A 51,192-nucleotide genomic window follows, 5' to 3' on the forward strand; every position below is an offset into this window, starting at 1 on the left:
TAGGAGCGAATAGAATTGTCCCCGCCGTAGCAATACCTTATCCTCTGGGAGACCCATCAAAATCTCCGTCAGAGGAAAAAGATCTTCGCAGAACAATACTTGAAAAAGCTCTAAAAGCACTACAGACACCTGTTACCGAGCAAACAGTGTTTACAGATTAAAATATTAAAATAACAAGGCAGTTGTGAACGTGAGTTTCAACTGCCTTGTTACTACCTCTGCAGAATACTTAAAATACTTTAATACTGCAACTTAGATTGAGAAATTAATAGCCATAGTAAGAATCTCTAAACTCTTACTGTATCTGTGGTTATATAATCCTAATAATTTAACTTAAACAGGGAGGAACTGAAATGCCCAAAGCCGCAATTAAAGCAGCCTCATATTCGTTAAACCATGTGCCTGAACTGGCTATTTTTTATGGCAATACGCCCTATGTAGAAAGATCGAAACATCCTAACTCAGAATTTCTTACCGAACTTCCAAAACATGTTCAACAATACAATGAAGCAGCTGGATATCCACCAAATAAAACTTACATAGGTTCTTTAACGATTGATGAATTAGAGGCTAAAGTTCAACCTTGGCACGAAAATCTCGACAAATCGACAGAACGGTATGGCAAATACGGAGAGATTATGCCTGAAGACGAGACAATTGGATTCTTGGATATTTGTGACGTTTTCGATCTTATATGGTTAGAAAAAGAATTCGCCGAATCAATTAGGAAGAAGCTGGCGAAACATCCACTAATGAGAGAAGAGATTTTGTCGCGCCTTGAAAAAGGACATGAGCTTTCAGAAATAAATGATGAAATCTCAAAATCAACAGCTCTGCCACTTTATTTCGAAAATAAAGTAGTAGGCTGTTGTAGAAGGGCGCATGAATCAGATCCAAATCTCACTTCCTATGAGCTTCTTGTAAATATAACATCCAAGGCCACGGCGGTTCTATCTCTTCTTCATCTTATAAAAAGTAGCAATCTGAAAGCAGAAGAAATTGATTTTGTTATAGAGTGTTCTGAAGAGGCAGCGGGAGATATGAATCAGCGCGGTGGCGGCAACTTCGCTAAGGCAATAGCTGAAATAGCAGGTTGTACAAATGCTTCTGGCTGCGATGTCCGTGGTTTTTGTGCAGGACCGGTACATGCAATACTCAGCGGAGCTTCAATGGTAGCAGCTGGAACCAGAAAGAACGTTGCAGTTGTAGCAGGAGGAGCCATTCCCAAACTTTATATGAACTCACGTGACCACGTGAAAAAACAGCTTCCCGCACTTGAAAACTGTCTTGGCTCATTTGGAGTTTTGATAGTTCCTGAAGACGGCATTTCACCGGTAATACGTCTAGATGCGATAGGGAAGCATACTGTTGGTGCCGGTGCTTCTCCCCAAGCGGTAACATCTGTTCTTACATACGAACCTCTGCAAAAAATAGGCTTAACTCTCAACGATGTAGATAAATATGCTCCTGAACTTCAAAATCCAGAAATCACACTGCCAGCAGGAGCGGGCAATGTGCCGGAAGCAAACTTTAAAATGATTGCGGCTCTTGGTGTAATGAAAGGGCAAATAGAAAAAAGCGATATGCTAACCTTTATAAAAAAACATGGAATGACAGGTTTCGCACACACACAAGGGCACATCCCTTCGGGAGTTCCATACATTGGTCATGCTATAGATGCTATGGCCTCCGGCACAATAAACAGAGCAATGATTATAGGTAAGGGAAGTTTATTTTTGGGACGTCTAACAAACCTGGCAGATGGAGCCTCTTTTTTATTAGAAAGGGCAACAGGCCGGGTAGAGTCTGAAAGTGCAACTACAAAAGAGGAAATTCGAACACTAATATTGGAATCTCTCATAGAAATAGCTGAAGGCCTGAATAAATAAGGTGAAAAATATGGACAATATAAATTCAAAAGCCGAAACAAAAAAAATAATAGGCGAAGTCCTAACAGAGATAGTCGAAAGTGTCAAATACGGAAACTTTAAAAAGACAAAAATCGGCTTAATGGTTTATGGAAGCGAGTTGGGAGAAGAAGAGCTGCTCAAGGGCGCTTTCCGCGCCATGCAAAATGATCCTTCCATTGAAGTTGTCCCTATTGGGCCGAAACTCGAAGGTTACGAAAATTACGAATGGATAGAAACTCAAGCTTGTGAAAGTGAAGTTTCCGAGGCAATGGAGAAAGCACTTAGAAATGGCGAGATTGAAGGTGCGGTGGCCCTACACTATCCATTCCCTCTCGGAATAATTACCATTGGCAGAATAATAACCCCAGCAAAAGGTAATTCTTGTTTTATAGCTTCATCAACAGGTTCATCTTCAGCAAACAGAGTTGAAGCTATGATACGAAATGCCATTTTAGCCATAGCCACAGCAAAGGCAAATGGCATTGCTAACCCGACAATAGGGATATTAAATCTTGATGGAGCACGTACAGCACTTCGTGCACTTCAAAAACTAAATGAAAACGGATATAAAATAAATTTTGCATCAAGCGCCAGAAAAGACGGAGGAGCCATACTCAGGGGGAATGATCTTCTTATCGGAGTTGCGGATATCTGCGTAACAGACACATTAACAGGCAATGTACTCATGAAACTGTTTTCAGCATGGAATACAGGAGGCAACTTCGAATCAGTCGGTTGGGGTTACGGTCCTTCTGTTGGTGATGGCTGGGATAAAGTAGTATCCATAATCTCTAGAGTATCAGGAGCCCCTGTTGTGGCAAATGCACTCTCATACAATGCTAAATCAGTGAGAAATGAATTGTCCACAAAAGTTCGGGAAGAGCTTGTCCTGGCCCAAAAAGCAGGTTTAGACGAAATAATAAATTCAATTAGCTCAAGAGAAACTGTAGAAAACCCGTGTGAGGTTAAAGCTCCGGAAAAAGAGACAACAGATGAGGAGCTCCAAGGTATAGATGTATTGGAAATAGAAAATGCAGTTATAACACTTTGGAAAGCCGGAGTATATGCAGAGTCTTCAATGGGCTGTACCGGCCCCGTTGTAAAGTTTTCGTCATCTAAAAAAGAAATGGTCAGAAAAATACTCAAAGAAAACGGCTATATATAGAAAATAGCAAATTAAAGAAAAATAAAAGTGATATAAAAAAAGAGACCTGGTTAAAGGTCTCTTTTAATTGGCTAGAAGTTTTAACGAGAAACAATTACCTATTTTTTCGTGATTTTATCCTCTCAATGAGAGCTTCAAGCACTTCCATTGCATCACCTTGGATACTTAAGTCTGCTACTCTAAAGATAGGGGCTTCCGGGTCGCTATTTATGGCGATGATTGTTTCCGAACCGGAAGTTCCAGCGATATGCTGTACTGCTCCTGATATACCGAAAGCAAGATACATTCTAGGAGTAACTGCCTTTCCACTAAGTCCTATCTGAGCTGAATAGGGAGCCCATCCCAAGTCTACTGCGGCTCTCGATGCGCCCACAGAGCCTTCTAAAAGTTCAGCAAGCTCATTTAATCTTGCGAAATTTTTCCCCGTCTTCATTCCCTTTCCACCTGCGACGATCAGCTCTGCTTCTTGTAAAGGTAGTCCTACGCTTCCCTCAGCTTCAAAACCGATATAAGTAAGCAGGGAGTCTAGTGCGTCTTGGGGTACCGATTCCTCTATCACAACGCCTTCATGTTTTTCGTTTTTTGCTAGTGGTCTTTTTGACTTAGGTCTCACTGTACACATCTGTGGATGTCTACCTATTGTTTTTATATCTGCCATGACATTTCCGCCTATTGCAGGTCTTGTCTGTATAAGCTCTTTTGTATTAGGGTCAATTGACATTTCAGTACAGTCTGCAGTAAGGCCGCATCCCAGCCTTGCGCTCAGCAGAGGCATAATAGTTCTGCCCCGTGTGGTTGCTGATGCTATAAGAATAGAAGGCATATATTTGTCTATAAGTTTTTCAAGACTGTTTACAACAATATCAGAATGAAAGTTTTCAAACTTTGAATTATCTATTACGTAAACCTTGTCGGCACCGTAGGAAATTAAATCTCCGGCACAACTTTTTATATCGCTTCCTAGCACAATGCTTGCAAGGGGCGCATCTAATTTATCAGCTAACTCTCTTCCCCAAGCCAACAGTTCAAGAGAAACTGTATGAATTTTGCCTCCTCTGACCTCTGCTAAAGTCCAGACTTCCTTACCTACACGACTCATCTTGCCGCCTCCAAAAAGTTTCTATCCTCAAGTTTTTCTAAAATGGCTGTGAGCGCATCTTCAAAACAATCAGAAGTTTTAATTTTCTTCCCCTGTCTTGTAACTTTAGGGTAAGTTATCTTTACAACACGAGTCGGAGAACCTTTTAATCCCATCTCATCCTCTGATAAGTCGAGGACATCAGCCGTAACTGTTGGGATTTCACTCTGCTTGGCTTTTATTTTCCCATCCAAAGTACAAAGCCTTGGAATATTAATCTCTTTAATGGGAATGACAAAAGAGGGAAGAGGAGCTTCAAGAGTTTCATGTCCACCCTCAACGGCACGAACCACGCGGATACTATCTGTAGTTAATTTTTCAATTGCACTGACATAAGTAAACACGGGTAACTTGAGCAACTCAGCCACAGCAGGGCCGACTTGTCCTGTTTCGCCATCTGTCGCTCTTTCTCCGGCAAAAAACAGATCAAAAGGCCCTTCCTTTTCAAGGAACTTGGCCAGAGTTCTTGCTGTAGCCAAAGTATCAGCTCCGCCGAAACGTCTGTCAGTAAGCAGCACACCTCTGTCGCATCCCATTGCGATTGCATAAGTTGCGGTTTTTTTTGCCTGAGGAGGCCCCATTGTAATAGCTACTATCTCAGTTGGATGTTTGCCTCTGCTCTCTTTTATTCTTACTGCAGCTTCAATAGCGTGCAAGTCAAGCGGATTAAGTTCAGATTCGACGCCATCTCGAATCATGGTTCCTGTATTTTCGTCAATTTTAACCGTCTCTACTGACGGTACTTGTTTCACAAGTACAGCAATGCGCAAAGTACTTCCTCCATTCAATTTCTATATATTCATATGAGTGTAATTAAAATCAAAAGCTAATTATATATCATATTAACTTTATGGCTAACAAATTATCAGAGCAGGGGCTTCTCTTTTATTTAAAACAGAGAAGCCCCTACTCTGATAGCTGTAAATATGATTTTTATTATTTATTTCTCAGTCCGAGAAGTGCCTTTAGCTTATTAATCTTCTCCTTGCTTTCAACATCATTTGAAGAAACGCGCCAAAAATATCTTAAGAAAACAAATGCAAATCCGAGGAAGAGTCCCAAGAATGCAGAAAGCAGAGCAGTCTTTGCTCTCCCTCTGGGAAGAGGCTGGTCTGGCAGTTTGGGTGCGGAAACAAGCTGGATTACCAATGGAGCTTCTTCTCTGTATAAAGTACCCTCTTTATATAAAGAAAAAAGAGATAGAGTTCTAAGCAGTTCTTCAATTTCTTTGTTTGTATCCACTGTGCTATTCTGTTCTCTGTAAGCATTAATTTTTTCAATGTTTTTTTCTATTTCAGAAAGAATATAAGAGTTTTTTTGGTTAGAAATAGTTTTTCCCATTTCACTCATAATGTCTAAAGTATATTCGTAAAGTGACTTAGCTATATCAAGAGTTTTTTGAGGGTTTTTATTTTTTACTTCTACAGTAATTATGCCACTTTTATCTTCCATTTTTGTGTCAATACTATTTTTTAACATTTTTCTGGCAGTTGTATTGCTATATAAGGAACCGTCCTCTTTAATCAAGAGATTATTTTTTTTGATAACAGAATCCAAGACGGAATCGCTGAGCATAATTCCTGAGATAAGATTGCCGTCCGCGTAAATATTGAAATCGCCAGTTTTTGGGCTGTTTTGTGAAATTGGTGCTATTTGAAGTCTACTGACATATTCTGGTTTTTGAATAAAAATTCCGTACGACAATCCAAGGAGCAAGAAGAGAAATAGGAATGAAAGAATTATCTTTTTCCCCTCAGCAATAATGAGCAAAATATCTAATATAGAAATTTCGTCTCCTTCATCTTCGTAAGTTATTATTTGATTATTTAATTCCTGCAAAATCATACCCCCAAAAAAATTATAAAATATACAAATTTAAAGTAGGAACCGCTTGTTTTATAGCTATTTTCTAAGCCATAATTTTATCATATATATCAGATAAGACAAAAGTAAATAAAGAAACAGCGTGAAATAGAAGTCTACAAAAAGATACTGTTATAGAGTAGAATTAATACATATGACAGCTGTATTTTTTTGTTTGATTATTGAAAGGGGTTTTATGCAAAATGAAAGTAGTCGATGAAATCAAAGGGTTTAAGGCGAATGCTATCAGCGCTGAAGGCATAGAAGAACTAAAAAACGCCGCAAGAAAAGCACGTCTTTGGTCTGTACTGGCAACTTCGGTTGCTAACAGTGGGCATCCGGCCGGAGCGCTTTCATCTATTGACATATATATGACTCTGCTTGGAGTTGCGAATATGAGTCTTGAAAACTGCAACGACCAAGAGAGAGATCGAATTGTTATATGCCACGGACATACATCTGCTGGCTACTATTCGGCTTTAGCCTCATACGGATTTTTTGAGCCTAAAGAAATGTATAGCAACTTTAGACGAGCCGGCAGCCCCTTTCAGGGACACGTTGAAAGAGATGTTCCCGGAGTTGATTGGGGGACAGGCAATTTGGGGCAGGGCCTTTCCGCCGGTGTCGGATTTGCCCTAGCCGCCAGAGCCAGAGGATCAAACGCTAAAACTTGGGTAGTTATGGGAGATGGCGGTCAAGTCAAAGGACAAGTGGCTGAGGCTCGTAGAATAGCGATTAAAGAGAAGCTAAATAATCTCACGGCAATTGTAGATTGGAATGACATACAGATTAGTGGACGTCTAAATGAAGTAATGCCCTTTAATCTTTCGGAACTTTGGAAGGCGGATGGGTGGCACGTAATAGAATGTGACGGACACTCTTATAGCAAAATATATGAAGCCTTGAAAGCGGCAGACGCATACAATGGGTGTGCAGTGATTCTTTGTAGAACAGTCATGGGCAAGGGTGTTTCATTTATGCAAAACATCCCCGATTATCATGGAAAGGCCGCTACAGGAGAAAAACTCAAGCAAGCTTTAGAGGAGCTTGGCGGTTCTATGGAATTATATGAAGAAGCCCTTGAATTGAGAAAGGGAGCGTTGCCAAAAGGTCGCACAATATTACTCCCTGAGATAAAACTAGAGACTGGTACTCCCAAAACTTATACTAAAGAAGATAGTTTGGATAATAGAGGCGCCTTTGGCAAGGCTCTTGCGGAAGCAGGAAAACTTAATTACAAAGAGCCGGGCAGGACGCCCATGTTGGTCTTTGACTGTGATCTCTCCGGGTCGGTAAAGACTGACGGATTTTCTGCACTTTGCTGTGACAATTTTATACAGACAGGGATACAGGAGCATTCTACCGCTACCGCAGTAGGTGCTGCATCAACAGCAGGAGTGGTTTCTCTCTGGGCAGCTTTCGGAGTATTTGGCGTCGATGAAGTCTATAACCAGCAGAGACTGAACGATATAAATAGAACAAACTCTAAAGTTGTACTTACACATGTGGGGCTTGATGTTGGTGAAGATGGGATGACACACCAATGTATTGACTATTTGGGACTGCTTCGCAACACCTTTGGCTGGAAAGTTATTGTTCCTGCAGACCCAAATCAGACGGATAGAGCCACAAGATGGATGCTATCTCAGCCAGGTAACATCTGTATGGCTATGGGAAGAAGCAAGCTCAAGATTATTCAAAAAGAAGATGGCTCGCCTTTTTACGGCGATGATTACACTTTTAAATATGGTGCAATCGACACGATAAGAGAAGGTGAAGATGCAGTAATACTATCAATGGGGCATTTTGCTGGCCGTGCAGTTGCAGCACATGAAATCCTTGCGGAACAGGGAATCAAAGTAAAAGTGTTGCATTGTGCGACTCCGTTGGGAATGGACTCGGAAGAGCTCTTTAATCTGATAGGCAATCTGCCTACTGTCACATGCGAAGATCATCATATAAATACGGGAATAGGATCTATAGTATCACTGTTAGCAGCTCGCTCTGGAAAGGCTTTTAAACTTAAAAATATGGGTGTTTCAAGCTATGCTCTCTCAGGTGCGAGTGAAGAAGTAATCAGCAAGATGGAACTTAGCGTAGCGGATATTGCATCAGCAGTAAAAGAACTGCTTAAGAAATAGAACATAGAAAAACAGAAAATAACGGAGTCAGGTAGTTTGGAAGAGAAAAGATTATTATTACATATATGTTGTGCTCCCGATGCCACTGTTCCGTGGCCCGAACTCAAAGAAGAGGGCTACGAAACAACCGGTTTTTTTTATGGAGACAATATTCATCCAAAAGAAGAATTTGACAGAAGAGTAGAATCTCTTGCCTCTCTTTCACTATTTCTTGACGAGTCAACAGTATATAGACCATATGCCCCGGAAGAATGGTTGGAGGAAACAGCAGAACTAAAAGATGAACCGGAGCGTGGCAAACGCTGTATAAAATGTTTTGAACTTCAACTTAATGCAGCTGCAGATTATGCGAAGCAAAATAATTACAAATATCTTTCAACAACTCTAACAATAAGTCCGCATAAAGATGTGGCGTTAATAAATGAGCTAGGCAAAAGAATATCTCAAGAAAATGGATTGATTTGGGTTGAGAAAATCTGGAGGAAAAACAACGGATTTAAAAAATCAGTGGAAAGAAGCCTCCAGTTAAACTTATACAGACAAGATTACTGTGGATGTTTGTATTCAATACAAAGTAGGAATCAAATATGAACGAAGAAAAATTGCCTGAGGGCAAACTCTCCCCCCTATCTCTCAAAAAAAACATACTAACTTATACCGGTGCGCTTAAGCCGGAACTCCTAGTAGGCCCGGCAGTCGGTGAGGATGCTGCGGTGATAAAATGGCCGGAAGGGAAATACCTTGTTTTTTCATCAGATCCAATCGTAGGTGCAAGTATTGGAGCCGGTAAACTTTTGGTTCGGATAAACTCAAACGATATCGCTTCAAAGGGAGCAGATCCTGAATATCTCGTAGTTACGCTGATACTTCCTCCCTCAATGGGTGAGGAGGGAGCAGCTCAAATAATGAGAGAGATACATAATGAGTGTCTTTTACAAAATATTGCCATTGCTGGTGGACACACGGAATTTAACAGCGAGTATGATCGTCCTGTTATTTCTGCTGCAATGATAGGGACGGCAGATAGGGTCCTAAGAGCCTCTGATATCCAAACAGGTGATCTAGTTATAATAACAAAACATATTGCCATTGAAGGGATGTCAATAATAGCCACTGACAGACCAGACCTTCTTTCATCTTTTATGTCGGAAGAAGAGATAGAAAAAATGCGCAGTTGGTCAGATGAAATCTCAGTTCTAAACGAATCGAAAGCCGTTCGGAAAGTAGCTAAGTTTATGCACGACCCCACAGAAGGCGGTTTTATGGGAGGCGTAAAAGAAATATCTCTTTTATGCGGTCTGGAAGTTTTAATAGACCAAAATTCTCTGCCAATAGACCCTCTCACAAGACGAGCTTCAGAGAAACTCAAATTTAATCCTCTTAACTTGATTGCTTCCGGTAGTCTCATCGTAGTAGTAGCTAAAAAAGACTTGCCTGAGGCTCAAAAGTCACTAAGAGACTCAGGGATAGAGTTTACAGTTGTTGGTACGATTGGAGAGAAAATAAAAAGTGAGATGCCAGAATTTGAAGAAGAGCTGTGGCGTCTCCTAAAAATGGAGAAAATAGATGAACAGTAAAATATTGGAAAGAGTAGAAAATATACAGGCCAAACTTTTAAATAACAGACATAGCGTATTTGTTATAATAAATGATGAAGACTCAAATTGGGAAAACTTATATTACATGAGCGGTTTTCGTGGTACTTCAGGAGCATTGCTAATTTACTCTGACCATGTGGAACTGATATTGGATTCTCGCTACACAGAACAGGGGAAAATGCAATCTCCTCACGATGTATTAGAACAAAAATCAGGTCTTGTTGATGCAGTCATTGAAAGACTAGTAAATCACAACATAAAAGAAATATACTGTGAGGCCAAGAGAACCTCAGCCTCAATTTGGCTTAAACTTCTTTCTTCTAAAAGAGAAATACAGGATGCTTCAGAGCAGATTGAGGCGTTGAGAAGGAAAAAAGACGAATATGAAATAAGATGTATTATAAAAGCTGGACAAATAGCGTCCACTGCCTTTCTTGAAACACTGAATCACGTAAAGGAAGGAATGTCTGAAAAAGAGTTGCAATCACTTCTCAACTATAAAATTGCCACGCTTGGCGGAGAAATTGGTTTCGATATGATAGTAGCTTCCGGAATACGTAGTGCTCTTCCACATGGGAGAGCAAGCGAGAAAACAATTCAAAAGAATGAATGGGTTACAGTAGACTTTGGCGCTAGGTGGAATGGATATTTTTGTGATATTACAAGAAATTTTTCAATAGGTGTGCCGGATGAGCGAGCTACTTTCTATCACTCAATACTTTTGGAAGCACACAGAGCTTCGGCAGCCCTTCTTCAAAACAATGCAAGCGGAAGTGAAGTTCACAACAAGGCTGTGGAAGTCTTGGCCGCTCATAATTTAGATGCTTATTTCACACATGGTCTAGGCCATGGACTTGGTCTTGAAATACATGAAAGTCCATATCTAAGAAAAAGCATCAACGATATTTTAAGAACCGGAGACGTAGTCACAATTGAGCCGGGAATCTATATCGAAGGATGGGGTGGTTTGCGGCTAGAAGATGATTACCTCATAACAGAGAAGGGATCTCAGAGGTTAACCGATCAGCTAAATCAGCAATTCTACTTACTCTAAAAACATTAAGTCGTAAAAAATTGAAATTGTTATATAATTAAAAGCGGTTTAGATTACTAATCAAAGGAGGATACAAATTAAATGGACAAATATATTTGCACAGTTTGCGGTTATGAATATGATCCGGCAGTCGGAGATGCAGACGCAGGAATCGCTCCCGGAACATCATTTGATTCACTCCCTGATGATTGGCTCTGTCCGGTATGCGGAGTCGGCAAGGACATGTTTGAAAAAGTCTAAAAAGATTAAAATTTAAAACAAAAACTTACCCACTCGACAGAATAGTCTGAGTGGGTAAGTTTTTATGTTCGCTATATTTTATTTTGAAAGTTATTTGAGTAATATTCTCTCCATAAGTTTTTCAATTAAATAGTCAATATCATAATCCTTTAAATCTTCGATAATTTTGTCGAAAATATTTTCTTTTTGGAGAATATCTACTGAAACAGAAAAATTAAGGTCTACACCCCAAGTAAGCTGTATTAGGCGGTAATCTTGTAAAGAACGCGCGTTGTTGTAGGAGCCCAATCCCTCTCTCTCAATTTCTTCCACCAAATCTGTACTTAGTCCGACTACTTTTTCATGTTTAGGAAATATGTTAAGAATGGTTCCGTTTTCTATCCTTTTTTGAATCATACGAAAAATATCAATTTTATCCGCATCTCTGGCAAGAGAACACCATTTAATCGTCTCAGCAGATAGCCCGGAGGGAAGAATTCTTTTATTGTGATATTTCACTGCTGCTAACACAAAGCTTTTATCTTCTTTGGAAATACCATCCCAATTGAATTCTTTATCTAAAATCTCTTCTCCTCTATCTCCATGATCGAAGCTCAAGCTATCAAGGAACGTATTATATTCCTTATACTGTAAAAATCGAGCTATATCATGTAAAAGACCAACAGCGTGTGTCAACCAAACTTCTCTGTCACTTTCCCAACCCATCGCTTCTCCCAACATGGCGGCATTTTTACAAACTCTTTTGCTATGTTCTATTTTGATGTCATACATCTCGGAATAATGTTCGGTGTTTTTATAAGTTGAGACATAAGATTCAAACCAACTCATCGTGTTTTTAATAAAATACATTAAACAGCCCCCTTATATCCAAGAAATTATAACAGTAAATATGAGAGGCTACTTTTAGGAATCCTTAGAAAAAATATTTTTTAGAAAAAGAGATATTTATTTCCGTAAAATTTTATCGGAATGAGGATTTATATATAATTTATGCGAAATATTACAGCATATATTACACAGAGTATTTAAAATTGTTATTTTCCTAGAAACATTAGGTCTATAGCAGATTTTCTCATAATTATTACAGAAATATATGTTATACTTTTCTTGTATTTTTAAAGTTCTTTGCAACCAATTACACCCTTTGTGTGAGAATGTTTATATATTGCCCTATAGAAAACAGGGAGGAATTTTTATGGAAAATCAAGTGGCACTTATTGCCGGTGAAGGAGTTCTTCCGATAGCGATAGCTGATAGGTTAACCGATATGGGGACACCTCCAATTGTCTATTCTCTAAGAGAGAGTATCGGAGATCTCTCGAAATACTCTCTTGACATAGTACATCTCCAGAGGCCTGAATTTGGATTTGTAATAAAAGACATGAGAAAACGCAATATAAAAAGCATCATCATGGCAGGTACTGTATCAAAAACATTAGCTTTTAAACCTTCGCTTTTTGATTTGACCACACAAAAATTCCTAGCAAGCCTGATTTTTAGGGATGACCATTCCCTACTGGGTGCAATCGTAGATTTCTTTGAGAAATCTGGATTTGAAGTGCTCAGTTACAAGAAGCTGATCCCCGACCTGATAGCAACCGTCGGCCATATTGCAGGGCGCAACCCCACTAAAGAAGAAGTCAATGATATAAACTATGGCTTCTCTATTTGTAGGGTTACAGTTCCTCTTTCTTTTGGACAAACGGTAATAGTACATAAAAAATCGGTAATAGCAGTAGAGGCTATGGAAGGGACTGACGCTGCTCTATTTAGAGCAGGAGCTCTCTGCAAGGGAGGCACCGTAGTTAAAATGATGCGTCTTGATCAGGACGAGCGCTATGATATTCCAACAGTCGGACCTAAAACCATAGAAAATATGTCTAAAGTAAAACTAAACTGTTTGGCTCTTCATGCTGGTTCCACATTAATAATGGAACCGGAAAGATTTAAAGAAGAAGCCGAAAAAGCGAATATTGCAGTGGTTGGAGTAGATCCTTGTCAATTTTCATAAGTGCCGGAGAGGCATCAGGAGATCACTACATCGCACTTCTGGCAAAAACTTTAAGAGAAGTTGGTTGTTCTGCGGACATTTGGGGAATGGGCGGAGCTGAAGCACAAGAACAAGGTGTAAGAACAGAATGGAATGGTGAGGAATTGCAACTCATGGGCTTCACAGAAATACTCCATGCAATCCCCAAAATTTTTAAATTAAAAGAAGAAATAATAGCTAGAATTATGGATCTCAATCCTAAAGCTGTAATAGTTGCGGATAGCCCAGATTTTCACATGAGACTTATTTCTAATTTACGTAAAAAAGGATATAAAGGAAAGATATTCTATATATCACCTCCAACTGTTTGGGCCTGGCGAAGCGGGAGAATAAAGGCTTTGCGTAGAGATGTAGACCTCTGTTTGCCGCTTTATGAATTTGAACATGATTATTTGGTTTCCAATAACTGTGCCAGCTATTGGAGTGGTGCGCCCCTATTGGAAGAATTTGATGAAAAAAACTTTAACAGAGAAGATATCCCGAGAAAGCTGGCTGATAATACTAAATTGGTAGCCATTCTACCGGGCAGCAGAATGGGAGAAATAAAAAAACACATGCCTCTGTTAGAGCAGGTGGCTGATGAGCTAACTAAGAGAGGCTGGACTCCTGTTTTTTCCGTTGCTCCCGGATTGAATAAACACAGTAAAGAGGAATTGCTTCACCGCTTAAAACTAAACAATAGAGACTATTATGAAGGGCCGGGGAGGCACCTAATGTCTGTTGCAAAATGCATTATAGGTGCAAGTGGAACCACGACGGTGGAATCTCTTATTCTTAATTGTTACATGATTGTCACCTATAAGGTTAATTCTTTTTCTGCTTTTGTGGTGAGAGCAATGGTAAGAACAAAGTTTTTTGCTATGGCGAATCTACTTGCCGGCTATGAATTATTTCCTGAACTATTGCAAGAAAAAGCTACGGTAGAAAACATACTAAAATATACTTTAGATTGGTTAGACGGGGAAGAAAAAGTGAAAAAAACAACATATAAAAAAATGGCCGAAACAAGATTAAAGTTAGGTAAGTCTGCTGTTTATGAATCTTGGGCGCATAAAATTTTGGAGAACATATAATGCTAAAACTATTTGATAAACATGCATGGGGTTCATATATTAGGCTTCTGGAATATTGCATTCCGTATAAAAAGCGCTTAATATTGGCGCTTTTATGCATGGTCATGTCTGCTATTTTTGCCATTGCACCTCCCTGGCTAATTAAAAATGTTGTGGATGACGTGTTGATACAAAAGCAAATGGGAGTACTAAATCTTATCGCGCTAGGTATAGTTTTACTTTACCTGCTTAAAGTTCTTTTTGGTTACGGACACGTGTACCTAATGACCTGGGTTGGGCAGAAAGTTATTATAGATATAAGACTTGAGCTGTACGACCACACACAAAGACTATCTCTTGCCACTTTATATAGCCGGCGTTCAGGCGAGTTTTTATCGCGAATTACCAACGATGTGTCCACCCTACAAAATATATTGGCTTCTGTCATCGTCGACTTTGTAGTCCAAGGTATAACCTTCATAGGCATTATTTGCTTGCTTGTTTTTATAAATTGGAAATTAACTATTGTCGCATTTACGATAATACCTTTGGCTGTATTTGTAATAGACAATGCATCAACAAGGTTGCGTAAGGTTGGTACGGTAATTCAAGAGCGTCTTGCTATGGTAGCAGCAATAGCCCAAGAGGCTGTTTCTTCAATCCGCATAGTTAGATCTTTTGCCACTGAAGAAGATGAATTCGATCGTTTTGAAGAGGAAAGTAAAAAACACTTTAGAGCTCTTATGAAAGGGACTCAGGTTAGGGGAGTACTTGAAGGAGTTGTAGAGTTAATATTAATCCTCGCTCTTTCCATAATACTGTGGATGGGCGGAAGGGATGTCATCAAAGGACAGCTTACAGCGGGAGAACTGCTCGCATTTCTTACCTATCTTGGGTTACTCGTCCAACCTATAAGAATACTTAGCAGAGTAGTAAGCAATATTCAACAGGGTGTTGCTTCTGCAGACAGAATTTTTGAGATATTGGACGAAGACAGTGAAGTGAAGATGATAGAAAACCCTGTAGTGCTCTCTACAATGGAAGGTAGTGTCGCATTCAAAGACGTATGGTTTAAGTATGAAGAAGACTGGGTTTTAAAGGGATTAAACTTCACAATTTGCCCCGGAGAAAAGGTCGCGATTGTTGGCGCGACGGGAGCGGGCAAGTCAACTTTGGCTGACCTGATAATGCGTTTTTATGACTCACAAAAAGGGCACATCTATATTGATAAAATTGATATAAAAGATTTAGATCTTAAAACATATAGAAGGAAAATAGGAGTGGTTCCACAAGACCCTGTCTTAATGAAGGGAACCTTGGCTTACAACATAGGATATGGTTATCCAGGAGTTAAAGACTCCGATCTTGTAAGAGCAACTAAGATTGCTGGAATATATGACTTTGTTGAGACATTGCATAATAAGTTTGACACAGAAGTGGGAGAACGAGGAATAACATTAAGCGGCGGGCAACGTCAAAGAGTAGCAATCGCACGTGCAATAGTACGCGATCCAAGAATTCTAATAATGGACGAAGCTACATCTTCATTGGATGCAATTGTAGAGCAGCAAGTTCAAGATGCTATGGAGAATGCAATGGCAGGAAGAACTTCGATTATAATTGCACACCGCCTTTCGACAATAAGAAATGCTGACAGAATAATAGTTTTGAGCGGTGGCAAGGTTGTGGAAGAAGGAAGCCACGAAGAATTAATGTCCTTAGAAAACCATTACTTTAAACTATTTAATGCTTGCAGTCCGGAGAATCAAGAAGAAAATGATGTCTAATATTGTAAGAAGCTATCTAAAATATGCCAGAGGAGAAAGTAAGTTCTCTCCATGGGGGCTTCTTTACCCGTTACAGTATCTGACTATGGCATGGATGAGTCTGAGGATAGGACTGTATAAAAGAGGATTATTTTCTGTAACAGACCCAGTTCTCCCAGTAATAAGCATAGGCAACATAAGCCTAGGTGGAACGAATAAAACACCCATGACCGAGCTTGTAGTTCGTCTTTTCATGAAAGCCGGCATCAATGCCGGTCTTGTAAGTAGAGGTTACAAGACGAAGAGCATAGATCCGCTTTGGGTGGGGCAGGATGAAAAAAGCCTCAAAAGAGAAATAGCGGGAGACGAGCCGCTTATGTTGGCCAAGAGGCTGCCAAATGTGAGAATAGTTGTATCAAAAAATAGGATTAAGGGTGTTGAATTATTGGCTTCTCTTGGAGTTGAAGTTGCTGTTACGGACGACACCTTTCAGCACAAAAAAATGGCCAGAGATGTTGATATCGTCCTGGTAGACTCAACGTGTCCTTTCGGTAATGGCAATGTGTTGCCCGCAGGAATGATGAGAGAGCCTATGTCTTCCTTAAAGCGGGCGGACATGGTTGTGTTAACTAAAGCTAATCAGTCAACGAAAGAAGAACTGGATAAAATTAAGCAACAGCTTGAACCTTTAGTTGAAAAAGAAAAGATATACATAGCCAAGATAAAGCTAGAATCTTGGATGTTATTTTGTCCAGGCGAAGATGTTGAAATACTATCTTGTGACGAGGTTCCAAAAGGGAAATATATAGCTTTTTCCGCGATAGGAAATGCTCCTGGATTTTATAGCTTTTTAATAGATAAGGGAGTAAACGTTGTGGCACGTAGATCTTTCAGGGATCACCATATTTTTACAAATGAAAATATGATTGATTTAGAAAGAGACGCAAAGGAACTTGGGGTTGACGGTTTTGTTTGTACTGAAAAAGATGTGGTTAATTTGCCTGAAAAAATAACTATGTCTTTGCCGCTTTACATCCCAAGAATAGAAGTTGTTTTAGATAACGAAGCAAGTTTTTGTAAAAGACTGCATGAAAAGCTAAAGCCGCAACTTATTGTTGCTTCAAATGGCTATGGAGAAGATGCAATAGGAGTGGAGCTCGCTAAAAAAATAAGAAACCGGTTTTCATCAGCCAATGTGAGGGCTTTCTCTTTTGTAGGAACAGGCAAACAGTATGAAGAGGCTGGCATTCCGGTCGTATCTCCCTCTATAGATATGCCAAGTGGATGAGTAATTAAATATAGTTTTATAGATTTACTTGATGACTTAAGACATGGGTTGGGCAATGCGATCAGGTCTCAACTTGAACGACTCCATGAAATGACAGATGTTTACAGAACTCCCGTCTGTGTTGGCGACATTTATTTGATGCTTAATATGCTTTGGGGACAGGGAATGCGTCCTGTATTGGTTGCTACAGCAAAATCTGTTCATCTTCACGGTCATTTAAGCATAGAGGAATGGCTACTTAGGAAAAGAAGCAGAATTGTATGGACCAGAGATACAGAGACAGCTGAGTCTCTTAAAGAAGTAGGGGTTAACGCAGTCTTTGAAGGAAATCCTGTGATGGATCTTATTGGGGAAGCAACGTCAACTGTTTCAGTTTGGCCTGATAAAGGTTTTAAAGTAATGCTCTTGCCCGGCAGCAGGCAAAGAGCATATGACGATGTAAAGCTAATATTAGATGCAGCTTTGGAGCTTTCAAAGCGTTTGGAATGTTCATTCGCCATGGTGCTTGCACCCACAATATCAGCCGAAAAAATAAAAAACGCTTTGCCTGAATGGAATTTGTCAGATGACGGCAATTATTTAATTTGTGGAAATACAGAAGTATTTATGTACAGCGGACCTGTAGCCACTGTTGCAAAGGGAGCAGATATTCTGATTGGACTTGGAGGGACTGCAAATCAATTATGTGCAGGATTGGGCATCCCCGTTATTTCTATAATAGAGACAGGTAAGTTGAGACAGAAAAAACTTTTGAAAGAAGCAGAAATATTGGTGCCGCCTGATTACAAATCTTTGGCAGATGCGACTGAAAAAGTGCTTGTCACACCCGAATTATACAAAGAGATGAGCGAAGCAGGCATACGCCATCTTGGCTCCCTAGGAGCTCTGGATAAAATTGTAGATTATTGTGCTGATGTTCTGGGATGGAGCAATCGCTGTTATGTATTTGAAAAGTATGGAGAATATTTAGAAAAAGTATCGAATCACGGTGATAACGATATTTTAAAAACAGGAGATGTTGCTGATGAAAAAGCAGACGATAAATAGCGTTAAGGTAAGAGATATCGAAATAGGCGGAGAAAAACTTGTTGTAGTAGCAGGACCATGTGCTCTTGAAAGCTTTGACGGAGCTTTAAAAATCGGCAGAGAGATGAAAAAGCTTTGTTCGGAATTTAATTTTGATTATATTTTTAAAGCTTCATATGACAAGGCAAACAGAACTTCAATAAAAAGTTATAGAGGACCTGGGATAGAAGAAGGAATCGCATGGCTTTCTGAAATAGGAAAGCTTTTAGATGTCCCCGTCTTAACGGACATACATGAGCCATGGCAAGCAGAAAAATTAGCAGAATGTGTTGATGTACTTCAAATTCCCGCTTTTTTATCCCGTCAAACAGACCTGCTTGTCGCCGCAAGTAGGACGGGCAGAGCGTTAAATATAAAAAAAGCTCAATTTATGGCTCCGGGTGACATGACTTCTGTTGTTACAAAATGTCACGAAGCCGGCAATAAAAATATAAATCTCTGTGAAAGAGGAACTATGTTTGGCTACCACAATTTATCTGTGGATTTTCGTTCTCTGCCCGTAATGAGATCTATCGGCTGTCCCATTATGTTTGATGCTACACACAGTGTTCAGATGCCAGGAGGCAAAGGGGACAAGAGCGATGGGGATAGATCCTTTATACTTCCTCTCATTAGAGCAGCTATTGCTATAGGCGTAGATTCCCTTTTTATGGAAGTGCACGATGATCCAGATAATGCGAAGTGCGACGGTCCAAATATGATTCCCCTCTTCAAGATGAGAGAGGTGCTTCGTCAAGTAGCAGAAATAGATAGAATCGTGAAGGAGAAAATAGGGTTTAGCTCTCTTTCCTGGGTAGAGGAGTAGATTTTATGGGTGAAAAAATCAAATTGCCACATGAACGAGACCTTAGAGATTATTCTTCTGAAGAGCTTCTAAAGATAGGTAAAACCGTACTTATAGATGAAGCCAAAGCTTTAATGTCGTGTGCAGATACATTAGGAGACGAAATAGTAGATATTGCTCGTATTGTGGCTTCTTGTAAGGGTAGGGTTGTTGTTTCAGGTGTCGGTAAATCTGGACTTGTAGGTAGAAAAATCTCTGCTACGCTTGCTTCTCTAGGAGTACCGTCAATTTTTCTGCATGCTGCAGAAGCGGCTCACGGGGATTTAGGTGTGGTTTGTCGTGATGATGTTGTTCTTTTTATTAGCAAAAGCGGTGAAACGGCTGAATTAATAAATATATTGCCCACTTTTAAACATATGGGTGTGCCTATCATTGCTGTAGCAGAGAATAAGAATTCTACTTTGGCTAAAAATTCAGATATATTTTTAAATTGTTACGTAGAGAAAGAAGCAGAACCGTTGGGGCTGGCACCTACAAGCAGCACTACGGTTCAAATGTCTCTTGGAGACGCGATAGCAACCATATCGACATTTCTTCTTGATGTAAAAAAAGAGGATTTTGCACTTTTCCATCCCGGAGGATTATTGGGTAAGCGACTATTATTAAAAGTTAGTGATTTAATGGGATCGGGTGATAAGCTGCCTATTACAAATCATCGCGTTCTTGTTCGCGACGCCCTTTTTGACATAACCAGCAAGGGGTATGGAGCAACAGCTATAGTTGATGACGATGGATATCTTGTGGGAGTATTTACAGACGGAGATTTGCGAAGACTTATAGAAAAAAATGGCATAGCATCTCTTGATTCTCCTGTCATAAATGCCATGACGAAAAATCCAAGGGTTATATCTCCCGACAAGCTTGCAGTAGAAGCGGTAAGGATTGTGGAAGAATGGGAAGTCTCTGCAATTATCATTGTGGAAAATGGGAAACCTGTAGGCATGGTACACATACATGAGATATTAAAAGCCGGAGTTGCCTAATATTGCTGAGAACCTTTTACTCTTTCTTAATAAACAGTATATTCATTCTTTCCTTTCCTAAGTTAAAGAATAAATATAGCGAAGGTTTAAATGAAAGAAAGGGTTTGCCGTCAGTAGAAAAGCTAGACAAATTAAAGGGCAAAAAACCCCTATGGATACATGGAGTTTCCGTCGGAGAAGTTCAGGCCGCCATCTCCATCATAAAAGCTGCACGAGATGGCGGATACGAAGGCCCAATACTGCTTTCAACTACTACAGAGACAGGGAAAGCCATGGCTTATCTAATCGGAAATGGCCTTTTTGATTTACACCTTTACTACCCCTGGGACAGATCAAAATTTGTGTCTTTTGCCTTGGATAGCATAAACCCTTGGGCTTTTGTCACGATGGAAACAGAGATTTGGCCCAACATTCTTTGGGCATTAAAGGATAGACAAATACCCGCATTTTTGGCAAATGGCCGCATTTCACAAAGAACTTGGAAACGTCTTTCAACCTTTTTAGGCAAAAAGATAGGCAAAGAATTTTACAATTTATTTACAGAGTTATGTTTGAGAGAAGATATGGACAAAGAGCTTTTGGAGGAATTAGGGCTGTCTTCCACAAAACTTCACGTCCTGGGGGACACAAAAATTGATTCCTTGCTGTCCCGTAAAAAAGCTGTAGAATGCACCGATTTTAAAAGGATTACTCCCGTTTTAAACGCTCCTATTTTTATAGCGGGCAGTACACACCCAGGTGAATATGATTATCTGTTGGAAGCATTCGCAATCTTGAAAGATAAAATGTCCAGTGCCAAGCTTCTTATAGTTCCAAGACATCCTGATAAAGCCCCTTTGGTTTTTGATATCTTTAGCAATCATTATAAAACAACGAAATATTCAAGTAATAATGACGACTGGGATGTAATGGTGGTCGACGAGATAGGAGTACTCTATCATCTGTACAGTCTATCTATATCAGCTTTTGTCGGAGGTAGTTTTATAGACAAAGGTGGTCAAAATATATTAGAACCCGTTTCTTGGGGTGTGCCTGTTCAGTATGGTCCTCATATGGAAGATTTTGCAGAGGCATCGGAAGAGCTGATAGAGATGGGAATAGCAACACAAGTATCAAGTGGCAAGGAATTAGGCAGAATTTGGAAAGAAATAGCGGCCAACCCTCAAAAAGAGAAATATAAAAATATTAGCGAGCAGTATTTTGAAAAAAAATCTGCTGCAGCTAGAAGAACGTGGGAGATAATATCCAAATATAAAGACTAAATTATTTGCATACTGAAAGGCAATTTTAAACGGGGTGATATTAATGCAACCAAACAGAGAACTAATTAATAGTTTTTATGAAGAGCTATGTGACCGCTCGAAAGAGGCGCTTGATGAAGCAATAAAACGAGTTATTAATGTAAAAAAACAGAATGGTAAAGTGTCAGTCGTTGTCGGTAGCGGCCCTAATCTACATGAGGGTGTTACAACCTTAATAGCGGAACTCATGGACAAAGGGATTATTGATGGAGTAACAACAAGTTCTGCTGTAGTCAGCCATGAGATGGGTGGCTGTCTTGACAGAGTGAAAATGTGCGATGCTTCTCAGTTTGGCTTTGATGAAAAAAATATGCCCAGAGGAAATGTCTTTGAGTTTACACAACTAAAGGAAGAAGAGCTGGAAACTCTCCGTGAAGAGATGATTTTGGATGATGAGCTGCTAAATAAAGGCGAAGCTGCAGCTGGGCATATGGTTATAAAAGCAGCAGGAAACATGGCATACCCTATGGGGCTGAGAGGGGAAATGATTGCAAGAGAGATTCTCTCGATTTCCCTTCAGACTGGTCTTCCTTTTGAGACTGTTGCAGGTTGGGGATGTGATAAAAAAACGTTGTTAGGCAAAGGTGCAGAGAAAGGGATCCCCGTTTTGGTTACAATTCCACAATTAGTGGGTGGCGGATACACAGGCATTTCAGTAGCAGACAGTATTTCCATAGCCGAACGTTCCAGGAAAATAGCTAAAATGATGGAGTCTTCCGATATTATCCTAGAATCAGCCGTTGCTTTAACTCAAGAAATTCATGATGGTCCCTTCGAGACCTATACGGGGCATGGAATTTGGTCTTGGTGGCAAGGGCAACCTACCTTTAGCCTTGAAAATAAGTCGTTAATACGTTTCGACCTTGATGAAAATCTACGTAAAGCTCAAGATTTACAAAGAAACGGCGCTGCAATACAAGAAGCAATTGCCAAAGGTCTTCCTAAAACAAAAATATCCAAAATTCCCTTCCGCATAGAAATGTCAGCCTTCGCGCGCCATGAAGGCAGTATCCCGGTTATAGGTGACATTGGTATAATTTGGCCTGTATTTGCCTTAAAAGTAGCGGACGCCCTGGGCATAAATTTAAGTTTTATGAGTTACAAACAAGAAACAGAAGAGGGCAAAAACATGAGAGAGTGGATAGTGAAAAATGTAAAACCGCTTGACCGAAAAGAAATGTTGAGGAAATTTAGAGAGTGGACAAAAAAACTTTAACCAACCCAAATAAAATAATAGCTGTCATTCCGTCGAGGTTTGCATCCTCACGGCTCCCAGGGAAGCCACTTATTGATATATGCGGGAGGACCATGGTGGAGCAAGTTTATAGGAGATCAGTGGAATCTGGAGTTTTTCAGAAAGTTGTCGTCGCCACTGATGATGAAAGAATATACGATACTGTGAAAAAATTTGGTGGAGATGTTATGTTAACTCGTACCGATCATCCGGATGGGACAAGCCGCGTTGCCGAAGTGGTCGCAAATGAGGATGCAGATTATGTAGTTAATATACAGGGTGATGAGCCTATGCTTGACCCTAGGATGTTAAAAGAGCTGGCAGAGGGGATAGCCTCTTATGAAAACATAGACTCTGCCACAGTTTGCGTGCCTATAAAAAATAAAGAAGACTATAATAACCCCAATATAGTAAAAGTAGTGAGAGCTTTGGATGGTAAGGCTTTATATTTTAGTCGTTCACTCATACCTTATGAAATAAACAGTAATAACTGCCCAGTATGGGAGCACCTGGGAATATATGCTTTTAAAAAAGATTTTTTATTAAAAATGGTTACTCTTGCACCAACTCCTCTAATGATAGCTGAGTCTTTAGAGCAACTTCGTATTCTTGAACATGGCTATTCAATGGCAGTAATTCCTACAAAATATCCCCCTCTAGGACCCAACGTGAATACTATCGAAGATCTAGAAAAAGTGAGGAAAATATTAGAACAGGACGTAGATTTTTTAAATAAATGAATAATACTCCAAAGATCAAAACAATCATACTTTTGAGTGACGGCATTGCAGAACATGACGACCAGAGTCGTGGTGTTGCCATGTGGATTGCAAAGTTAACAGGTGCCGAAATTCTTGAAACAAGAATTCCCGAACTCTCTGGTGTAGTGAAATTAAAAGTATATCGTGCTTCACACACACTCGTAAACGGCAATAGAAAAGATGCCAGGAATTGGTTGGCTATTGCCTCTGCAGATGTCATGGTTAGAAAAGTGGGACAATGGTTTGCCGAGAGAAATTTTTATGAAGGGACAAGAGAAGTTCTTATAATCTCTGCAGGCAGTGATTGTTCTCCATATAATTTGTCTTTAGGCTACATGTGGCGGTGTGTCTGTGCAACTATATCAACCTCCAAGATGTTAGGAACTGACCCTTTTGATTTTGCAATCATACCCGAGTACGAATTCCCTCTTAAGAAAACAAATATACTAGCAACACTCGGCGTTCCGAACACACTAACCAAAAAAAAGTTAAAAGATGAGGCTGTCAACTTGTTGGAAGAGTATCCTCTGGATCCGGGAGAGAAGTGGACTATTATCATAGGCGGGAATGATAAAAATCATATAGTTAAACCTGATTGGATAAAGAAAAATATAGGATACTTAATGAGAGTTGCAGAAATAGAGGGAATAAATCTGTATATATCGGTAACAGGAAACATAACAAGAGAGGCGGATGAAACACTGAGGCTGCTTATGTCTAGAGCTGATTCAATAAAAGGCTATTTTAGAGAGAGTGATGAAAAGAAGGCTCCCTTACCTTTGTTTATATCTCATTCAGATGAGATCTTTTGTACGGAAAATAAGCTCAATCTTATTTTAGGAGCACTAACCGCAGGCAAGAGAGTCGTTATATTGAGAATGGATTGGAAAAAAAATATAAAAAATTTCATAAAAAAAACTATTGCTTTTATGGTTAACTTAGGAGCAGTCAATCAAAAATTCCTTTTAGGTTACACTCGATATGAAGTTTTATTTAGACATTTAATTCGTCAGAACTATGTTGTGGAATTCAACGATTGGAGGCGAAGAAGGCATGGAAAATCCTCTTCTAATGAAGAAGATAGTGCTATATTAGAAGAGTTTAACGAGGCAAAACGTGCAGCAAATTGGATAGCTTCCACTTGGAATACACTATTTTAATTAGCAATTTACGGCAATTTCACAGATAGCTATTTTATTTAAATCTGCTACTATAATGCAAAATTTATAATACAACCGCCATACAGGCCAACTGAAAGGAATGATTTTATGAGAAAAAAGGTAGGGGTCGCTCTTTTATTATTTGTGTTTGTTATCTTTGCGACAGTATCTTTCGCAGCACAAGAAACACCTGTATCTACGCAAACAAAAGATGCAACAGATGTGGCTAAACCACTTGAAAATGAAAACACGGCAGCTGAACCTATGAATGAAGTTGTTCAGGGAACAGGGGGAGCTATCAAGCCGACGCCGATGGCAGAGGGACACCCTGAAACGGCCGAATCGTTGCTTGTTTCATCAGAATGGTTGGCTCAAAACCGCACTAAGGTTGTAATCGTAGACGCAAGGCCGGAAAGCCTTTATGCAGGAGGACACATCCCTGGTGCAGTAAATGCAACGTGGACATATTTTGCAAATGTCAACGTGCCAACAGGAACTCTTAAATATGGAACTATTTATGCTCCTGCAACAATGGCAAAAAGAATAGGAGCTTTAGGAATAGATGGTAAAAAACCTGTAGTGGTTTATTGTGATGCCGGAGGCTGGGGGCAGAGCGGTTGGGCATTGTGGATTTTTAGAATGGCCGGTATCAAAAATGCAAAAATTTTGGATGGCGGTTTTACATCATGGAAACAGGCGGGCAAAGAAATATCCAGAACTAAACACGCAAATAAACCTCTTCCTTTTACTATTTCAGCTTATGAAAAGAACTATTTGGTCGACACAGAGTGGATAAAAAATAATATAGGGAAACCGGGACTTGCAATAGTAGACGTTCGCACGATTGGCGAATACGAGGGGAGGATTCGTCCCTTCGGAGAAAAAAGAGCGGGGCGTATACCGGGTGCCATCCACATAGAAATGTCTAAATTTGTAAATTCCGATCACACTTTTAAAAGCCCTGAAGAAATAGCAGAAATTATGAGCAGTGCTGGGATAACTCCTGATATGGAAATAGTTCTTTATGATACGGCCGGAGTTCGTGCTTCTTTCGTCAATATGGTTCTTCGATATGTTCCGGGATATACCAAGTCGCAGACATATGATGAAGGATATCAAGCTTGGGCCGGAGATGATTCCTTACCTATAGAAAAAACAGAATAAACGTGATTCATAAAAAGCTCTAAATCTTTGGATTTAGAGCTTTTTTTATAAAATAAAAACTAATATTATTGTAGGTTACTCAACACATTTATTTATTAGATTTAATTCTGTATAATGAAAGCTAATTTCTGTTATTCTTTGCTGCAAAAGTAAATTTTTTACTTTAAAGAATACAACCAAGTGCTACAGGAGGGGAAGAGATGAAACTAAAGACAACCTTAAATGGTCGAAGCTTTGTTTTTAGCGATATAAAGGATGTCCTTGCAAAAGCTAACGAACCTAAAGCAGGAGACCGGTTACAAGGAATAGCTGCAGAGACTGTAACAGAGAGAGTAGCAGCAAAGATTGTTCTCTCTGAGATGACGGTACAAGATCTTACCGAAAATCCCACCGTACCTTACGAAACAGATGAAGTAACCAGATTAAATATTGATTCGATTAGCACTCCTACTTACGAGTCAATAAAGAACTGGACAATAGGTGAGCTGAGAGATTGGATTCTTGATCATAAAACAACGACTGATATGTTACGAAAACATCATAGGGCATTTCCCGGAGAAGTGGCTGCGGCCGTTGCTAAATTAATGTCAGCTATGGACTTGGTTTACGCTGCAAAGAAAGTTATTGTTACTACCCATTGTAATACCACGATAGGAATCCCCGGAACTTTATCTTATAGACTTCAGACAAACAGCACAACAGACGATCCAAAAGGAATTGTATTGGGGCTCATGGAAGGAGTTTCTTACGGTTCAGGAGACGCATGTTTCGGCATAAATCCGGTGGAGGATAATATAGAAGGTACTCGGCGCATAGCCGATGCTGTTTATAAGTTTATGACGGATTTTGAAATCCCAACTCAAATAACTGTACTTTCGCATCTGACGACACAAATGGCCGCATTGGAGCAGGGGGCACCGCTCTCCATGCTTTTTCAATCTATAGCTGGTACAGAAGCTGCAACTAAAAACTTTGGAGTAAGCAAAAGTCTTGTGGAAGATGCATATGCTTTGGCACGTCAAAAATCGATTGCCAATGGCCCCAACTTCTTATACTTTGAAACAGGACAGGGATCAGAGGTTTCTATAGATGCAGACTGTGGTGTGGATGAGATGACATTGGAAGCACGTACATATGGTTTCGCAAGATATTTCAATCCATTTATGGTCAATAATGTTTCAGGATTTATTGGTCCTGAAACTATATATGATGGACAAGAACTACTTAGAGCAAACCTCGAAGATCATTTTATGGCAAAATTGATGGGCCTGCCTATGGGAATGGCACCATGTTTTACTAACCACACTTCCATCACTCAGGATGACCAGGAAATGAGCACAACCTTATTAGCCATAGCTGGAGCCAACTTTTATATGGGTGTGCCAGTTGGAGACGATATAATGTTGGCTTACAAGGATACCAGTTTCCATGACGACGCGACCTTAAGAGAGCTGACCGGTAAAAAGCCTGCTCCTGAATTTCATAAGTGGTTAATGAAACAGGGACTTATGGATGAAAAGGGAATTCTGACAGAAAAGGCCGGAGACGGCTCCATTTTCTTGAAATAAGGAGGCATTTCGACATGAATGACAATAAATTGGTTGAATTAGTAAGAGAAATAGTTTCTGAAGTGATATCGGAAAACACCTCTGGAAGAGTTCCTTCGTCCACACAAAGTGTTTCGGTTGCAAATGCTATTTCCAATTCTCAAACCACATCTGCAGAAGAAGTAAGGGATCTGTCTAAAATTAATTTTAGAGAAATTTTGTCTACACCTAGACCGGCACATCCCGAAGAGTTTTTAGAAATTATGAGAACAACCTCTGCACGTCTTGGTGTTTGGAGAGCAGGACCCCGTTACCGCACAGAAACACTTTTGAGGTTTAGAGCAGATCATGCGGCTGCCATGGATGCCGTGTTTAGTGACATTTCCCAAGAATTACTGGACAGACTTGGGCTAGAAACCTTTACAACTGTATGTGCTTCAAAGGACGAATTTCTGACAAGACCAGATTTGGGACGGCAGCTTTCTCCTGAAACAGTTGCTGAAATGCAGAGTAAATGCAAGAGAAATCCTCAAGTTCAGATTTTCTTTTCGGATGGTCTTTCTAACACAGCGGTAGAATCCAACATTGAGGATCTTCTCCCGTCAGTGATGCAAGGACTTAAGTCAAATAATATAGTTGTGGGAACTCCCTTTTTTATTAAACATGGAAGAGTTGGAGTCATGGATGCAGTGACTGAAGCATTGGGAGCTGAAGTAACAGTTAACTTTCTCGGTGAGCGTCCCGGACTTGCATCAAGTGAGTCTCTTAGTGCGTACATGACGTATAAGGGATATATTGGCGCTCCGGAAACCATAAGGTCTGTCATTTCTAATATTTATCATGGAGGCACCAACCCTGTAGAAGCAGGAGCACATATTGCTGACGTTGCAAGATTGATGCTACAGCAGAAAGCTTCCGGTTTAGACTTAAAGCTCTAATTATTATTACAATTAAAATGATGGCTGAGATTGTATTCCCTCGGTCATCATTTTTTATTTGCCACAAATATTTTGGGACGTATTCGGAAATTCTGTTTTCAACATAGAATAAAATATTGTCTGCAAGTTTATATATAAATAGGCAAAACATATGGCACGAACATAATCTACATAAAGAGAAAACAGTGTTATGATTGACAGGTCTTTAGTAAAGTTTTTAGATTTATAGGGGGTATTTTTATGCTGATAAAAAAATCGGAAACAGCTTTCTCCACTGAAACGGTGGAAATAATAGGCATTCTTGTGACTGAGGGAGAACCTGAAAATATTACACTTGATCCACTTCGTGGTGAAGCGAGAGATTTTTGTCGAAAATATGTAATAAGTGAGTCTTTTTCCGGTAAGGAGGGGGCATCTCTTCTTTTGCCCATTGCCTCTAACGGTGTTAAATATGTCTATTTGCACGGATTGGGAAAGGTGGACTCTATTCGTGAAGACGAAGTGCGCACGGGAGCATTCAACGCTGTAAGAAATGCTGCCAAGAAAGAATGTACGGCAGTAGCACTACACGTACCTGAGGCGAGTAATAAATTACGTTCCAGAGCTGCCGCGGAAGGTGCCGTTTTAGGATTGTACAGATTCAGCAAATATCTGGCAAAAAATGACGAAGATAAATTTGCAGAACCAAAAGTGGTAACGATTATTAATGGCAATGATGAGGGTATAAAAGAGGGGACAATTCTTGCAGGAGCACAGTCTTACGCAAGAGATATAGCCAACGAGCCTGGAAATATAATCAATCCTCAAGTATTAGCTGCAAAAGCACTATCGTTGGCGGATGAGCTGTCCCTTGAATGTGAGATATGGAACGAGGAGCGCATACGCAATGAGAAGATGGATGCTTTTTATTCTGTTGCGATGGGCTCATCAAACCTTCCACGATTTATTCGACTTACTTACACACCAGAAAAATACAGTAAGGAGCATGTTGTTCTCGTTGGCAAAGGTGTGACGTTTGATAGTGGAGGTCTTAACATAAAGCCAGGAGATTACATGCTGACTATGAAGGGCGACAAAAGTGGAGCTTGTGCTGTGTTGGGTGCAATAAAAGCAGCGGCCGAACTGAAACTTCCAATAAAAACCACAGTGCTTATAGCCGCTGCAGAAAATATGCCAAGCGGGAGCTCGTATAGGCCGGATGATATTCTTACAGCACGTAACGGAAAGACCATCGAAATAAACAACACTGACGCTGAAGGACGTTTAACCCTTGCAGATGCTTTGTCCTATGCAACTGAATTAAAACCAAATAAAATTATAGACATTGCAACATTAACCGGAGCCTGTGCTGTTGCTCTTGGCTCAAGTACCTGCGGACTCTTCACTAATAATGATGAATTAGGAGAGAAAATACTCGAAGCATCTAAGATTTCCGGAGAGAATTTCTGGAAAATGCCTATGAATGATAAAAATTTGCGTAAATCAATTAAGTCTTCTTTTGCAGATCTTTCTAATAGTGGAGAACGCTACGGAGGGGCCATAACAGCAGCTATGTTCCTTGAAGCATTTGTAGGAGATGACATTCCATGGGCTCATCTTGATATAGCTGGTGCAGATTTTATTAAAAAACCGTGGGACTACTACGTAGAGGGTGCTTCAGGATTTGGAACAAGAACTCTGATATCTTTATTAATGGGTTTATAAAGATTAGCTGAAATGTCTAATGTCGCCAGAAGTGATTCTATCGCTTTTATAAACGGTGAAATTTTCTCTATGGATTCACAGGAGAAAAAATCAGCCCTTTATGCAAGAGGTGGCATTATAAAAGCTCTTGGCGACGATAAAGACGTACTTTCTCTCTGTGATACAAAGACGGTAGTCCTTGATATGAGAGGAAAATTTCTTATGCCCGGCTTTACTGATACCCATATTCGTCTTCTTGAAATTGGGAGAAGAGGCATGGGAGATGAAAAAGAATTTTCAGAGGAAAATATAAAATATTATTATGATAAAGGAATTAAAGAGGTCCTAAAATTCGGAATTACCTCTGTTCAAACGGACGATACATCAGCCTTAAAAAATAATTTTAAGATTTTAGACTTTTACAAGTCAGTGGCAGATTCACCAAAGATAGCCCCGAGAATTACACCTCAACTTGCCATATCAAATCTTGAAGAGCTGCATGAGCTTATAAATTCAAAAAGCTTTAAAGAATATAGGGATACCTTTCAAACAACGCCTCCGATAAAAATAAAAATAGATGGTATGTTATGCGACAGAAGCGCAGCATTGATAGAGGAATATTCGGATAAAAGTGGATATTTTGGTTTATGCAATATCACTCAGGAAGAATTGGATGAAATAGTAAAAAATGCCCACAAAGAAGTTATACAGCTAATTTTCCAAGCAACTGGAGATGCAGCTATTGAACGTTGTTTAAATGCGATAGAAAAGAAAAAAGATCAAAGATTTGGACATAGAATTGAATCCTGCAGAGTCGGTGCAGAAAAAGCGTATAAAAGAATTAAGGAGTTAAACCTTATGATAGATATAACTCCTTTTCTTTTGTCTAAAGATATGAATAGCTTGCTACTTCGTTTGGGAGCTGAAAGATCCAGAATGTGCGATAGTTGGAAATCAATGATCCTTAACGGTATTACAGTAGGTTCAGGTTCTGATGGATTCTGTAATATAGATCCATGTCAGGCAATTAGGATACTTCTTTTTAGGCAAGATGAAAACAAACAACCCCAATATGGGTGGATACCATCTCAGAGATTAAGCAGAGATGAGGCATTTTCAGTTTATACCGTAAGTGGAGCTAAGGTTTGTATGGAAGAACTTTCAAGAGGAACTCTATCGGTAGGCAAGATGGCAGACATTATTGCTTTTACTGAAAATCCGATGAAAGCATCCTATGAGGAACTTTTAGATATACAAATAGGACTTACGGTAGTAGATGGGAGAATAGCTTACATAAAGTAACATGAATAAGAACAACATTAACATCACTTCATCAAAGGGAAGAAAACTCACAGGGCTGATTGATAGAGTTGTTTACAACAATTCGGAGAATGGTTACACCGTGCTTCGTCTTGCTGTGCGTGGATACCCTAACCCTGTTACTGCTGTTGGTTATTTGCACTCTCCAACGGCAGGAGAAGAGATTCTCATGAATGGGGAGTGGCAAGAGCATCCCAAATTCGGAATGCAATTTAAAATCGATAGCTGTGAGACTGTAGCACCGACGACAGAAACGGGTCTAGAAAAATACCTAAGCTCCGGTCTAATAAGAGGGATAGGGCCAGCTTTCGCAGAAAGAATCGTGGCTAAGTTTGGCAAAGATACATTAGAAATTCTTGATAATAATCCAGAAAGACTCATTGAGGTTGAAGGTATAGGAGAAAAAAAAATAGCCTCAATTGTGTCCTCTTGGAGTGAACAAAGAGAAATAAGAGAGCTTATACTTTTCCTTCAAAAATACGGTATTGGAAGTGGTTATGCTGCCAAGGTTTTTAGACAATACGGACCAGCGTCACTACTAGTTTTAAAAGAAAATCCGTATAGACTTGCCATAGATATTTTTGGAATAGGTTTTTATACCGCAGATAAAATTGCATCAAACATGGGGTTCCCAAAAGACTCGCCGCTGCGTATAAGGGCAGGAGTCTTACATTTAATGACAAAATTTGTCGGAGATGGGTATGTGTATGTTCCTTTAGAAGAGCTAACAGAAAAAGCCTCAGAAATTCTCGGAGTTAATACCGATTTAATAGAATTAGGCATAGAAGAAGCAAGGTTAGCTCAAGAAATAATAATAGAATGGTTTGAAAATTCTGAGGGGAAAGAGCAGGGAGCTGTATATCTTCCCGCATTTCATTATGCAGAGTCTCATTCTGCTAAAAAACTTCAGGAACTTATATCCTCACCTTTTAACGGACAGTATGTCAACACGGAAGTGGCTATCCCTTGGGTTCAAGAGGAGCTAAACATTGAGTTTGCGGGACAACAAATAGAAGCATTAAAAATTGCCGTAAACTCTCAAATCATGGTTCTGACTGGCGGACCGGGTACAGGGAAAACGACTCTTATACGTGCCATATTGAAAATACGTGAAGCAAGAGGTTACAGAGTTATGCTTGCCGCTCCCACCGGAAGAGCAGCCAAGCGTATGACAGAAGCGACCGGGCACGAAGCAAAAACAATACACAGAATGTTAGAATATGTAGGCACTGAAGGAGATTCGGGTGGGTTTATGCGCAACGATTCCAATCCGTTGGAATGTGACCTTCTTATTGTAGACGAAGCTTCAATGATAGATCAAATACTTCTGTATCACCTTCTTAAAGCCGTACCAGATGGTGCATCACTGATATTCGTCGGGGACGTGAATCAGCTTCCATCTGTTGGAGCCGGCAATATCTTAAAAGATATAATTGATTCCGGAATATGTCCTACTGTTATGTTAAGTGAGATATTTAGACAAGCCGAGCAAAGTAATATTGTAGTCAACGCTCATAAAATCAATGCTGGAGAAATGCCTCTATTTGACAAACATTATGAGAGCGGTCTTAAAGATTTCTATTTCATTGAGCAGAGCGATCCCGATAAAGCCTTAGAAGTTATAAAAACACTAGTAACCGAAAGAATTCCTGAGCGGTTCCAATTCAACCCTCTGGAAGATATCCAAGTGCTGACTCCTATGCACAAGGGTCCTATTGGGACTGTCCGGCTTAATACAGAACTACAAAGAACACTAAACAGAACAGATGGTGTAAAACTACAGAGGATGGGGAGAGTCTTCCAAGAGGGAGACAAGGTTATGCAAGTGCGAAATAATTATGAGAAAGACGTATACAACGGAGATATTGGAGCGATATACAGAATTAATGCAGATGAGCAAAAGCTAATAGTCAAAATGGATAATGGTCTTGTCTCATATGATTTCCATGAATTAGATTAATTAATCCATGCCTATGCCATCTCAATTCATAAGTCGCAAGGTTCTGAATATCCTGCTGTGGTAATTCCTATTCTTACGCAGCACTATGTAATGTTACAAAGAAATCTTTTATATACGGCTATAACCAGAGGGAAGAAACTTGTAATAATAGTTGGTACAAAAAAAGCCTTGGGAATTGCAGTAAAAAACGACAGCACTCGCAAACGCTGGACCAGGTTGACGGCACGATTAATGAAAGGTATGTAAAAATAAATTATAAATCAAGACATATCAACGAGAGCGACTAGATATATCCAAGCTCCTTTTTTGTTTTTTCTATATCTTTTGTGGTATCTTTTATCCAACGTTTTAGAGTTTCCGGTTTTATTTTTTTAGACTTTGGGTCATTAAGCAGAGTGTCAAGTTTTCTCTCTTGTATTTGTAGCCACTCTATTTTGTTTTCTCTATATAAAATTTTGGAGACGGCTTCGTTCCGCTCCCCATCGTCTTCTTTTATAAAAGCACGGCTCATGATTTGTCTCCTTTTTAAGATAAAATTGTATGAGTGTAAAATGTAACTTGTAAATGTATTATAATGCAACATTATGCTTTATTTAACTTGTAAGTAGTGCACACAATGAAGTATGATACTTGTTTAGATAAAAAATGTAGTAGGGAGGGATTTTCATTGGAAGCTATAAAAGCTCCCCGTGGAACAAGAGATATCCTTGGCAATGAGTCATGGAAATGGGCATATGTATCGGCAATCTGCCGTAAAGTGGCCGACGATTTTGGATATAGTGAAATCCATCTTCCCATATTTGAATACACAGAGCTTTTTTCTCGCGGAGTAGGTGCGACTACGGATATAGTTGAAAAAGAAATGTACACCTTTGAAGACAGAGGCGGAAGAAGCCTATCTTTAAGACCGGAAATGACTGCTTCTATGATACGTTCTTATCTGGAGAATGACATGCGCAACGAAATCCAGCCTGTAAAGCTCTGGGGGACAGGTCCCATGTTTCGCTATGAACGCCCTCAAAAAGGTCGATATCGTCAGTTTGTACAGTTAGATGTGGAAGCTATTGGTGCAGAAGATGCATTTGTTGATGTCGAAATTATCAATTTTTCTATGGAGCTGTTTCGTCGTTTAGGGCTGTCAAACCTTCAGGTCGTTATAAACTCGGTTGGCTGTTCAAAATGTCGACCTGATTATAGGGTGGCGCTGCAAGATTTTTTGAAACCTAAATACGATAAACTTTGCGACTCATGCAAAGGGCGTTTTGATCGAAATCCCCTTCGCATATTAGATTGTAAAAAACCAACTTGCAAAGAGCTCACTGAAGATGCACCGTCAATAATGGACAGTTTGTGCAGTGAGTGCAATGAACATTTTATAAAGCTAAAAGCAGGATTGCAGTGCATAGGTGCTGTAGTTAAACATGACAAGAGGCTTGTAAGAGGTTTGGATTACTATACAAAGACAGCCTTTGAAATACTCTCTGGAGACCTTGGTGCTCAAAATGCTGTTTGTGGCGGAGGCCGCTATGATAATCTTTCTGAAACTATCGGAGGGCCGCATGTTCCCAGCGTTGGTTTTGCAGCCGGCCTTGAACGTGTTGTTTTGACCATGGAAGCGCAGGGATGTAGCTTCGGGAAAGAGCCTTCAATCAAAGCCTATATCGTTGCTCTTGAAGAAACAGCCCGCCTTTGTGCAGTTGATTTACTAAAAACACTTCGTATGAACGGGATATCCGCGGATATGGACTATATGAACAGAAGCTTAAAGAGTCAGATGAAGAGTGCGGGCAATATCTCTCAATATGCATGTATTATCGGTAGTGAGGAGATTGAAAAGAATCTCATAACAGTGAAAAATTTAGTTACCGGAGAACAAGAAGAACTTACGCACCAACAACTTTTAGATAAACTTAGATAAATATTATAAATAATGTAACAGAATTCATAAAAATTAAGAAGATAAATTAATAGTAAAGAGGGTATTTCAATGGATAGGCATTACGACGTTTCATGGAAGAGAAATTTTTTCTGTGGCGAAGCAACTTTTGAGGATATAGGCAAAGACATAATACTTAACGGTTGGCTTCGCAACAGGCGAGACCTAGGCGGTATTATTTTTATTGAGCTTTGGGATAAAACAGGAGTAACGCAAGTTGTCTTTAATCCGGAGCTTAATGCAGAAGCACATAAAAGAGCCGGCTCGCTTCGCAGTGAGTATGTATTGGCTGTAAAGGGGAAGATTCAGAAACGTCCGGAAGGCACAGAAAATCCTGAGCTTAAAACAGGACAAGTGGAATTGATTGTGGATGATTTCATGCTTCTCTCTCCATCAAGACAGATTCCGTTCGAAATAGATACCTCAGATTCGGTCAACGAAGAAACTCGTCTAAAATATCGCTATTTGGATTTAAGGCGAGAATACATGCAAAGGAACCTATCTATTAGGAATGCAACTACAATTTTCACACGCAACTATTTTTCAGAGCACGGATTCATTGAAGTTGAAACTCCAATGTTAACAAAATCCACTCCTGAAGGAGCAAGAGACTATCTTGTAGCTAGCCGCTTGAATCCTGGCTGTTTTTATGCGTTGCCTCAGTCGCCTCAGCTGTTTAAACAGCTGCTTATGGTTGCAGGCTGTGATAAATATATGCAGATTGTCAAATGTTTCCGAGATGAAGATTTGCGTGCTGACCGTCAACCGGAATTTACACAGCTAGACTTGGAAATGAGTTTTATAACGGAAGATGACGTAATGGAACTAACAGAAAATTATCTGTCACAGCTGTTTAAAAAAGTAGTAAACATTGACGAAAAAACTCCCTTTCCACGAATGACATGGAAAGATGCCATGGACCTCTATGGAACAGACAGACCTGATTTACGAATAGATATGGCAATGGTAGGGCTTGAAGAAGTTTTCTCTGAAGGAGAAAACCCATTTTCTGCCCTTGTTGCAAGTGGTGGCACTATAAAAGGACTTCTACTAAAAGGTGGAGCAGAGCTATCTCGAAAAGATTTTGCTGATTGGGAAAATAGAGCAAAAGAACTTGGTGCAAAAGGGATGGCTAATTTCCAAATAAAAGAAAAAGAGCTCAAGGGACCGCTGGTGAAATTTCTAAATGAAGAACAGCTTACCAAACTAAAAGAACTTTCTCAAATGGAAGATGGAGATGCATTATTTATAATGGCCGGTGAGAATTGGCAGAAAACATGCGAAATGCTCGGTCAAATTAGGTTGGATTTAGCCAAAGATCGAAACCTTATTAAAGAGGGTTTCAGATTCCTTTGGGTAACAGATTTTCCCCTATTTGAGTGGGATGAGGAAGAAGAGCGATATACGTCAGTTCATCACCCCTTTACTTCTCCTAAAAATGAAGATCTTGAATATTTATCTACCAATCCGGCTAAAGTACGTTCACGTGCCTATGATGTTGTTTTAAACGGAACTGAGCTTGGCGGAGGGTCCATTAGGATTCACAACCCTGAATTGCAAAGCACCATATTTCAGGCTTTGAACTTTACCCCTGAACAGGCACAAGAACGATTCGGTTTTTTACTTAACGGTTTAAGTTATGGAACTCCTCCACATGGAGGAATTGCTTTGGGAATGGATAGAATAGTAATGCTTATGACAGGAAGCAAATCAATCAGAGAAGTAATTGCTTTTCCAAAAAATCATAAAGGACAATGTCCAATGACCGAAGCGCCCTCAACCGTGGATGCTAAACAGCTGCAAGAGCTGAACATAAAAACATTGGATCCGCTTGAATAACTAAAAACAAAAAATATATTTTATAGATTCATTATTAACGGGGCAAAGAATGATACTCTTTGCCCCGTTAATAGTGTTGCTCGAATGTTTTGTGTATAATGTTTATATAAACATATTGCAAAATAAAAGGATGGGAGGGCATCTGATGGGCATATTACGTTATTTAGGGCATAGTGCGTTTTATATGGAGACAGAAGGATTAAAAGCTCTGTTTGATCCTTTCCTTACAGGCAACCCAATGGCGTTGGCAGATCCTAACGATTTTACCGAACTTACGGCAATCTTCCTTACCCATGGACATGGGGACCACGTCGGAGATACTATAAACATAGCGAAAAAAACAAACGCAACGGTCTTTACCTGTAATGAACTCGGCTGTTATCTCGAATCCAAAGGAATAAAGGTTGAGGCTATGCACATAGGCGGACGAGCAAAATTTTATTTCGGACGTGTAAAACTCACTCCGGCGTGGCATGGTTGTCCGATAATAGAAGATGGTGAGACAAAGTACGGAGGAGTAGCTTGTGGTTTTGTGGTTGAAGCCGGAGGTAAGAAAATATATCACGCCGGAGACACCGGATTGACTATGGAAATGCAATTGTTAAAAGAAGAGGGGATAGACATTGCCATGCTGCCCATAGGAGGCTACTACACTATGGATATTCAAGACGCGGCACGTGCAGTAAATTTTATAGAACCTTGTATTGCAATTCCAATGCATTACGACACCTTCCCCAAAATAGAAGCTAATCCGGAAGAATTTCAGGAATTAGTAGGGAACGAACTTACAGAAGTCAAAATATTAAAGCCGGGCGAAGAACTGCATTTTTAAAAAATTAGCTTGTTTTTTTCTCTTTAATTATTTATGGCAAAGGGCTACAATTGAAACAGTAAGGCCTATTAAATACTTACTCCAGGAGGAGATAACAATGGATGTCAATAGCAAAGCGTACAAAGAATTACTCAAAAAACGTCCTCTCAATGTGCAGGCACGTTTTGGCAGCGAGGGTATAGGACTTGTAAGCGGTAGGGATATCATTGCTGCAAACAAAGAAGTAGACTCGATTGTTTTGGCAGCAAACGCAAGACACCCTCTTGTAATTAAAGCCGTTCTTAAAGCGGCAAAAAAGAAAAATGCAGCAGTACTTATTGAATTGGCTAAATCAGAATCCACCTATTGCGGAGCGAACTTTGACAATATCCCAGAATATGCACTTCAGTATTCACAAGAAATGGGCCATGGAGCCGTATTTGGACTTCATGTTGATCACTATGCCATAAAGAATCAAGAAGACGTACTTAAAGGTGTTGGGCATCTAAACAAAATACTTATGAATGGATTCACTTCCGTGGCTATAGATGCTTCTCATTTAGAAGACTATGACAACTTTGTTGCTACTCGTTCGCTTGCGGGTTGGCTTCCCTCGGAATTGGGGCTTGAAGTTGAAGTTGGAGAAATCAAAGGGCCAGGAGAACTTTCTACCGTGGAAGAAGCCTCTTATTTTATAGGAGGTCTAAACGCATGGGGTGTATTTCCGGACTATTTGGCTATTTCTAACGGAAGTCTTCACGGCACATACGATCCGACAGTTGGGCAGATGGAAGGCATAGACCTCAGGAGAACCAAAGAAATAGCAGATGCAATTGAGCCGTATGGCGTTACTATCGCACAGCATGGAATCTCGGGGACTCCTCTTGATAAATGCTCAACATTCAGAAAATATGGAATACGTAAAGGCAATGTTGCCACTCTATTCCAAAATATTTACTACGGTGTAAAGATGGACCCCGATACAGGCAATGCCATCACAGATGGTGGAGCTTATATAAAAGAATCAGACAGAGGCATCACTGTAGGACTTTGGGAGAAAATAGTCGCTGCCGGAGATGAGCTTGGCATGAGTCGGAAGAGCGGAGATTACAAAAAACTAAATCTGCCTTTTTATGAAATGATTTTAAATGAGCCTCAGCCAATCATAGATAGAATTGTTGATGAGATGCAATATTGGGCGGAGAAGTATATTGATGCATTTGGAGCAGCAGGAAGTGCAGATGCTGTTGCTGAAGTAATGTCGCGTCGCCCAGACCATAACGCGTCTCCGGACAGAAAGATAATTGCCTCAAGAAAAGATTACACTGCGGGGAAAGCACCAAAAACTGGTGGCAACGACGGTAAAAATTACGACGACTAAATAGCTTATTATAATAAATTAGGGGGTTGGCTTTTTCTGCCGACCCCCTTAAATTTTTGAGAAAGTAAAATTTAACTGCTATCTTAGTCGTCCAGCCAACGATGAATGTTGTCTAAAAATAACTTATGTAACCGTAGTGTCAACGGGCCTGGTTTACCGTTCCCTATCACATGTGTCCCCACTCTGACAATAGGCAACACTTCTTTTATAGAGCTTGAAGTAAAAGCTTCATCTGCCTCCGCAAGTTCGCTCTCAAGAGGACACCTCTCTATAATCTCAATCCCATTCTCTGATGCCACAGTTAGAACGATATCGCGGGTTACACCTTTTAATACTTTACCAACTGGTGCTGTATAAAATTTACCTTCTTTACAAAGGAAAAAATTGCTTGTCATAGCCTCTGAAATTTCACCGTCTTCGGTTATATAAAGGGATTCAAAAAAAGTATCATCTCTTTCAGAAAGAGGAATTAGTCCGAAAAGATAGTTTGTGCTTTTAATAAGAGGAAAAGAGCGCCCTGCTCTGTTTGGTTTGAGTGCGACACCGTTCCTTCTTTCTTCCTCGGTTGGCGTATTTAGCTTGTCAAAAATTACAAAAAAACGAGGATTTGGAAAGTGCCCCCTATCGTTTATATCTCCACCAGTAACATAGGCTTTGATTACGCTGTTTTTGGGGACATCATTTCTCTTTAAACCATCTTTGATGACTTGCGGAAGTTTTGTGAAGATATCACCAATTTCTATTCCAGATCCTAAAGCGCTTTCTTCCAATCTTTTTAGGTGAGCTCCTGCGGCAAAGGATCTCCCGTCATACACTCTAATTGAATCAAAAGCCGCGACTCCGCGTTGAATAGACATATCCGTAACAGGAATAGCACATTCGGAGATCGGCATAAATTCCCCATTGTAATAACATACAGTTATGATAAAAACCTCCTTGAAAAAATATTAAGCAAATATGTTAGAGAGTATACTACTAAAAAGATTAAAACAAAAATATTTGCTTATAAAATAATGTATTGAAAAATATTATTTTTAAAAGAATGGCTAAGATATAACAAAATAGTAATATAAAATATTGTATGATTAGAGGGCTTACATATGGTAACGCCGTGTGAATATTCTTGTGCCTTTTTAAGGCTGCGACTATAATATAGGAATTACGGAGGTGCATGTCATGTATTTGCCAACAGTATTAATAATATTGATATCCTTAGCCGTCATTTTTTTTATATGCGCAATTATCTTACTATACAAAAACAGCAGAGGCATAGATAAGATTGCAAGTGAAACTCTTTTTAAACTAGAATTGTTTCAAGAAAAATTAGATGATACGGAGAAAGATATAACTCTAAATTTATCCACCATAAGAAAAGAGCAGGCCGATAGTGCACGTTCCGGTAGAGAAGAGCAATCAAAAAGCATTTCATCTTTTGGAGATGCACAAGCAAAGAGAATAAAGGAGATAGGAGATTCTCAAAGAGAGAGCTTGAAGTCCTTCTCAGAGCAGCTGATAAGCATAAGCAAACTTAATGAAGAAAAACTTGAAACAATGAGAGGTACGGTAGAAAAAAAACTTGCTGAGCTTCAAGAAAACAACGAAAAGAAATTGGAAGCAATGAGAAAAACAGTGGATGAACAGCTGCACAGCACTTTAGAAAAACGACTAGGCGAAGCCTTTAAGACTGTCTCAGAAAGATTGGAACAAGTTCATAAAGGGCTTGGGGAAATGAAAGTTCTGACAGACGGTGTTGGAGACCTCAAAAAAGTTCTCACAAACGTAAAAGTCCGCGGCACCTGGGGCGAAATGCAGTTGAACTCACTATTGGAGCAAATATTAACTGAAGATCAATATCGTAAAAATGTCGCAACTAAACCAAAAAGCAATGAAAGAGTTGAATTTGCAATAGCCTTGCCGGGAAGCGACGAGGGAAAAGAGCCGGTCTGGCTTCCTATAGACTCTAAATTTCCATTAGAGGATTATCAGCGCTTAATAGCGGCATCAGAGTCCGGAGATTTAGACGGCATAGACGCTTCACAGAAAGCATTAAAAAAACAAGTAATAGAAGAAGCAAAAAAGATAAGGGACAAATACATAGAACCGCCTTATACAACAGACTTTGCCATTCTATATTTGCCCATAGAGGGTCTTTATGCAGAAGTTTTGCGCATTGAGGGATTAAGTGACACTCTTACTCGCGAGTGCAGAGTTGTTCCTGCAGGCCCGACTACAATAACAGCATTGCTGAATAGCTTGCAGATGGGATTCAGAACTTTGGCGATTGAGAAGCGTTCTAGCGAAGTTTGGATGCTTTTAGGCAAAGTAAAAACAGAGTTTGGGAAATTTGGAGCAGTGCTTGCAAAGACAAAAGAAAAAATTGAATCAGCAGGGAAAGAGCTTGAAGCAGCGGAAAGAAGAACGAGAGTCATTAAGAAAAGCCTGAACAAAGTTCAAGAACTGCCAGAAAAGAAGGGCGAAATAGATTTTTTAGAGGATGAATTAGAAGACTAAGCTGATAAATGTAACATGCTCGTTGCAGCTATCCTCACATCTAGATAATTCAAACTTTATTCTTTATTAAAACTTCAACATATACATGATTAACACTAAAAAATACTAAAAACGAAAAAGAATTTAATTCGGGAGGACTTACAATGTCGTTATTTACAGTAAATGAAGAGCTATGCATAAAATGTTCTTTATGCGTGCAAGTTTGTCCCAGCTGGCTCATAAGCTTTGATGAAAAAGGATTCCCTGAGATTCTGCCGCCAAATGAAGCAAGATGCATCGAATGCGGTCACTGTGTTCTTTACTGTCCTACCGAGGCGAACACACTCTCTTTTATAAATCAAAACAAACTGTTAAAAGCTAGAGAATTATCTTTGCCGGCCAAACAAGAGGCCATAAATTTCATTAAATCACGTCGAAGTATCAGGCGTTTTAAAAAGGAGATAATTTCAAAAGAGCTTTTTGCCGAAATTTTTGAAGTTGTCAATCAAGCTCCTACTGCTTCCAATAAACAGCCGGTACGTTGGATAATTTCTGATGATCCCCAAAAAACAGAAGAAGTCGCGAAGATGGTTCTTGCCTGGATGTGTACTTTTCTTGAAAATCAGCCGCAGAGCCCATTAACCTTCATCGCAAAGAATATGAAGGCCAAGGCAGATGAAGGGATAGATGGTATTTTACGAGGAGCTCCTCACATAGCGATAGCTGTGGTCAAGTCCGATTATAAATGGCCTGAAGACGGCACCATAGCTCTTACATATCTTGAACTAGCAACGCATGCATTTGGTGTTGGTGCTTGTTGGGGTGGGTTTCTTACGACCGCAATAAGAAATAATCCAAACCTTAGAAAGTTTTTAGGCATAAGCGACGATGAGCACATTTGCGGAGCGCAACTGCTAGGGTTTCCCAAAAATCTACCCACGCGACAGTTTGCTCCCCGCAAAGAAATGAATATAAATTGGCTTTAAATTTTTATTCGGAGGAACTTATATGAAGAAAGAATATAAATTAACCAAAACAATAAGAGTGCGTTACGCTGAAACGGACAGGATGGGAATAGTTTATAACGCCAACTATTTCTGTTGGTTTGAAATAGCACGTACAGAACTTTGTCGACTTTGGGGCACACCCTACACTAAATGGGAAGAGGATGGGTTATTTCTTCCTGTAGTGGAATCTCACTGTAGATACAAACATCCCGCTCTTTATGACGATGAGGTACAGCTTTGGTGCCGCGTGTCAGAAATAAAGCCTCACACAGTTACATTCGAATATAGAATATTGCGTGCTTCAGACTACAAACTCATCGCGGAAGGATGGACCAAACATGGGTGTACAAATAAAGAGGGACGTCTGTACAAAAAACTACATCCATTTTATATTTGGATTAGCTCACACAATTCAGAGGTACAAGAGTAGTTATATAAAGAGAAAAAAGAGCTTTTTCGGTTTTTCTTTAGTAGAGATGATAGCTGTTTTAACAATAATTTTATCTCTTTTTGCTATGGTTAGCCTAACTTTTAACCAAAGTCATGATGAAAGTAAAATTGTAAAACAAGAATCAGCGGAGCTGGCCACATGGCTTTCAGAGAGAATGACAGAGGCTAAATTAGAAGAAGTAAATTTTAAAATATATTTATCTGAGTGGTGTCCTTACAACTCTCAATTAACATTATTGTGGCAGACTGGGCCTAGTGCAACTAAGTCTGTCTCATATAAGACGGATAAAGCATATATAAGAAATGAAACTCAGGCCTATGAGTTCGTGTATGACTCAAAATGGCAGACATTGTCTCCTGCTGTGACCTTCTCAATCAGATCTTTGTCTGACCCGTCAAAGTATAAAAGACAGGTTACGGTTTCTGGAACTGGTTATGTAAACGAAAAATAAAATTTTATATCAATGAAACAGGTCGACTTAGATTAAAGTCGACCTGTTTCATTGAGTTTTATAAAGATTCTTTTGAGTGTTGTTCTCTTATATTCTTAACAGCTGCTGCTAGTTCTTCCGGTTCGAGCACCATCTCCATCATTGAGATGTGATTTTCCCACTCTTCTGGGTTGCACTCAGTTCGAATAGCTTCATCAAAAATATGGTAAACGGGGAGTCCCAACGAGACTCCTGCAAGGGGGCCTGCAAACGTCGGATCGCCGATTGTAACTGTTTCAGCGTATATTTCTGCGCCTTCTGCGTCTGAAGAACCTAATATCACAACGCAGTTTTCGGCTCCGTATTTTTCAGCTGCATCTTTCACGCGCTGCTGATTTTGCAGATCCATTGCTCCTGCCGCGGTTCAAACAAAACATTCAGTTGCTGAAAACACTACTTCAGCTGCCGTGTCTTTTAGGCAGGCTTCCATCGAAGGTCCAGGAACGCCGTCCCGTTCTCCCAGAAGAAGAAGCTTTTTATTCGATAACTTTCCCATTCTTCTCACCTCCTATATTTATTTTTATGTTTTAATTATATCTATGAAACTTATGCAATAAGGTTTTGGATTTCTGTTTTTATTGCTTCAGCAGTGCAATCTTGGTTCATTAGGCGTTTTACTTCAACTCCATCTTTGAAAAAGAGGAAAGTAGGGAGGCCCATTACGCGAAACGACATAGCCACTCTTTTATTGGTGGAGCAATCGACTGCGGTAAACTTTACCTTATCTCCGAATTCTTTTTCCATTTCTTCATAAAGAGGTTTTAGCGCCATACAGGGACCGCACTGAGGACCCCAGAAATCAATAACAACCGGAAGATTTTTTTCCTCGCGTACTTCAGCATCGCAATTTTCTTTTGTCAAATCAATCATTTCTATCAACCTCCAAAATATTTTACTTATGTTTTATGCGGTATTATCATATCATGAGAAATTCTTGTTTTAAAGCATAAGATAACTGCGTTTTATACGGATTTAATTCGTTCGTAATGACATTGCGGAAATCTCTCTCTCTTGTCCAAGATGTGGCTGGAGTATATAATGCTATGTTGTACAGAATATTACGACTTAAGGTTTTATTGAAAAGCGGAGGAGATATTAATGCCATATAAATTTGAAGAGATAGAGCCAAAATGGCAGAAAAAATGGTCTGATTCAAAAATTTTCGAGGTAGAAAAAGATAGTAGCAAAGAAAAATATTACTGTTTGGAAATGTTCCCTTATCCAAGTGGAGTTCTTCATATGGGACACATGCGCAATTACTCTATAGGAGACTTGCTTGCACGTTTCAAAAGAATGCAAGGCTATAACGTTCTTTATCCCATGGGATTTGATTCCTTTGGAATGCCTGCAGAAAATGCTGCTATCAAGAATAAAACGGCACCCTCCGAGTGGACTTGGAAAAACATAGAACATATGACTAATCAGTTAAAACGGGCTGGATTTAGCTATGACTGGCGCCGTCGCATTGAAACGTGTAACGTAAACTACTATAAGTGGAATCAGTGGCTTTTTCTTCAATTTTATAAAGCAGGACTCGTATATAGAAAACATGCCCCAGTCAACTGGTGCGAAGAGTGCAAAACAGTACTCGCAAACGAACAGGTTGTTGGCGATGGCGTTTGCTGGCGCTGTTCGTCAGTTGTTACAAAAAGAAATCTTGACCAGTGGTTCATTCGCATAACAGACTACGCTCAGGAATTAGTAGACTGTTTGGACGATTTGAAAGATTGGCCGGAAAGAGTTGTCACGATACAGCGCAATTGGATCGGCCGCTCCGAGGGAGTCCACTTTAGTATGGACGTGGCAGAGACAGATTTGAAAATAGAAGCTTTTACAACGCGTATTGACACAGTTTATGGAATAAGTTTTGTTGCAATAGCAGCAGAACATCCTTTTGTCGAAGAGTTTGCAAAAAAACTTGGAGGGGAAAAAGGAGAAGAAATACGTGCCTTTGCAAATAAAATAACTTCTCGCAGCACAATAGAAAGAACTGCTGTTGGCACAGATAAAGAGGGCCTAAACACTGGATTTTTCGCTATAAACCCTGTGAATGGCAATAAGGTGCCCATTTGGATAGCAGACTACATCTTGATGGATTATGGAACAGGTGCCATCATGGGCGTTCCTGCTCATGACCAGCGAGATTTTGAATTTGCAAGAAAGTATGGAATGCAAGTTATTCCTGTTGTACGCCCCATAGATGCACCTCCTTTGGATGGAGAAAAAATGACAGAATCAACGGAAGCCGACGGAGTAGTTTGTAATTCAGGACAGTTCGACGGACTAGACACGTCAGTTGCGATAGAAAAAATGGGATTATGGTTTGAAGAGAATAAGCTAGGGAAAGTTGAAGTCCAGTTTCGCCTTCGTGATTGGCTAATCTCCAGACAGCGTTACTGGGGAACGCCCATACCAATGGTTTACTGTGATAAATGCGGAGTCGTACCGGTGCCGGAAGATCAGCTGCCTGTAGAGTTGCCGTTAGATATAGAGATGCCTCCCAATGGGGGTAATCCATTAGAACAAAGAGAAGATTGGATAAACACTACCTGTCCATCTTGCGGAGGTGCAGCTCGTCGCGAAACAGATACAATGGATACCTTTTTCTGTTCCTCTTGGTATTTTGAACGCTATACTTCTCCTTGGAGCACGGATGTACCGTTCGAGAAAGAAGACGCTTCCTACTGGATGACCGTGGATCAGTATATAGGCGGTGTTGAGCACGCGTGCTTGCACCTTATTTACGCAAGATTTTTCACAAAGGTCTGTTCCGATTTAGGTTTCCTCCCTAAAGACATGAGAGAGCCTTTTAATCGCCTCCTGACTCAAGGAATGGTGATAAAAGACGGGACAAAAATGTCGAAATCCATAGGCAACGTTGTTGACCCGGATGAAATAATTAACAAATATGGTGCGGATACGGCCAGATTGTTTATTCTTTTCGCATCACCACCTGAGAAAGATCTTGATTGGTCCGAGCAGGGAGTTGAGGGTGCCTATAGATTTTTGTGTAGAGTTTACAGGCTCGTTGAAAATAATCTTGAAACATTGAAGGCAGCTTCAAGAGATAAAATAAACATGGCTGATATAGACGGCTCTGAGTCTCGTGCAATAAAAAGAATTATTCACAGCACTCTTTCTAGAGTTACACAGGATGTCAGTCGTGAATATCAGTTTAATACTGCAGTTGCACGACTCATGGAACTGACAAACGCTCTTTCTGCATTTGAGCCTAAAAGCAATCAAGATTCCGCTCTTATGAGAGAGGGCGTAGAAACCTTGTTATCCTGCCTATCTCCTTTTGCTCCACATATTACAGAAGAGTTGTGGCACCTCATAGGCAATGATACATTTTTATCAACAAGCAAGTGGCTGTCTGTAGATGAAAGTGCTCTGGTAGAAGATTTTGTAAACATCGTGCTACAAATAAATGGAAAAGTCCGAGAACAATATAAAGTTCTGCCAAATCTTTCAAAGGAAGAATTGGAAAAAGAAGTTATGTCGCGCGATGAGACAAAGAAACGCTTAGAAGGGTCGACTGTGGTAAAAGTAATCACTGTTCCCGGAAGGCTAGTAAATGTAGTGGTGAAAACTTAATGCCTGAACTTCGCCTACTGGTTGCCTCAGGAACAACTCAACGTAACCTCCTTCAAGAGACCGTCTCTGATTTTGAGAAAAAGGGATATGTTCTCAGATCTAGGCAAGAGGGTGGTGAATGGGCAACTGTATTATCAGATAATATGTCGGTAGGTTTATTTGATGAAAACATATTAGTCGTGGTTGATTCTGCTGAACTTATGGGAGCCATGCCCGAAAAACTTTCCTCCTTGATAGAGGATAATTCTTCTGTAGTTATCATTCTGGTGTATGATTCCCTTCCAACAAAACTCATTCCAAAAGAAATTCTAAAAAAAATTCCTGTCATAAAGGCGATGGAAATTCCTCGCTGGCCCAACGAACGACAGATATGGTTATCGAGGCTTGTGAAAGAGATGAATATAAGCATGACCAGAGATGCCATTTCACTGATTGTGGAGATGATAGAGGACACTGAAGAAATAAAGAGGCAGCTACTTAGTCTTTCCATGCTCAAAAAACAGGGAGAAGTTACCTCCGAAGATGTAGAACTCCTCTGTTTTGATGACGGAAACAGAAATCTTTTAAAACTATTAGATGGCATTTGCGAAGGAGATACTCTATCTTCTCTAAAAAGTTTGCACAGCATATCAAAAAAAGGAGATCTCTTCCCTTTACTATCGGCACTTCACAATAGAATGCGCCTTGCTTGGTATGCAGCTTGTAACCCAGGGAAAGAAGATATGTTTGCAAATGTTTTAGAAGCTAGAAATTATGCGTGGCGAAAAGCAAGAGAGGCATCCAAAAGATATGGTAAAAAAAATATAACCGAGTTTGTAATGGGATTAATAAGATTGAATATGGAAGAAAAAAGTGGAATAGGTGCAGGTTGGAACTCTCTTGAAAGTTTAGTAATATCTCTTTTGGAAAATAAATAAAAAATAAAAACAACAACAACAAAAGCGGAGCATTAGCTCCGCAATAATTTTGTCAGAATAAATAGGTTGAGAAATCGTAAAGTAAATCCGCTTAATTATAAAGAAAGACTTTTTACTTTTTCAGCCATATTTGCCTTACGACGTGCTGCTGTATTTCGGTGGACGACGCCCTTTACTACCGCTTTATCCAGTACACCCTGAGCTTCGTTCAGCTTCTTAGTAGCAAGCTCGGTATCTTTCAATTCAACTGCTTCAAGAACTTTCTTTACTGCGTTTTTGCAGCGTGTTTTCCAAAAGCGATTGTAGATGCGGTTCTTCTCTGCAACCTGAACTCGTTTCTTTGCTGATTTCTTATTTGGCAATGCCGTCACCTCCTTCTTTAAATGCAGAAAGTATATTAGCACATATATGGGTAATTCCGCAAGTTCTCTTTGTGTTTTGTCTATCAATTAATATAAAATAAATAAGATTTTAGTAACACTTATTAAGAATTACCTTGCCCCATGGTGTACTCTGTGATATATTACTTTAGTTAGCAAATTAGCAATAAATTTGGTAATATTCTAATAGAGGGAAATAAACCACAGGAGGTGTAATCTGTGAAAAGAACATTTCAACCGCATAATACAAGCCGCAAACGTTCAATGGGCTTTTTGGTGCGCTCTGCCTCCCCAAGTGGACGTCGTATCTTAAGAAATCGCCGTCGCAAGGGAAGAGCAGGTCTCGCCGTCTAAATAGTTGTGAAATTTGGTTTTTCATCCGCCAATCGGTTAAAAAGCGGGTGGCAGTTTGACATCGTATTCCGCACCGGACGTCGTGAAACAGGCGAACTGGTGCGGTTATTCTTTCTTGAGCAGCCTCTGGAATCAAAAATGATCGGGGTTGCTGTGGGAAAGAAGATGGCTAATGCGCCGCAAAGATCACGAGGACGTAGAATTCTAAGAGAATCCTTTAGAAGGCTTCTTCCGTGGATTAAGGATGGAGTTTGGATAGTGGGCTCACTGAGAGAAAAGGCCTTAGATGCCTCTGCAAAAGATATTTATATTGACATCTCCACAGTCTTAAAAAAAAGAAATTTAATGAAGGAAGATTGGCCCGGCATAAATTGGGATGTCGATAGCAAACAAAAAAATGAAAAAAATTGTTGCTTTTTTGATTAAACTTTATCAGCTTACGCTATCTCCACTTTTAGGTGGAGGTAAGTGTAGGTTTTACCCCAGCTGCTCACAGTATGTTTTAGAGGCTGTGGATAAGCATGGATTTATTGACGGAATAGTTCTTGGTATATCCAGGTTTTGTCGTTGTGGTCCCTGGAGTAAAGGTGGCTATGATCCGGTACCAGATAAGCTTTGTTTTGGATTAGGTTATCGGTTAAGTAGAATATTAGATAGAACTTCGAAAGGTTAGGTGTATATGGTGGGTGCAATTTGGAGTAGCGCAAGTCAACTTCTTCACATGATTCTTGAGTTTTTTTATCAAATTACACATTCATACGGTTTGGCAATCGTTCTTTTAACATTAATCATAAGGGTGGCTCTTTATCCGATCACCAACAAACAATTGTTGAGTATGCAACAGATGCAAAAGATACAGCCTAGACTAAAAGTTATACAAGAAAAGTATGCGAATGATAAACAAAAACTAAATGAAGAGATGATGCGTCTTTACAGGGAAAATAACGTAAACCCTGCAGCAGGCTGTTTGCCTCTCTTAGTGCAACTTCCAATATTAATTCTTTTATTCAACGTGCTTCGTTCATATGACTTTGCGGGCACATCTTTTATAGGCGTTCTCCTCGGTTCTTCAACTATAGCAGGTCTTGCACAAGCCGTAGGAGCGGAAGCTGCTGCCAATGGTTCATATCAAATGTTGACGGTCTTTGGGAGCATTTTAAAAAACCCTGCAGGACTGGTAAATATAAATTATTATTTAGGCAACCTTATACTGCTTCTCGCCATTTCATTTTTAACCTGGGCTCAGCAAAAACTTTCAAGCGGCGATAACCCACAGATGGCAACAATGGGAACGGTCATGCCGTTTTTTATGGGCTTTATATGTTTATCCATGCCCGGAGGAGTAATGCTATATTGGGGGCTCTCGTCGTTAGTCGGAGTAGTACAGCAGTATTTTGTAATGAAAAAAGCAAAAGAAGAAATGGAAATAAAACCGAATCTTCACAAAAACAAACCCCTTCAAAACAGCGATGTTTATGAGGATGATGAAGAAGATGAGGATGAAGACGAATATGAATACGAAGACGACGAAGACGATGAAGAAGAGGAAGATTAAACATGATTCGTGAAAGAGATCAACAAGCACCGATACCTGAAATAGACAGTGCAGTTCTCGAATGTAACTCTGTTGAAGAGGCATGTGAGAGAGGAGCGGAAATGTGGGGTATCGAACCGGAAGATATAGAGGCTTCCATTTTAACGGAAGATAAAAAATTTTTCGGTCTCTTAGGGGCTAACTTGAGAGTTGAAGTCCGTCCATTTGCTCCGCTTTCTTATATAAAATCATGTCACTTACTAAACGACATTCTGGAAAGAATGGACTTGGATCTTGTCCCAGAACTCACAGATGATGGCATGATAAATTTGATAGGGGAAGATGCGGGAGTTGTGATAGGAAGATATGGAGAAACTCTTAAAGCCTTAGAATATCTCACTAATCTTATTTGTCATTTTGATATGTCAGCAAGACGAGTACGTCTTGACTGCGGAGGGTACAGGGACAAACGAGAGCAAACTTTGGCACGGCTTGCAGAATCAGTGGCACGTGAGGCCATTCGCAAAAGGACCTCTGTTAGCCTGGAGCCAATGTCAAGTTGGGAGCGCAGGCTTGTGCATATAGCTTTAAGGGACAACAAGGAAATAGAAACATATTCTGTCGGAGAAAATCCGGACAGGCGAGTCGTGGTCACTCCTATCTTCGCTGGTTCCCCCAAGAGAAAAGACTCAAAGAGAACAATATAAAACGAGAAAATAACGAACACTTTTAATAAAACATAGTTAAAGCCGGTAATGC

48 protein-coding genes and 1 pseudogene (1 of these 49 cut by a window edge) are annotated in these 51,192 nt (G+C 39.8%); 40 read left to right on the forward strand and 9 right to left on the reverse strand.

Annotated features, from left to right (window positions below):
- The 3 genes from grdB to GXZ13_03115 form a co-directional block, all read left to right on the forward strand.
- A protein-coding gene (grdB, locus tag GXZ13_03105; GenBank protein NLX74826.1) for a glycine reductase complex selenoprotein B crosses the window boundary here: on the forward strand, nucleotides 1-161 show its end. It extends 1,147 nt beyond the left edge of the window; 161 of the gene's 1,308 nt are visible here — the last part of the coding sequence; its start codon lies off the left edge, out of view; the stop codon is at nucleotides 159-161.
- A 192-nt stretch (nucleotides 162-353) separates the two neighbouring features.
- Entirely contained in the window at nucleotides 354-1,889 is a 1,536-nt protein-coding gene (locus GXZ13_03110; protein ID NLX74827.1) for a glycine reductase, read from the forward strand.
- 10 nt (nucleotides 1,890-1,899) lie between these two features.
- A complete protein-coding gene (locus tag GXZ13_03115) occupies nucleotides 1,900-3,075 on the forward strand; it encodes a glycine reductase (GenBank protein NLX74828.1) in 1,176 nt (391 codons plus the stop codon).
- A gap of 94 nt (nucleotides 3,076-3,169) precedes the next feature.
- Here the strand turns inward: GXZ13_03115 and GXZ13_03120 are convergent, their stop codons facing one another.
- From GXZ13_03120 to GXZ13_03130, 3 genes are all read right to left on the reverse strand, one after another.
- On the reverse strand, nucleotides 3,170-4,174 hold the full coding sequence (locus GXZ13_03120; protein NLX74829.1) for an electron transfer flavoprotein subunit alpha/FixB family protein: 1,005 nt from the start codon (nucleotides 4,172-4,174) through the stop codon (nucleotides 3,170-3,172).
- Nucleotides 4,171-4,983: an electron transfer flavoprotein subunit beta/FixA family protein gene (locus GXZ13_03125; protein ID NLX74830.1), complete on the reverse strand. Its 813-nt coding sequence runs from the start codon at nucleotides 4,981-4,983 to the stop codon at nucleotides 4,171-4,173. Before GXZ13_03125 ends, GXZ13_03120 begins: the two co-directional genes overlap by 4 nt.
- Before the next feature lie 166 nt (nucleotides 4,984-5,149).
- Nucleotides 5,150-6,052, reverse strand: a complete 903-nt coding sequence (locus GXZ13_03130; protein ID NLX74831.1) for a hypothetical protein — start codon at nucleotides 6,050-6,052, stop codon at nucleotides 5,150-5,152.
- Between the two features lie 227 nt (nucleotides 6,053-6,279).
- On the opposite strand from GXZ13_03130, the gene GXZ13_03135 reads away from it, so the two are divergent.
- From GXZ13_03135 to GXZ13_03155, 5 genes are all read left to right on the forward strand, one after another.
- Nucleotides 6,280-8,217, forward strand: a complete 1,938-nt coding sequence (locus GXZ13_03135; GenBank protein NLX74832.1) for a transketolase — start codon at nucleotides 6,280-6,282, stop codon at nucleotides 8,215-8,217.
- Nucleotides 8,218-8,253: 36 nt separating this feature from the next.
- Nucleotides 8,254-8,808, forward strand: coding sequence for an epoxyqueuosine reductase QueH (locus GXZ13_03140; protein NLX74833.1), 555 nt, complete (start codon nucleotides 8,254-8,256; stop codon nucleotides 8,806-8,808).
- Entirely contained in the window at nucleotides 8,805-9,794 is a 990-nt protein-coding gene (locus GXZ13_03145) for a hydrogenase expression protein (protein ID NLX74834.1), read from the forward strand. The genes GXZ13_03140 and GXZ13_03145 overlap by 4 nt, the downstream gene beginning before the upstream one ends.
- Complete coding sequence (locus tag GXZ13_03150; protein NLX74835.1) at nucleotides 9,784-10,869, forward strand: aminopeptidase P family protein; 1,086 nt, start codon at nucleotides 9,784-9,786, stop codon at nucleotides 10,867-10,869. Before GXZ13_03145 ends, GXZ13_03150 begins: the two co-directional genes overlap by 11 nt.
- Before the next feature lie 81 nt (nucleotides 10,870-10,950).
- A complete protein-coding gene (locus GXZ13_03155; GenBank protein ID NLX74836.1) occupies nucleotides 10,951-11,109 on the forward strand; it encodes a rubredoxin in 159 nt (52 codons plus the stop codon).
- Between the two features lie 90 nt (nucleotides 11,110-11,199).
- Here the strand turns inward: GXZ13_03155 and GXZ13_03160 are convergent, their stop codons facing one another.
- Nucleotides 11,200-11,958: an HD domain-containing protein gene (locus GXZ13_03160; protein NLX74837.1), complete on the reverse strand. Its 759-nt coding sequence runs from the start codon at nucleotides 11,956-11,958 to the stop codon at nucleotides 11,200-11,202.
- Nucleotides 11,959-12,304: 346 nt separating this feature from the next.
- Between GXZ13_03160 and GXZ13_03165 the strand changes: the two genes are divergently transcribed.
- The 17 genes and pseudogenes from GXZ13_03165 to GXZ13_03245 all read left to right on the forward strand — a co-directional run bounded on the left by GXZ13_03165 (nucleotide 12,305) and on the right by GXZ13_03245 (nucleotide 33,492).
- Nucleotides 12,305-13,120: an LpxI family protein gene (locus GXZ13_03165; GenBank protein ID NLX74838.1), complete on the forward strand. Its 816-nt coding sequence runs from the start codon at nucleotides 12,305-12,307 to the stop codon at nucleotides 13,118-13,120.
- A complete protein-coding gene (locus GXZ13_03170) occupies nucleotides 13,105-14,232 on the forward strand; it encodes a lipid-A-disaccharide synthase (GenBank protein NLX74839.1) in 1,128 nt (375 codons plus the stop codon). The genes GXZ13_03165 and GXZ13_03170 overlap by 16 nt, the downstream gene beginning before the upstream one ends.
- Entirely contained in the window at nucleotides 14,232-15,998 is a 1,767-nt protein-coding gene (locus GXZ13_03175; GenBank protein ID NLX74840.1) for an ABC transporter ATP-binding protein, read from the forward strand. The genes GXZ13_03170 and GXZ13_03175 overlap by 1 nt, the downstream gene beginning before the upstream one ends.
- Nucleotides 15,988-17,265, forward strand: a complete 1,278-nt coding sequence (gene lpxK / locus GXZ13_03180) for a tetraacyldisaccharide 4'-kinase (GenBank protein ID NLX74841.1) — start codon at nucleotides 15,988-15,990, stop codon at nucleotides 17,263-17,265. The genes GXZ13_03175 and lpxK overlap by 11 nt, the downstream gene beginning before the upstream one ends.
- A 48-nt stretch (nucleotides 17,266-17,313) precedes the next feature.
- Nucleotides 17,314-18,312: a hypothetical protein gene (locus tag GXZ13_03185; protein ID NLX74842.1), complete on the forward strand. Its 999-nt coding sequence runs from the start codon at nucleotides 17,314-17,316 to the stop codon at nucleotides 18,310-18,312.
- Nucleotides 18,290-19,156, forward strand: coding sequence for a 3-deoxy-8-phosphooctulonate synthase (gene kdsA, locus GXZ13_03190; protein ID NLX74843.1), 867 nt, complete (start codon nucleotides 18,290-18,292; stop codon nucleotides 19,154-19,156). The genes GXZ13_03185 and kdsA overlap by 23 nt, the downstream gene beginning before the upstream one ends.
- A gap of 5 nt (nucleotides 19,157-19,161) precedes the next feature.
- Nucleotides 19,162-20,178: a KpsF/GutQ family sugar-phosphate isomerase gene (locus GXZ13_03195; protein NLX74844.1), complete on the forward strand. Its 1,017-nt coding sequence runs from the start codon at nucleotides 19,162-19,164 to the stop codon at nucleotides 20,176-20,178.
- A gap of 104 nt (nucleotides 20,179-20,282) precedes the next feature.
- Nucleotides 20,283-21,440 (forward strand): 3-deoxy-D-manno-octulosonic acid transferase, encoded by a 1,158-nt coding sequence (locus GXZ13_03200; GenBank protein NLX74845.1) that lies wholly within the window; start codon nucleotides 20,283-20,285, stop codon nucleotides 21,438-21,440.
- A 43-nt stretch (nucleotides 21,441-21,483) separates the two neighbouring features.
- Nucleotides 21,484-22,695 (forward strand): hypothetical protein, encoded by a 1,212-nt coding sequence (locus GXZ13_03205; protein NLX74846.1) that lies wholly within the window; start codon nucleotides 21,484-21,486, stop codon nucleotides 22,693-22,695.
- A gap of 14 nt (nucleotides 22,696-22,709) precedes the next feature.
- The gene (gene kdsB / locus GXZ13_03210; GenBank protein ID NLX74847.1) at nucleotides 22,710-23,453 is read left to right on the forward strand and encodes a 3-deoxy-manno-octulosonate cytidylyltransferase; all 744 of its coding nucleotides are present in this window, start codon (nucleotides 22,710-22,712) and stop codon (nucleotides 23,451-23,453) included.
- Nucleotides 23,450-24,634, forward strand: coding sequence for a hypothetical protein (locus GXZ13_03215; GenBank protein NLX74848.1), 1,185 nt, complete (start codon nucleotides 23,450-23,452; stop codon nucleotides 24,632-24,634). The genes kdsB and GXZ13_03215 overlap by 4 nt, the downstream gene beginning before the upstream one ends.
- 108 nt (nucleotides 24,635-24,742) lie before the next feature.
- Complete coding sequence (locus GXZ13_03220) at nucleotides 24,743-25,798, forward strand: sulfurtransferase (protein NLX74849.1); 1,056 nt, start codon at nucleotides 24,743-24,745, stop codon at nucleotides 25,796-25,798.
- Nucleotides 25,799-25,998: 200 nt separating this feature from the next.
- Nucleotides 25,999-27,366 carry an ethanolamine ammonia-lyase subunit EutB gene (locus GXZ13_03225; GenBank protein NLX74850.1) on the forward strand — a complete coding sequence of 456 codons (1,368 nt, stop codon included), beginning with the start codon at nucleotides 25,999-26,001 and terminating at the stop codon, nucleotides 27,364-27,366.
- A 14-nt stretch (nucleotides 27,367-27,380) separates the two neighbouring features.
- A complete protein-coding gene (gene eutC / locus GXZ13_03230; protein ID NLX74851.1) occupies nucleotides 27,381-28,283 on the forward strand; it encodes an ethanolamine ammonia-lyase subunit EutC in 903 nt (300 codons plus the stop codon).
- Nucleotides 28,284-28,523: 240 nt separating this feature from the next.
- A complete protein-coding gene (locus GXZ13_03235; GenBank protein NLX74852.1) occupies nucleotides 28,524-29,987 on the forward strand; it encodes a leucyl aminopeptidase in 1,464 nt (487 codons plus the stop codon).
- A gap of 12 nt (nucleotides 29,988-29,999) precedes the next feature.
- Nucleotides 30,000-31,268 carry an amidohydrolase family protein gene (locus GXZ13_03240; GenBank protein NLX74853.1) on the forward strand — a complete coding sequence of 423 codons (1,269 nt, stop codon included), beginning with the start codon at nucleotides 30,000-30,002 and terminating at the stop codon, nucleotides 31,266-31,268.
- Between the two features lies 1 nt (nucleotide 31,269).
- Nucleotides 31,270-33,492, forward strand: a pseudogene (locus GXZ13_03245) (ATP-dependent RecD-like DNA helicase).
- Nucleotides 33,493-33,529: 37 nt separating this feature from the next.
- On the opposite strand, the gene GXZ13_03250 reads toward GXZ13_03245, so the two are convergent.
- Nucleotides 33,530-33,757 (reverse strand): hypothetical protein, encoded by a 228-nt coding sequence (locus GXZ13_03250; GenBank protein NLX74854.1) that lies wholly within the window; start codon nucleotides 33,755-33,757, stop codon nucleotides 33,530-33,532.
- A gap of 105 nt (nucleotides 33,758-33,862) precedes the next feature.
- Between GXZ13_03250 and GXZ13_03255 the strand changes: the two genes are divergently transcribed.
- From GXZ13_03255 to GXZ13_03270, 4 genes are all read left to right on the forward strand, one after another.
- Entirely contained in the window at nucleotides 33,863-35,164 is a 1,302-nt protein-coding gene (locus GXZ13_03255; GenBank protein NLX74855.1) for a histidine--tRNA ligase, read from the forward strand.
- Nucleotides 35,165-35,233: 69 nt separating this feature from the next.
- The gene (aspS, locus tag GXZ13_03260; GenBank protein NLX74856.1) at nucleotides 35,234-37,021 is read left to right on the forward strand and encodes an aspartate--tRNA ligase; all 1,788 of its coding nucleotides are present in this window, start codon (nucleotides 35,234-35,236) and stop codon (nucleotides 37,019-37,021) included.
- Between the two features lie 145 nt (nucleotides 37,022-37,166).
- Nucleotides 37,167-37,853 carry a metal-dependent hydrolase gene (locus GXZ13_03265; GenBank protein NLX74857.1) on the forward strand — a complete coding sequence of 229 codons (687 nt, stop codon included), beginning with the start codon at nucleotides 37,167-37,169 and terminating at the stop codon, nucleotides 37,851-37,853.
- 97 nt (nucleotides 37,854-37,950) lie between these two features.
- Nucleotides 37,951-39,213: a class II fructose-bisphosphate aldolase gene (locus GXZ13_03270; protein ID NLX74858.1), complete on the forward strand. Its 1,263-nt coding sequence runs from the start codon at nucleotides 37,951-37,953 to the stop codon at nucleotides 39,211-39,213.
- Nucleotides 39,214-39,296: 83 nt separating this feature from the next.
- On the opposite strand, the gene GXZ13_03275 is transcribed toward GXZ13_03270, so the two are convergent.
- Nucleotides 39,297-40,136, reverse strand: a complete 840-nt coding sequence (locus GXZ13_03275; GenBank protein ID NLX74859.1) for an aminotransferase IV — start codon at nucleotides 40,134-40,136, stop codon at nucleotides 39,297-39,299.
- Between the two features lie 253 nt (nucleotides 40,137-40,389).
- Here GXZ13_03275 and rmuC point away from each other — a divergent pair, with 253 nt between their 5' ends.
- The 4 genes from rmuC (at nucleotide 40,390) to GXZ13_03295 (ending at nucleotide 43,612) form a co-directional block, all read left to right on the forward strand.
- Entirely contained in the window at nucleotides 40,390-41,724 is a 1,335-nt protein-coding gene (gene rmuC, locus GXZ13_03280) for a DNA recombination protein RmuC (protein ID NLX74860.1), read from the forward strand.
- A gap of 143 nt (nucleotides 41,725-41,867) precedes the next feature.
- Nucleotides 41,868-42,689 carry a 4Fe-4S binding protein gene (locus GXZ13_03285; GenBank protein NLX74861.1) on the forward strand — a complete coding sequence of 274 codons (822 nt, stop codon included), beginning with the start codon at nucleotides 41,868-41,870 and terminating at the stop codon, nucleotides 42,687-42,689.
- Nucleotides 42,690-42,711: 22 nt separating this feature from the next.
- The gene (locus tag GXZ13_03290) at nucleotides 42,712-43,140 is read left to right on the forward strand and encodes an acyl-CoA thioesterase (GenBank protein NLX74862.1); all 429 of its coding nucleotides are present in this window, start codon (nucleotides 42,712-42,714) and stop codon (nucleotides 43,138-43,140) included.
- Nucleotides 43,141-43,186: 46 nt separating this feature from the next.
- Complete coding sequence (locus GXZ13_03295) at nucleotides 43,187-43,612, forward strand: hypothetical protein (GenBank protein ID NLX74863.1); 426 nt, start codon at nucleotides 43,187-43,189, stop codon at nucleotides 43,610-43,612.
- 58 nt (nucleotides 43,613-43,670) lie between these two features.
- On the opposite strand, the gene GXZ13_03300 is transcribed toward GXZ13_03295, so the two are convergent.
- On the reverse strand, nucleotides 43,671-44,147 hold the full coding sequence (locus GXZ13_03300; GenBank protein NLX74864.1) for a glycine/sarcosine/betaine reductase complex selenoprotein A: 477 nt from the start codon (nucleotides 44,145-44,147) through the stop codon (nucleotides 43,671-43,673).
- Nucleotides 44,148-44,197: 50 nt separating this feature from the next.
- On the reverse strand, nucleotides 44,198-44,521 hold the full coding sequence (locus tag GXZ13_03305; protein NLX74865.1) for a thioredoxin fold domain-containing protein: 324 nt from the start codon (nucleotides 44,519-44,521) through the stop codon (nucleotides 44,198-44,200).
- A gap of 228 nt (nucleotides 44,522-44,749) precedes the next feature.
- Between GXZ13_03305 and GXZ13_03310 the strand changes: the two genes are divergently transcribed.
- Both GXZ13_03310 and GXZ13_03315 read left to right on the forward strand, forming a co-directional pair.
- Complete coding sequence (locus GXZ13_03310) at nucleotides 44,750-47,248, forward strand: leucine--tRNA ligase (protein ID NLX74866.1); 2,499 nt, start codon at nucleotides 44,750-44,752, stop codon at nucleotides 47,246-47,248.
- The gene (locus GXZ13_03315; GenBank protein NLX74867.1) at nucleotides 47,248-48,165 is read left to right on the forward strand and encodes a hypothetical protein; all 918 of its coding nucleotides are present in this window, start codon (nucleotides 47,248-47,250) and stop codon (nucleotides 48,163-48,165) included. The genes GXZ13_03310 and GXZ13_03315 overlap by 1 nt, the downstream gene beginning before the upstream one ends.
- A gap of 95 nt (nucleotides 48,166-48,260) precedes the next feature.
- Here GXZ13_03315 and GXZ13_03320 read toward each other — a convergent pair whose 3' ends face one another.
- A complete protein-coding gene (locus tag GXZ13_03320; GenBank protein NLX74868.1) occupies nucleotides 48,261-48,527 on the reverse strand; it encodes a 30S ribosomal protein S20 in 267 nt (88 codons plus the stop codon).
- A gap of 237 nt (nucleotides 48,528-48,764) precedes the next feature.
- Here GXZ13_03320 and rpmH point away from each other — a divergent pair, with 237 nt between their 5' ends.
- From rpmH to GXZ13_03345, 5 genes are read left to right on the forward strand one after another with little or no spacing between them, the layout of a single operon-like run.
- A complete protein-coding gene (gene rpmH, locus GXZ13_03325) occupies nucleotides 48,765-48,899 on the forward strand; it encodes a 50S ribosomal protein L34 (GenBank protein ID NLX74869.1) in 135 nt (44 codons plus the stop codon).
- A 6-nt stretch (nucleotides 48,900-48,905) separates the two neighbouring features.
- Complete coding sequence (gene rnpA / locus GXZ13_03330; GenBank protein ID NLX74870.1) at nucleotides 48,906-49,325, forward strand: ribonuclease P protein component; 420 nt, start codon at nucleotides 48,906-48,908, stop codon at nucleotides 49,323-49,325.
- Nucleotides 49,297-49,572: a membrane protein insertion efficiency factor YidD gene (gene yidD, locus GXZ13_03335; GenBank protein ID NLX74871.1), complete on the forward strand. Its 276-nt coding sequence runs from the start codon at nucleotides 49,297-49,299 to the stop codon at nucleotides 49,570-49,572. Before rnpA ends, yidD begins: the two co-directional genes overlap by 29 nt.
- Before the next feature lie 9 nt (nucleotides 49,573-49,581).
- Nucleotides 49,582-50,454 (forward strand): YidC/Oxa1 family membrane protein insertase, encoded by an 873-nt coding sequence (locus GXZ13_03340; protein ID NLX74872.1) that lies wholly within the window; start codon nucleotides 49,582-49,584, stop codon nucleotides 50,452-50,454.
- A gap of 5 nt (nucleotides 50,455-50,459) precedes the next feature.
- Nucleotides 50,460-51,140, forward strand: coding sequence for a KH domain-containing protein (locus GXZ13_03345; GenBank protein NLX74873.1), 681 nt, complete (start codon nucleotides 50,460-50,462; stop codon nucleotides 51,138-51,140).
- Nucleotides 51,141-51,192 lie beyond the last annotated feature (52 nt).

Source organism: Synergistaceae bacterium, assembly GCA_012728235.1.
In the GTDB taxonomy this organism is placed as follows: domain Bacteria; phylum Synergistota; class Synergistia; order Synergistales; family Synergistaceae; genus JAAYFL01.

Coding starts and splice junctions, on each gene's coding strand:
- GXZ13_03270 (NLX74858.1), top strand. CDS start 37,951: ATGGATGTCAATAGCAAAGCGTACAAAGAATTACTCAAAAAACGTCCT.
- GXZ13_03305 (NLX74865.1), bottom strand. CDS start 44,521: ATGATTGATTTGACAAAAGAAAATTGCGATGCTGAAGTACGCGAGGAA.
- GXZ13_03240 (NLX74853.1), top strand. CDS start 30,000: ATGTCTAATGTCGCCAGAAGTGATTCTATCGCTTTTATAAACGGTGAA.
- GXZ13_03215 (NLX74848.1), top strand. CDS start 23,450: ATGAATAATACTCCAAAGATCAAAACAATCATACTTTTGAGTGACGGC.
- aspS (NLX74856.1), top strand. CDS start 35,234: ATGGATAGGCATTACGACGTTTCATGGAAGAGAAATTTTTTCTGTGGC.
- GXZ13_03265 (NLX74857.1), top strand. CDS start 37,167: ATGGGCATATTACGTTATTTAGGGCATAGTGCGTTTTATATGGAGACA.
- rmuC (NLX74860.1), top strand. CDS start 40,390: ATGTATTTGCCAACAGTATTAATAATATTGATATCCTTAGCCGTCATT.
- GXZ13_03160 (NLX74837.1), bottom strand. CDS start 11,958: ATGTATTTTATTAAAAACACGATGAGTTGGTTTGAATCTTATGTCTCA.
- GXZ13_03115 (NLX74828.1), top strand. CDS start 1,900: ATGGACAATATAAATTCAAAAGCCGAAACAAAAAAAATAATAGGCGAA.
- GXZ13_03295 (NLX74863.1), top strand. CDS start 43,187: ATGATAGCTGTTTTAACAATAATTTTATCTCTTTTTGCTATGGTTAGC.
- kdsA (NLX74843.1), top strand. CDS start 18,290: ATGAAAAAGCAGACGATAAATAGCGTTAAGGTAAGAGATATCGAAATA.
- GXZ13_03315 (NLX74867.1), top strand. CDS start 47,248: ATGCCTGAACTTCGCCTACTGGTTGCCTCAGGAACAACTCAACGTAAC.
- GXZ13_03155 (NLX74836.1), top strand. CDS start 10,951: ATGGACAAATATATTTGCACAGTTTGCGGTTATGAATATGATCCGGCA.
- GXZ13_03195 (NLX74844.1), top strand. CDS start 19,162: ATGGGTGAAAAAATCAAATTGCCACATGAACGAGACCTTAGAGATTAT.
- GXZ13_03235 (NLX74852.1), top strand. CDS start 28,524: ATGCTGATAAAAAAATCGGAAACAGCTTTCTCCACTGAAACGGTGGAA.
- GXZ13_03220 (NLX74849.1), top strand. CDS start 24,743: ATGAGAAAAAAGGTAGGGGTCGCTCTTTTATTATTTGTGTTTGTTATC.
- GXZ13_03225 (NLX74850.1), top strand. CDS start 25,999: ATGAAACTAAAGACAACCTTAAATGGTCGAAGCTTTGTTTTTAGCGAT.
- GXZ13_03150 (NLX74835.1), top strand. CDS start 9,784: ATGAACAGTAAAATATTGGAAAGAGTAGAAAATATACAGGCCAAACTT.
- GXZ13_03310 (NLX74866.1), top strand. CDS start 44,750: ATGCCATATAAATTTGAAGAGATAGAGCCAAAATGGCAGAAAAAATGG.
- GXZ13_03110 (NLX74827.1), top strand. CDS start 354: ATGCCCAAAGCCGCAATTAAAGCAGCCTCATATTCGTTAAACCATGTG.
- GXZ13_03165 (NLX74838.1), top strand. CDS start 12,305: ATGGAAAATCAAGTGGCACTTATTGCCGGTGAAGGAGTTCTTCCGATA.
- GXZ13_03145 (NLX74834.1), top strand. CDS start 8,805: ATGAACGAAGAAAAATTGCCTGAGGGCAAACTCTCCCCCCTATCTCTC.
- GXZ13_03135 (NLX74832.1), top strand. CDS start 6,280: ATGAAAGTAGTCGATGAAATCAAAGGGTTTAAGGCGAATGCTATCAGC.
- GXZ13_03255 (NLX74855.1), top strand. CDS start 33,863: ATGAAGTATGATACTTGTTTAGATAAAAAATGTAGTAGGGAGGGATTT.
- GXZ13_03120 (NLX74829.1), bottom strand. CDS start 4,174: ATGAGTCGTGTAGGTAAGGAAGTCTGGACTTTAGCAGAGGTCAGAGGA.
- GXZ13_03285 (NLX74861.1), top strand. CDS start 41,868: ATGTCGTTATTTACAGTAAATGAAGAGCTATGCATAAAATGTTCTTTA.
- eutC (NLX74851.1), top strand. CDS start 27,381: ATGAATGACAATAAATTGGTTGAATTAGTAAGAGAAATAGTTTCTGAA.
- GXZ13_03250 (NLX74854.1), bottom strand. CDS start 33,757: ATGAGCCGTGCTTTTATAAAAGAAGACGATGGGGAGCGGAACGAAGCC.
- yidD (NLX74871.1), top strand. CDS start 49,297: ATGAAAAAAATTGTTGCTTTTTTGATTAAACTTTATCAGCTTACGCTA.
- lpxK (NLX74841.1), top strand. CDS start 15,988: ATGATGTCTAATATTGTAAGAAGCTATCTAAAATATGCCAGAGGAGAA.
- GXZ13_03205 (NLX74846.1), top strand. CDS start 21,484: ATGCAACCAAACAGAGAACTAATTAATAGTTTTTATGAAGAGCTATGT.
- GXZ13_03175 (NLX74840.1), top strand. CDS start 14,232: ATGCTAAAACTATTTGATAAACATGCATGGGGTTCATATATTAGGCTT.
- GXZ13_03290 (NLX74862.1), top strand. CDS start 42,712: ATGAAGAAAGAATATAAATTAACCAAAACAATAAGAGTGCGTTACGCT.